General features: G+C 63.6%; 50 protein-coding genes (1 of these 50 running past the window's edge). 26 read left to right on the top strand and 24 right to left on the bottom strand.

The window, feature by feature from the left end; all coding sequences use genetic code 11:
- Positions 1-23: 23 nt before the first annotated feature.
- The gene (locus NQJ30_RS07150; RefSeq protein WP_255769146.1) at positions 24-614 is read right to left on the bottom strand and encodes a J-domain-containing protein; all 591 of its coding nucleotides are present in this window, start codon (positions 612-614) and stop codon (positions 24-26) included.
- A 1,047-nt stretch (positions 615-1,661) separates the two neighbouring features.
- On the opposite strand from NQJ30_RS07150, the gene NQJ30_RS07145 reads away from it, so the two are divergent.
- The 4 genes from NQJ30_RS07145 to NQJ30_RS07130 all read left to right on the top strand — a co-directional run bounded on the left by NQJ30_RS07145 (position 1,662) and on the right by NQJ30_RS07130 (position 5,859).
- Complete coding sequence (locus NQJ30_RS07145) at positions 1,662-2,255, top strand: hypothetical protein (RefSeq protein ID WP_255769145.1); 594 nt, start codon at positions 1,662-1,664, stop codon at positions 2,253-2,255.
- 892 nt (positions 2,256-3,147) lie between these two features.
- A complete protein-coding gene (locus tag NQJ30_RS07140; RefSeq protein WP_255769144.1) occupies positions 3,148-3,657 on the top strand; it encodes a hypothetical protein in 510 nt (169 codons plus the stop codon).
- An 818-nt stretch (positions 3,658-4,475) separates the two neighbouring features.
- Complete coding sequence (locus NQJ30_RS07135) at positions 4,476-5,141, top strand: suppressor of fused domain protein (protein ID WP_255769143.1); 666 nt, start codon at positions 4,476-4,478, stop codon at positions 5,139-5,141.
- An 82-nt stretch (positions 5,142-5,223) separates the two neighbouring features.
- Positions 5,224-5,859 (top strand): hypothetical protein, encoded by a 636-nt coding sequence (locus tag NQJ30_RS07130; RefSeq protein ID WP_255769142.1) that lies wholly within the window; start codon positions 5,224-5,226, stop codon positions 5,857-5,859.
- A 118-nt stretch (positions 5,860-5,977) separates the two neighbouring features.
- On the opposite strand, the gene NQJ30_RS07125 is transcribed toward NQJ30_RS07130, so the two are convergent.
- Together NQJ30_RS07125 and NQJ30_RS07120 are read right to left on the bottom strand one after the other, a co-directional pair.
- Positions 5,978-6,535 (bottom strand): hypothetical protein, encoded by a 558-nt coding sequence (locus NQJ30_RS07125; protein WP_255769141.1) that lies wholly within the window; start codon positions 6,533-6,535, stop codon positions 5,978-5,980.
- A gap of 715 nt (positions 6,536-7,250) precedes the next feature.
- Positions 7,251-7,712 (bottom strand): hypothetical protein, encoded by a 462-nt coding sequence (locus NQJ30_RS07120; protein WP_255769140.1) that lies wholly within the window; start codon positions 7,710-7,712, stop codon positions 7,251-7,253.
- Between the two features lie 281 nt (positions 7,713-7,993).
- Here NQJ30_RS07120 and NQJ30_RS07115 point away from each other — a divergent pair, with 281 nt between their 5' ends.
- Positions 7,994-8,164 carry a hypothetical protein gene (locus NQJ30_RS07115; RefSeq protein ID WP_255769139.1) on the top strand — a complete coding sequence of 57 codons (171 nt, stop codon included), beginning with the start codon at positions 7,994-7,996 and terminating at the stop codon, positions 8,162-8,164.
- Positions 8,165-8,334: 170 nt separating this feature from the next.
- The gene (locus tag NQJ30_RS07110; RefSeq protein WP_255769138.1) at positions 8,335-8,742 is read left to right on the top strand and encodes an SHOCT domain-containing protein; all 408 of its coding nucleotides are present in this window, start codon (positions 8,335-8,337) and stop codon (positions 8,740-8,742) included.
- Positions 8,743-9,250: 508 nt separating this feature from the next.
- Here the strand turns inward: NQJ30_RS07110 and NQJ30_RS07105 are convergent.
- Both NQJ30_RS07105 and NQJ30_RS07100 read right to left on the bottom strand, forming a co-directional pair.
- On the bottom strand, positions 9,251-9,589 hold the full coding sequence (locus NQJ30_RS07105; protein WP_255769137.1) for a hypothetical protein: 339 nt from the start codon (positions 9,587-9,589) through the stop codon (positions 9,251-9,253).
- Between the two features lie 113 nt (positions 9,590-9,702).
- Complete coding sequence (locus NQJ30_RS07100; protein ID WP_255769158.1) at positions 9,703-9,999, bottom strand: PASTA domain-containing protein; 297 nt, start codon at positions 9,997-9,999, stop codon at positions 9,703-9,705.
- Between the two features lie 256 nt (positions 10,000-10,255).
- Here NQJ30_RS07100 and NQJ30_RS07095 point away from each other — a divergent pair, with 256 nt between their 5' ends.
- Positions 10,256-10,876 (top strand): T6SS immunity protein Tdi1 domain-containing protein, encoded by a 621-nt coding sequence (locus NQJ30_RS07095; RefSeq protein WP_255769136.1) that lies wholly within the window; start codon positions 10,256-10,258, stop codon positions 10,874-10,876.
- A gap of 158 nt (positions 10,877-11,034) precedes the next feature.
- On the opposite strand, the gene NQJ30_RS07090 is transcribed toward NQJ30_RS07095, so the two are convergent.
- Positions 11,035-11,391: a DUF2750 domain-containing protein gene (locus NQJ30_RS07090; RefSeq protein ID WP_255769135.1), complete on the bottom strand. Its 357-nt coding sequence runs from the start codon at positions 11,389-11,391 to the stop codon at positions 11,035-11,037.
- Positions 11,392-11,493: 102 nt separating this feature from the next.
- Between NQJ30_RS07090 and NQJ30_RS07085 the strand changes: the two genes are divergently transcribed.
- The gene (locus NQJ30_RS07085; protein WP_193343053.1) at positions 11,494-11,754 is read left to right on the top strand and encodes a ribbon-helix-helix protein, CopG family; all 261 of its coding nucleotides are present in this window, start codon (positions 11,494-11,496) and stop codon (positions 11,752-11,754) included.
- A gap of 387 nt (positions 11,755-12,141) precedes the next feature.
- Here the strand turns inward: NQJ30_RS07085 and NQJ30_RS07075 are convergent, their stop codons facing one another.
- Together NQJ30_RS07075 and NQJ30_RS07070 are read right to left on the bottom strand one after the other, a co-directional pair.
- Positions 12,142-12,507 (bottom strand): DUF2750 domain-containing protein, encoded by a 366-nt coding sequence (locus NQJ30_RS07075; RefSeq protein ID WP_255769133.1) that lies wholly within the window; start codon positions 12,505-12,507, stop codon positions 12,142-12,144.
- Between the two features lie 1,081 nt (positions 12,508-13,588).
- A complete protein-coding gene (locus NQJ30_RS07070) occupies positions 13,589-14,143 on the bottom strand; it encodes a GNAT family N-acetyltransferase (protein ID WP_255769132.1) in 555 nt (184 codons plus the stop codon).
- A gap of 115 nt (positions 14,144-14,258) precedes the next feature.
- Between NQJ30_RS07070 and NQJ30_RS07065 the strand changes: the two genes are divergently transcribed.
- The 5 genes from NQJ30_RS07065 to NQJ30_RS07045 all read left to right on the top strand — a co-directional run bounded on the left by NQJ30_RS07065 (position 14,259) and on the right by NQJ30_RS07045 (position 19,548).
- Complete coding sequence (locus NQJ30_RS07065) at positions 14,259-14,744, top strand: GNAT family N-acetyltransferase (RefSeq protein ID WP_255769131.1); 486 nt, start codon at positions 14,259-14,261, stop codon at positions 14,742-14,744.
- Positions 14,745-15,630: 886 nt separating this feature from the next.
- The gene (locus tag NQJ30_RS07060; RefSeq protein ID WP_255769130.1) at positions 15,631-16,479 is read left to right on the top strand and encodes a LysM peptidoglycan-binding domain-containing protein; all 849 of its coding nucleotides are present in this window, start codon (positions 15,631-15,633) and stop codon (positions 16,477-16,479) included.
- Positions 16,480-17,437: 958 nt separating this feature from the next.
- The gene (locus NQJ30_RS07055) at positions 17,438-17,977 is read left to right on the top strand and encodes a DUF4265 domain-containing protein (RefSeq protein WP_255769129.1); all 540 of its coding nucleotides are present in this window, start codon (positions 17,438-17,440) and stop codon (positions 17,975-17,977) included.
- Positions 17,978-18,074: 97 nt separating this feature from the next.
- On the top strand, positions 18,075-18,794 hold the full coding sequence (locus NQJ30_RS07050; RefSeq protein WP_255769128.1) for a molybdate ABC transporter substrate-binding protein: 720 nt from the start codon (positions 18,075-18,077) through the stop codon (positions 18,792-18,794).
- A gap of 112 nt (positions 18,795-18,906) precedes the next feature.
- The gene (locus NQJ30_RS07045; RefSeq protein WP_255769127.1) at positions 18,907-19,548 is read left to right on the top strand and encodes an NADPH-dependent F420 reductase; all 642 of its coding nucleotides are present in this window, start codon (positions 18,907-18,909) and stop codon (positions 19,546-19,548) included.
- 106 nt (positions 19,549-19,654) lie between these two features.
- On the opposite strand, the gene NQJ30_RS07040 is transcribed toward NQJ30_RS07045, so the two are convergent.
- The 4 genes from NQJ30_RS07040 to NQJ30_RS07025 are packed head-to-tail and all read right to left on the bottom strand — an operon-like array spanning position 19,655 to position 22,788.
- Entirely contained in the window at positions 19,655-21,343 is a 1,689-nt protein-coding gene (locus tag NQJ30_RS07040) for a long-chain-fatty-acid--CoA ligase (protein WP_255769157.1), read from the bottom strand.
- A gap of 4 nt (positions 21,344-21,347) precedes the next feature.
- A complete protein-coding gene (locus NQJ30_RS07035; RefSeq protein WP_255769126.1) occupies positions 21,348-21,875 on the bottom strand; it encodes a hypothetical protein in 528 nt (175 codons plus the stop codon).
- Between the two features lie 60 nt (positions 21,876-21,935).
- Positions 21,936-22,442: an SRPBCC family protein gene (locus tag NQJ30_RS07030; RefSeq protein WP_255769125.1), complete on the bottom strand. Its 507-nt coding sequence runs from the start codon at positions 22,440-22,442 to the stop codon at positions 21,936-21,938.
- Positions 22,443-22,455: 13 nt separating this feature from the next.
- On the bottom strand, positions 22,456-22,788 hold the full coding sequence (locus NQJ30_RS07025; RefSeq protein WP_255769124.1) for an ArsR/SmtB family transcription factor: 333 nt from the start codon (positions 22,786-22,788) through the stop codon (positions 22,456-22,458).
- Between the two features lie 182 nt (positions 22,789-22,970).
- On the opposite strand from NQJ30_RS07025, the gene NQJ30_RS07020 reads away from it, so the two are divergent.
- The 3 genes from NQJ30_RS07020 (at position 22,971) to NQJ30_RS07010 (ending at position 25,319) form a co-directional block, all read left to right on the top strand.
- Entirely contained in the window at positions 22,971-23,741 is a 771-nt protein-coding gene (locus tag NQJ30_RS07020) for a CPBP family glutamic-type intramembrane protease (protein ID WP_255769156.1), read from the top strand.
- A 222-nt stretch (positions 23,742-23,963) separates the two neighbouring features.
- The gene (locus tag NQJ30_RS07015; protein WP_255769123.1) at positions 23,964-24,161 is read left to right on the top strand and encodes a hypothetical protein; all 198 of its coding nucleotides are present in this window, start codon (positions 23,964-23,966) and stop codon (positions 24,159-24,161) included.
- Positions 24,162-24,362: 201 nt separating this feature from the next.
- Positions 24,363-25,319, top strand: a complete 957-nt coding sequence (locus NQJ30_RS07010; RefSeq protein WP_255769122.1) for a zinc-binding dehydrogenase — start codon at positions 24,363-24,365, stop codon at positions 25,317-25,319.
- A gap of 144 nt (positions 25,320-25,463) precedes the next feature.
- Here the strand turns inward: NQJ30_RS07010 and NQJ30_RS07005 are convergent, their stop codons facing one another.
- Positions 25,464-26,444 (bottom strand): aldo/keto reductase, encoded by a 981-nt coding sequence (locus NQJ30_RS07005; RefSeq protein WP_255769121.1) that lies wholly within the window; start codon positions 26,442-26,444, stop codon positions 25,464-25,466.
- Between the two features lie 76 nt (positions 26,445-26,520).
- On the opposite strand from NQJ30_RS07005, the gene NQJ30_RS07000 reads away from it, so the two are divergent.
- From NQJ30_RS07000 to xdhC, 3 genes are read left to right on the top strand one after another with little or no spacing between them, the layout of a single operon-like run.
- Positions 26,521-28,089: a xanthine dehydrogenase small subunit gene (locus NQJ30_RS07000; RefSeq protein ID WP_255769120.1), complete on the top strand. Its 1,569-nt coding sequence runs from the start codon at positions 26,521-26,523 to the stop codon at positions 28,087-28,089.
- On the top strand, positions 28,086-30,569 hold the full coding sequence (gene xdhB, locus NQJ30_RS06995) for a xanthine dehydrogenase molybdopterin binding subunit (protein ID WP_255769119.1): 2,484 nt from the start codon (positions 28,086-28,088) through the stop codon (positions 30,567-30,569). The genes NQJ30_RS07000 and xdhB overlap by 4 nt, the downstream gene beginning before the upstream one ends.
- 1 nt (position 30,570) lies before the next feature.
- A complete protein-coding gene (gene xdhC, locus NQJ30_RS06990) occupies positions 30,571-31,383 on the top strand; it encodes a xanthine dehydrogenase accessory protein XdhC (RefSeq protein ID WP_255769118.1) in 813 nt (270 codons plus the stop codon).
- 65 nt (positions 31,384-31,448) lie between these two features.
- Here the strand turns inward: xdhC and NQJ30_RS06985 are convergent, their stop codons facing one another.
- Together NQJ30_RS06985 and NQJ30_RS06980 are read right to left on the bottom strand one after the other, a co-directional pair.
- Entirely contained in the window at positions 31,449-32,222 is a 774-nt protein-coding gene (locus tag NQJ30_RS06985; RefSeq protein ID WP_255769117.1) for an oxygenase MpaB family protein, read from the bottom strand.
- An 83-nt stretch (positions 32,223-32,305) separates the two neighbouring features.
- A complete protein-coding gene (locus NQJ30_RS06980; protein ID WP_255769116.1) occupies positions 32,306-33,340 on the bottom strand; it encodes an LLM class flavin-dependent oxidoreductase in 1,035 nt (344 codons plus the stop codon).
- 206 nt (positions 33,341-33,546) lie between these two features.
- Between NQJ30_RS06980 and NQJ30_RS06975 the strand changes: the two genes are divergently transcribed.
- Positions 33,547-34,518 carry a peptidase gene (locus tag NQJ30_RS06975; RefSeq protein WP_255769115.1) on the top strand — a complete coding sequence of 324 codons (972 nt, stop codon included), beginning with the start codon at positions 33,547-33,549 and terminating at the stop codon, positions 34,516-34,518.
- 118 nt (positions 34,519-34,636) lie between these two features.
- Here the strand turns inward: NQJ30_RS06975 and NQJ30_RS06970 are convergent, their stop codons facing one another.
- The 5 genes from NQJ30_RS06970 to NQJ30_RS06950 all read right to left on the bottom strand — a co-directional run bounded on the left by NQJ30_RS06970 (position 34,637) and on the right by NQJ30_RS06950 (position 42,225).
- Positions 34,637-36,142, bottom strand: a complete 1,506-nt coding sequence (locus NQJ30_RS06970) for an HNH endonuclease signature motif containing protein (protein ID WP_255769114.1) — start codon at positions 36,140-36,142, stop codon at positions 34,637-34,639.
- A gap of 226 nt (positions 36,143-36,368) precedes the next feature.
- Complete coding sequence (locus NQJ30_RS06965) at positions 36,369-38,876, bottom strand: GcvT family protein (protein ID WP_255769113.1); 2,508 nt, start codon at positions 38,874-38,876, stop codon at positions 36,369-36,371.
- 34 nt (positions 38,877-38,910) lie between these two features.
- The gene (purU, locus tag NQJ30_RS06960; protein WP_374113227.1) at positions 38,911-39,843 is read right to left on the bottom strand and encodes a formyltetrahydrofolate deformylase; all 933 of its coding nucleotides are present in this window, start codon (positions 39,841-39,843) and stop codon (positions 38,911-38,913) included.
- A 97-nt stretch (positions 39,844-39,940) separates the two neighbouring features.
- Positions 39,941-41,839, bottom strand: coding sequence for a BCCT family transporter (locus NQJ30_RS06955; protein WP_255769112.1), 1,899 nt, complete (start codon positions 41,837-41,839; stop codon positions 39,941-39,943).
- Positions 41,840-41,874: 35 nt separating this feature from the next.
- Positions 41,875-42,225 (bottom strand): bifunctional 3-phenylpropionate/cinnamic acid dioxygenase ferredoxin subunit, encoded by a 351-nt coding sequence (locus tag NQJ30_RS06950; protein ID WP_255769111.1) that lies wholly within the window; start codon positions 42,223-42,225, stop codon positions 41,875-41,877.
- 245 nt (positions 42,226-42,470) lie between these two features.
- Here NQJ30_RS06950 and NQJ30_RS06945 point away from each other — a divergent pair, with 245 nt between their 5' ends.
- A complete protein-coding gene (locus NQJ30_RS06945) occupies positions 42,471-43,718 on the top strand; it encodes an NAD(P)/FAD-dependent oxidoreductase (protein ID WP_255769110.1) in 1,248 nt (415 codons plus the stop codon).
- 74 nt (positions 43,719-43,792) lie between these two features.
- Positions 43,793-45,022, top strand: coding sequence for an aromatic ring-hydroxylating oxygenase subunit alpha (locus NQJ30_RS06940; RefSeq protein ID WP_255769109.1), 1,230 nt, complete (start codon positions 43,793-43,795; stop codon positions 45,020-45,022).
- A gap of 78 nt (positions 45,023-45,100) precedes the next feature.
- Here the strand turns inward: NQJ30_RS06940 and NQJ30_RS06935 are convergent, their stop codons facing one another.
- The gene (locus tag NQJ30_RS06935) at positions 45,101-45,910 is read right to left on the bottom strand and encodes an IclR family transcriptional regulator (RefSeq protein WP_255769108.1); all 810 of its coding nucleotides are present in this window, start codon (positions 45,908-45,910) and stop codon (positions 45,101-45,103) included.
- Between the two features lie 176 nt (positions 45,911-46,086).
- Between NQJ30_RS06935 and NQJ30_RS06930 the strand changes: the two genes are divergently transcribed.
- Positions 46,087-46,659 carry an MOSC domain-containing protein gene (locus NQJ30_RS06930; protein ID WP_255769107.1) on the top strand — a complete coding sequence of 191 codons (573 nt, stop codon included), beginning with the start codon at positions 46,087-46,089 and terminating at the stop codon, positions 46,657-46,659.
- A 47-nt stretch (positions 46,660-46,706) separates the two neighbouring features.
- On the opposite strand, the gene NQJ30_RS06925 is transcribed toward NQJ30_RS06930, so the two are convergent.
- The 3 genes from NQJ30_RS06925 to NQJ30_RS06915 all read right to left on the bottom strand — a co-directional run bounded on the left by NQJ30_RS06925 (position 46,707) and on the right by NQJ30_RS06915 (position 48,375).
- Entirely contained in the window at positions 46,707-47,186 is a 480-nt protein-coding gene (locus NQJ30_RS06925) for a MarR family winged helix-turn-helix transcriptional regulator (protein ID WP_255769106.1), read from the bottom strand.
- Between the two features lie 212 nt (positions 47,187-47,398).
- On the bottom strand, positions 47,399-47,698 hold the full coding sequence (locus NQJ30_RS06920) for a hypothetical protein (protein WP_255769105.1): 300 nt from the start codon (positions 47,696-47,698) through the stop codon (positions 47,399-47,401).
- A 164-nt stretch (positions 47,699-47,862) separates the two neighbouring features.
- Positions 47,863-48,375: a CarD family transcriptional regulator gene (locus tag NQJ30_RS06915; RefSeq protein WP_255769104.1), complete on the bottom strand. Its 513-nt coding sequence runs from the start codon at positions 48,373-48,375 to the stop codon at positions 47,863-47,865.
- Between the two features lie 326 nt (positions 48,376-48,701).
- Between NQJ30_RS06915 and NQJ30_RS06910 the strand changes: the two genes are divergently transcribed.
- The 3 genes from NQJ30_RS06910 to NQJ30_RS06900 form a co-directional block, all read left to right on the top strand.
- Positions 48,702-49,307 carry a TetR/AcrR family transcriptional regulator gene (locus NQJ30_RS06910; RefSeq protein WP_255769103.1) on the top strand — a complete coding sequence of 202 codons (606 nt, stop codon included), beginning with the start codon at positions 48,702-48,704 and terminating at the stop codon, positions 49,305-49,307.
- Positions 49,304-50,317: a DMT family transporter gene (locus NQJ30_RS06905; RefSeq protein WP_255769102.1), complete on the top strand. Its 1,014-nt coding sequence runs from the start codon at positions 49,304-49,306 to the stop codon at positions 50,315-50,317. Before NQJ30_RS06910 ends, NQJ30_RS06905 begins: the two co-directional genes overlap by 4 nt.
- 189 nt (positions 50,318-50,506) lie before the next feature.
- Positions 50,507-50,869, top strand: partial view of an MDR family MFS transporter gene (locus NQJ30_RS06900; protein WP_255769154.1) — the 5' end (the start) only. Its footprint extends 1,296 nt past the window's final position; the window shows 363 of its 1,659 coding nt (coding positions 1-363); the start codon lies at positions 50,507-50,509; its stop codon lies off the right edge, out of view.

Raw genomic sequence — 50,869 nt, 5'->3', positions numbered from 1 at the left:
CGTCCGCCCCAGTGGTTCCCGCTCTAGGTGGTTCCCCGCAACAGCCGCTGCCACCAGCTGCGTTTCGGCTCCGGTTCGGGCGGTGCGGCCTGGAGCCGCGCCGCACGGCGCTCGTGCCAGCGCGCAACTTCGGCATCCGCGTCCCGCGTTTTCGTGATGACCGGCGGGCCACCCTGAAGCTGGCGGCGGGCGTCGACCACCCGGGCGTTGAAGTCAGCCAGCATGTCCCGGACCTGTTTTTCGGTGAACTGGGCATCCAGGCGGGCGTCCAGTTCGGCGTCTTCGGTGCGCAGAAGGATGGCTTTGGGCCCCAGCCCGCTGATGTTTTCCCGCTGGATCAGGCCCTTGACCCACCAGTCCGGATCGTACGCTTCACCGAGTCCCGGGATGGGCTTGCCCGCGTATTTGAGGTTATCGAACTTGCCCTGCGCCATGGCATCCCGGATGAGGTACTCGGCCCGCCGGGCGTCGTCCACCTTTTTGCGTTTGTCACGTTCCCGCGCCTCCGCCGCCTCAAGCTCGGCTTCCTCCGCGGCGCTGATGCCCGCCCCGCGGTAGGAGCGGAGCTCAGCGGCCCGCTCCAGCCGGCGCCTGAAAACGCTGTCGCCGCTCATGACCGCCACCTCCTCCCCGACCGTCCCAGCCCTCGTCCTACCAGTATTCAAGGGTCAGTTTCAGGTTTCAACGGCGCGGCCGCGGCGCGGGAGTCAACTGGAGTGCCTGACGTCATCGCAATTGTCTTCATCGATCCTGGGGCACTGTCGCGCGCGGTGGAAGCCTAGGCCGGCAGGGGGCGATCAAGGTCGGTCTCCACGAACGATGCTCGTCGAGCAGCGCGCATAGCCGATTAGGGCGCCTCGGACTGTAGCGTATAGGGCACCGTCACCGGGCATTTATTCGGGCGGGGTATACGGGAATCCGGCAACGTCGGAATCATGCGGAGGTTAAGAAACCCCCGGGACAGGGGCTCGGCGTCCGGTGGACGACCGGCTAACGGGCGCAGGCTAGGCGGACCCAAGCATGAGGAAGTATGGTGCCATGGAGTCAATCTCGTGGCCGAAAGCGTGGCAACCGGAGGCTTGTACCGCCCTGCTTCCGTTAATAATGGCCGATGACCGAGTCGAAATCATTGTGGGGGATCCCCTCACTTCGATTGACGGCAGTGTTATGGAGGGGTACGTCTACCTCGAAGGTGACGATTTGATGATTGTTTACGATCGCTCGGGTCGTGCAGACGTTCATCCGTGGCGGCTCCCGGCGGGGCCTGTACTTCAAATCGTTGGTCTCTCAGGCCGTCGACGCAGATCGATTTACCGACATCCGCAGTGGACAAGACCTCGACGTAATTGATTGCACAAGAGGACGTTTGCGCTGGCAACGGGACGCCACTTGGCGCCGTGGAGACGCCGCTGTTCAGTCCCGCGGCTGTCCCGTAGGGATCGGCTCAGGGGCGCCCGAGGATCAGGCACAACTATTGGGGAATTACCTATGGCTCAAATATTTGGCGTCAGCATGAACAAGTCCAACGCCTGCGACCCGCACAATTGTTAAAAATTGGCAATGAGGAGGTGAGCTCTACCCGCTTCGGCATCCGTGTCAGAAATTTGGTCGAACCGTGTGACAATAAGCGGGATTTGCACATCACACATATTGGGGGAACCATGCCAGAGCGCGCAGAATTCGATGCATCACAGCCCGGAGAGGGTGACGGCGGCGCTCCCGCCGAACCCCAGTTCGGGCTCCGGACACCCGAGGTATGGACTCCCCCGGCCAGCCAGTCCCACGCCGCAGTGCCGGTCCGTGCAGCCGGTGAGGATGTGGTCCGTGGTGCACTCTTCGCAATGGCGGTTGTTCCCGTTGGCGTTGCCGCCTGGCTGGTGCTGTGGAACATGGGCTGGATGGCATCCATTGTTGCCTTTATCGCCGCTACTCTGGCGGCCCGTTTGTACGTCTTGGGGACCGGTGGAATGATCAGCCGCCGCGGCGCGTGGGTGGTCACAGCTGTAACGCTCGGGACCGTCCTGCTTTCCTTCTGGGGAGGCATGCTCTTGGACGCAGCAAAATACCTTGGCGGCGGTTCTCCGCTAACGATGCTGACCGACGCCGGAACTTGGGACCTGCTCCTTTACAACCTTTCCACCAACCGGGACCTGGTGGACGGGTACGCGGGCGACTTTCTGGTTGCCTTGTTGTTCAGCGCCTTGGGTTGCTTCTTCACCCTGCGCCAACTGTTCGCCCACACCAGGGGCAGCTAGCTAAGGGCTTCCCGGGCCCGGGGCTTTGCAGGCTCGCGTTCAGAATCAGTTGTTGTTGAGAACGGACAGGCAATCCCCCCTTGCGGGCGTCGCCGCGAAAACTCCGCTTTTGCTTCAGACATCGTTCATTACTTATATGCCGTCCAAAGCGGCCAATAACAGGGGAAAATATGCGACCAACGGCAACGGGATCCGGCTACTCTTCATGTGGGATGGAACACGACAGGGCGGATGAAGGTACCGCCATCGTCCTTGCTCTGACTGCCCCGTGACGGCTAGCGAGGGCCCGGAAAGGCCACCATCAACGCGCTGTGTGCCTTCAGAGGAAGTTCACGAGAAGAGGCCGGGAGTAGAGGTTGTCCCCGTGGTTAGACCTACCCTGCCGCGCCCTGCCTATGGTGAGATACGAGAAGAACTGGGCGCGGAGCTTGATCAGCAAGCCAGTCGACCTGGGCCGGTGAAGAAGCGATCCGACGTCCGGTTTGTCTTGGCTCTTATCTCGGCTGGCTTAGTCATTGCCCTGCAGGCCTACCAGGCAGGGGACCTGTCTGGTAGGCCTGCAGGGCTTCGCCCGCAAGGCCAACTCCTAGGTGTGCCAGTAGCTGCGGAACCGGTGGTCGAAGCACCATCTGCCGCCGCTCCCGTCAGCGAAGCAGCGGTGCCGACAACGGCCGCTCCAACCACACCCAATAGCCGTTCCAAGACCAGCCCCACACCCGGGAGGGAATCTCAGCCCACGCCACTAGGAAGCCCAGCGCCGATCACGACACAAAGTGACTCCTATGCATTCCTCGGCCTTCCCGACCTGAAACAGGACACTGTCGCTTACGACCCTTGCCGTCCCATCCACTACGTCACGAGGGCTGCGAACGCCCCTCAGGGCGGCCAGGAGATGATCAACGCAGGGTTCAACGAACTCTCACGTGTCACTGGCTTGCAATTCATCAACGACGGCGAGACCCTCGAAGCCCCATCAGAGCAGCGGCCCATGTACCAGCCGGACAGCTACGGCGACCGCTGGGCACCCGTCCTGGTTGCTTGGTCCACTCCAGAAGAATCCCCGAAATTCACAAGGGTGCAAGAAGGGGAAAAGATCGGCGACATCCTCGGCTTCGCAGGCAGTCAAGCCGTCTCACCCAGCACCAAAGACCCCTACGTATATGTCACAGGCCAAGTGGTCCTGAACGCCCCCGCCCTTGCCGAAGGTTCCGCCGTCGAAGGCCCCACACTGACACCAGCAGCCATCGCCCATGAACTCGCCCACCTCGTCGGACTGGACCACGTCGATGACGCAAGCCAGCTGATGTACCCGGAAGCAGGCTTTGGGGTATACGCCTACGCCAGTGGCGACCTCACAGGACTAGCGGCCCTCGGACGCGGCACCTGCTCACCAGGTCTTTAACCTGCTGTTGCTGCTGGACTTGATGAGGTTGCTGCTGCAGTGTCAGGAATGGAGGCCGAGATCGAGTGCTCGGAGTGGAAGTGTAGATGGGCTAAGGTCCGAGGCAAGATCCTCGTACCCGCGAGTGAGGCTGGAGCATGATCCTGGTGAGCCGCACGGCGTGACACAGCCGGTCGGCTTTGCGTATCTCGCCTATCCCTAAGAATTCCGGCATTCATCAGACAACAGGCCGGATCAGACGCCCTAGACGCCCGATTGGGGATCGCTGAATGGACGTGACGCGTCTTAGGGTTGCGTTGGGGACTTCCTCCCGGCCCGGCGCTACCACCAGAGGCCGAATAGCAGCAGACATATGTTCAAGGCCTGCGAAATCCAATACCCGACTGTTGTTCTGTTGCCCTCTGCGAGCACGCCGTATAAGTTGCTGGCGAATAGCGACACGGCGAGGAGGCACATAACCACTGCCTCAGCTTTGGTTGGCTGCTTCTTCCAATTCCTCCTGCCCATGCCCTGAGCCTAGCGGTGCAGTCAACTGGTGCGGTGAACGAATGAGCCTCATTTGTGGCTTGGAGAATCATCGTTCGCCGGGCGCCAGCGGAAGCCGCGTTCGGTAAAGGATCCTTTACCGAACGCTCGGCAAGTCGCGTCTTGGTGTACCGCGAGGAACGCTCAGTGATAAGGTGCTCCTTCCGGGCGAACAGCTTCCTTCTCAGTGGGTCGGAGCTGGCGCGGATGCCCCATAGGATGGCCCGGCTCGCCGCGCTCAAGTCCATGGACCGCAAAGCCATCGAACACTAAACCGTCGGTAGGGTTGGCCCATGGCACACCTTGTCGAGCACCTTGAACAGTATCTGGGCACCATTGCCGTGGGGTGGTCAAAGGATGCAGACGGCCACCCGCAGCATGCGCAGGTCATCAGGCTCGTTGACGGGCCGATAGAGGGTGTGACCTCGTATTCGACTCTGGGTCTCAGCCGGTACCCGCTGGCCGTGCCGGGTAAGGCGCCCGTCCGGATGGAGCTCCTGATAATGGTCCGAAGTGGCCACTTTGAGCGCTTCGTCCCGTCGATTTTGCAGCAGCTCGTGGATGGTGTGATCCACCAGGGGCGGGCGCCTCTGCGCGGTGAGGTCATAGGCCCGTGGGGGCCGCTGGATCCCGACACCGGCCTTGAAGCCTTCTACTTCGGTATCCCCGTCTACCAGCCTGAAGCGTTCGCGACATGTGAGGACCCCGAGGGGCCGATCGTCATCTCTTGGCTCATGCCGCTCTATCCCGCCGAAGCTGCCTTTGTCGCGACGCATGGCTGGCCGGCCTTGGAAGACCTCTTGGCCGAACACGACACGGACCTGACGGACTGGCACCGACCTTCGCTGCCAGTCCACACCCCACAGATGGTCGCCGCGGCCGGTACAGGATCCTTTACCGGGCGCTGCCTCACTGCAGCACAGTTGCCATGTATGGCAAGGCTTCCGGAACGCGTTTAAGCCAGTAAAGTGCGATTCATGACATTGGGGGATGCTGTGCCAGGCCTTGCTCGCCGGCCCTGGGCGTTCGCCGGGGTGCGTGATGATCGCTTCGCTGACGCTGTTGGTGTTTGGACTGTCCCAGGTGCCCGTGATCCAGCTACTGCCCTGGTACGTGGTCGCATATCTCCTTATCGGTGCGTGCATCTTCGTCCCGACCAGGAGGCCTCCGTCGCTGCGACAGGCCACGGCATTCCTGCTGCCTGGTGCCCTGCTCGTGGTCCTGGCGTTGTTGAACTTCGGGCTCTGGGCCGGCGGCTGGCTGCTTGGACTACCGGCTTGGGGGTTGCTGCTGAGCCGATGGACGCCGGCGAACCCACTCCCCGTACTGCAGGTCCTGAAGTTCTTGGGCCTGCTGGTGCTCGGTCTGCTCATCTTCACATTCAACGTGATCTTCGTGGTCTTCAGCCCTGGATTATTCGTACTGCCTATCGTCCCCTTGGTCCGGCTGGCCTACCCCGAGTACCGCGCCCGGCCGTTCCAGGCCGGCGTGGAGGTTCTGCTGGGGCTCGCGGTGGTGGTGCTTGCCTTCCCAATTCCCACCCCGGAAGGATCTTGGTCGTCGTCCTGGATTGAAGCAGGAGGAGCCGCGACAGCCGGGCTCATGATCGAATTCTGGGCCTGCGGGCTCCCACGCCGCTCCAAGCGCCTACAACTCAACAACGGAGCCATCGTCTAGCCACTGCCCATCCCCGTGCGGATCTCATCCGCGCCCGGTGAAGGATCCATTACCGGACATCTGAAGGTGCTCCCTTGCCATTAGGGTCGGTCGGGCCCTCCCAGGCAGCCGCGAGGTGCTACGGGCAGGACGTACCGATCGGAACGTTGATTGTTCGGATCTCGTTGGTGGTTTGAATTGTTAACGGGACACAAGCTGCCGTTTTGAGCCGGAATCCCCCTGGATAGACCAGCCAGTCGGCACCAGGCGGCGTGGAAGAACAACCGGGGACATCCAATGTCGTGGCTAAAACTTCACCGTGGTTGCCCCATCCGACTCTCATTCGGTTCTGCCAGGTTTGCGGAACGGTGATCGTGAATTTCTCCCCGGCCCTGATTGCTATCCCGACCTTGGCGAATCGGAACCCATCGTCGCCCGCGGCGGTTCCTAATTGGATTGGATCCGTCGGGCTCCCCGGAGCGCCGCCAGTGATGGCCATTACCCCGCCGGCGATGGGATCTGGGGCGACTTCGGCAAGGGTCGACGCTGTCCTAATCGCATCCGTGCAATCGAAAGTCTGGTTCAGGGACGGTGAAGTGGTGTCCAAAGCTGTTTCGCCAGGCACCTTGGATGTGCACGAGGTGATCATCAGTACAACGAACGCAGCCGTGAGCATCACACTGATTTTTCGAGTCATACTGGCACCCAGGACATGGCACCAGCCTAAGCGAACCCGGTCAATCTTGATCTTGCAGACGAATTATGGCGCTGGCTTGCTGCGTTTTCTGGCTCTACTCCGTTCAACGTCACGTATATAGAAGTCTCTAAGCTGTCCTTCCTTGATAGGCGGAAATCCCTCATTCTCAGCATTGCGACAATATTCTTAAGAATTTGCCAACCAAGGAGAGTGCCTCACTTGCTCATAGTCGTCTACTCTTCGGCTGAAATAGTCAACAATCCGAACGCAGAGGTAGATAACAAAGGATGTTGCAACAAATATTGTTAAAGCAGAAAGGAGGATTGAGGCCGTATCCATTCAGTATCTTTCTTCGCCAAAGTTTCACAAAATTCAGCGTACGTCATTTGATGCGAAGCGGCCGTCCCAGCTCGCCATTCTCCGCGCCACGCGGGGGGCAACCGGAAGAAGGTGCCGGATCCAGCTCATATAAGGGGTCGAGCGCCAGTACTGCACACCTGCAACGGGCCTTAGTCCGTGGCCGAGGGAGGGTCATCGGAGGCTTCCAGCTCGACCGTAGTAGGACGGCCGGTAAGCGATCCTTCACCGGGCGCCCCACCACTACAGGCCGCTGTTCTGCATGGCTGTGTGTTCGCAGCACCAGCTCAGTGAGATGGTCAGTTGCTAACGTGGCGTGCGAATTGAATCCACGTGCCCGTAGTTAGCGTGAGCTGGCCTAGAGCCGAGTTTCTTTCCCGCCGAAAAGACGTCGGTCCAGGTACCGGTTTGATGGTGAGAGCCACATAAGGATCGTGCCGGCTTGGACCGCGGCATATGCTCCCAGCGCCTGTGTGGTTGGGTTCGTGGAAAGCGCGGCGGTGAACAGCACGGCGATTACTGTGAGGAGAAGCCTGGCCGCGCGCACCCGGTACAACATAAGGATTGGCAGGGCCAGGGCGACAATGGTGCTCAGCGCCACCAGGAGCAGGATGCCGTAGTGGAAATAGCCTGAATCGCGGATCTCTGCCGGGATGAACAGGAACCGGACCAAGGTCGCGAGGCCGTAGCCCATCCCGGGGATAAGCCAGAGGAGAACGCTAAGCGCGAGCGTGCTGGGCACGATACGTCCGCCAACATGCATCAGCTGGGCCGCCGCCGCTATTCGCGTCCAAGACTTGCTGCCACTCAAATTCTCCATGTCTGCCATCCAACCATTTACGCACTCGGCACTTCTGGGTCTAACTACTAGCTTGGTCAGCGGAAGAAGACCCAGCTGGCCTGCTGCTTCCACCACATGGTTACGAGTGAACCGATGTGCCCGTTAGCCGGTGGCCCAACGGAATCTAAAGGCGTCCGTTGAGTGATCGGCTAACGGGCACGGTGTAGGTTACGCTGACGGCACGGCTAACTGAAAGGTGCGTGTGCCAACTTCGGGTGGAGGCGCGAGCCGGACAATAGCTCTAACAACAGGAGTGACTTGTGATCAACGTATTTCTCTACGCACTCGTCGCCGTATGTGGCGTCGTGCTGGCATTCCTCAACCTAAATACAGGATCCCTCCTTGCCGGCCTGGGCATGGCCGCCATTGGGACAATCGCCGCCCTTCAACAATTTCGTCGGGTAAGGCGGGAAAACCTACAAAAGCCGTAATGGCTTGCCCGGGGTACCGAACTCGGCCGGTCAAAGTCTCGAGGACAGCTGACAAACCGGCGCTATTTGCTGGTTCCCAGTCCGGAAGGGGATCGGCTTACGGGCGGCGGTGAGGCTCCCCAGAAAAATCGGGATGTTCAAGAATCCAGGTTGAAGCTAGGCTTCAGCACATGAACGAGCACGCGGTTCCCCGTCCTGCCGACGGGTACTTGTTTGAGTTCAAAGGGAAGCAGTCCCTTCGTGAGACGGCTCGCTGGGTATCTGGCGTCGTTTTGGTTTGCGCGGGAGTAGCCATCGCAATCATAGGGACAGCCTCCCATTCGGACTTATCCATGCCGCTCGGGATTGCCGTAGCGGTTCTTGGCGCCATCGTGCTTGTTTTGTACGCACTGACAAAGAGCCGAACGAAGGCCACAGCTGCTGCTTCTGGCGGGGCTGGCAATCGCCATGTGAACAATGGCAGCACTGGACCGCACTCGGTCGCAGCGGATCTTGCCCTTCTCACAGACCTCTATTCGAAGGGCGCCCTCAGCACAGAGGAATTTTCCGCAGCCAAACGTCGCATACTCGAAAGCTGAACATACTGCTACAGCCGTCCAGTAGAGGATCCCTTGACGGGAAGTTCATGGGACTTGCGTAATACTGCTCTGAGTCGGGTCAGGGGGATAGACAAATCATGGAACAGTCCACGAACTCAACTAAAAGACGGCTCAGACGAACTGGAGCGGCCTTCGTAGTTCTTGGATTCACGGTGTGGGCTACTCTGCGCGTGAGTTCGTTCGCCCGTTACATGAGACTGGAGGACTTGGGTCTGGATGTGAACCCAGCCGTTGGTCCAGAGACCTTCAGGAAAATGGTTGAGATGACGCCCACGGATCGCCCGCTCTGGGTTGCAGCCGTGGCCGTTATGCTGCTCGGTCTCGCTCTCTTCGTTGCGGGACTTATCCGGTGGAAGCGCCAGAACTAAGGTCGCAGGAAACATCGAGGACTGGTCGCTTTTGATTGCCGGTGGAGGATCCCTGACCGGACAGGTAGGTCAGCCTGAATCCGATTGCGCGGATGCAATTCGCATTAGGCGGACTCTATTCAGGGCTGTGGTACCAGAAAGTGCGCGACGACTGTCAGGATCAGGACCACCGGCACGACGAAGACGGCGCTTCGCGCTAAACCATCTGTCCAGCCCTTTGCTCTGGGGAAAATAATGATGCCGACGATGAGAGCTGCGAGCAGTACGAAAAGGATGCCGGCGCTAATCAGTGAAGCTCGAACAGGCAACAAATGCGGAGGACACATCGCCGAAAAGCTGACCGCGCATCCCCAGCTAGGCAGGATTGGCTGCGCCATCCAAAGGATCAACAAGCCGACAACGACCAAGCCAACCGCGGCTAGGGGTGAAGGCGAAGTAGAGCGATTTTCGTAGGCCATGAAGCAAGACTATCGATCAGACAATCCCCGGAGTTGGGTCGACTTCGACCCAACTCAGAAGATTGGGCATTGGTCTCCTCGCGCCCGGTAGAGGATCCCTTACCGGACATCTCTCAGTCGTCCTTCTCAGCCTCCGCATGACTCAGCAATGAAGGGGTCGGCCCGCCCGTCTGCTCCGGCACGCTGCTTCGGGCTTGACCGTCCTGAACGAAAGTAATCCTAATTTGGCTCCCCCATTCAAGGACCGACCCTGCGGAAGGATCTTGGGAGGTCACCCAAAACAGCCCCGGCCACGTACGCGAACGGAGCCCAGGCCCGTCAGGGTCCCCGGCTGCGAGACCAAACCCAATGTCCGCCGCCATCTCTTGCGCAACATGCACAGGCTGCCCAACAAGATCGGGAACAGTCATCATTCGACGTTCAACCATCTCGGCACCTCCTGTGAGCCTGAACAGCAAGAAGGGTGCAACCGAACCTTCTGCCCACCACAATACTGTTGGCTACCGGGTGCGGCGCCCGGTAGAGGAACCCTCAGCGGGACAGTTTGGTGCTGGTGCTCGTTCCAGTGGCTGTTCACGTCACTTGTGATCACACCATGCGGTCGGGGCACTTACTGCCGAGGCCTAGACTTATGCAAATGTCCGACTCGTAGGAATGCTAATCACGATGTTTGAAACTTTTGCCAAGAGCTTTACGCCATCGTCCCGAGAGTCCGCCGCCTCAAGAAATACGCCCGATGATGCGGTTCCAATCCTCCAAAACCTCTTCGAGACATACGGTGGTACAACTTTCGAGGGTGGCCTTTACCGCGTTCACGACGTCGCCTCGTCCAGGGAAGCCTCTGAAGCCGCTGCATTTGCATTTCCCGCCCTCAAGGCACCCCTGCTTTGTTTCGGATTCGACTGGTTGGGGCGCCAATTTGCCCTCGACTTCCGGAGAGGCTCGGCTGAGAAACCTGGGGTAGTGCTCTTGGAACCAGGAACCGGAGAAGCATTGGAGGTACCCGTTGCCTTCTCTGACTTCCACGACTACGCACTCTTCAGATACAGGGATTCCTGCTTGTTTCCCGAAGCTCTTGAGGATTGGTGCGCCGGGGGCGGGCCCGCACCTGAGTTCAATCAGTGCATCGGCTACAAAACGCCCCTGTTTCTCGGAGGCAGCGACGATGAATCAAATTTGGAACTAACTGACATCGACGTCTACTGGTCAATCATGGGACAGCTCATAGTCGCCACCCGCGATCTTCCGGATGGCGCTTCAATTTCAAGCTTGGGGATAGGTAACTGAGGCAGGGCTTCCTGCGGTGAAGGTTAATAGAGGGGATACGTTTTCCTCCGGCCCGTACGAAGTCGTTACTGCCCAGCCGTTCCGAAGGGTTAGGCCCTGCATAACTTCTGTCCCCGAAGGGGAACGTCTTACGGAACAGGCAACCGATGCAAAGCCAATTACAAGGATTCCCGAACTGACAAGGAGTCCAATATGGCGGAGGGTGCGACGTCGAACCCAGTGGCGCGGGATCCAGACCAATTAACCCCTACCAGGATCCGGTCTTGTTCGAGGCCTGGGAGCCACTTTGAGCGCCATTCGTCCAGAGGAATTGAAACGATCTGGAAGTCCTTGTAGGCAGCCACCGAGGACACGATCCTTTCGGCACGGGTCATCAACGACCAGAAAGGCATGCTTCGTTGCCTATCCTTCCCAACAGGTGCCGGATATCCGTTTTGGTCGTGAACGGTCCAAACCATCCTGCCTCCGAGGACTTCGTCGTAAAACGCGCTTGCCTGCGCAGCACTGATGTTCATAACCACATCGTGCCAGAAGGCGTTGTCCCGTACGAGGATCCCCTTGCGGACAACGGTAAGGCCCCGTAGCCAGTGCGTAACATTCGTAATACGATTGCCTGTATGGAGCGCAGAATGCAGGGACGGGAGATCTCGGAAACCGAGATCGATCAATGGGTTAAGGAAGCCGAGGCGGGTTACGACGTCGAGGAGCTGAAATCGCGGATGGGGCGCCCCGCTCGGGGCGCGGAAGCGTCACAGGTTATTCCCGTACGACTGACGGCCGAGGAACTTGCGGGCGTAATGGCACGTGCGGAGCGCGAGCACCTCAATCGCTCCGAAGCGATCCGGGCCGCCTTGGCCGCCTGGTCGCACGCGGCGTGATCGTCCGCCGCTCCGCACATAAGCACGGGATCAGTTCCGCGGACGGGATCGAGGCGGCGACCTGGCCACTGGTATCGGTCCCCTTGGACGATGAGGACCCGCGCAGGTTCCTCCGTCTTGGTTTTGATACCCACGGCCGACTACTGGAACTCGTGGTGCTGGTCTGGGATGACGGTAGCGAAGAACTCATCCACGCGATGAAGTGCCGCCCCCAATACTTCGGAATGCTTGGCTAGCACCCCCCTCTCCCCGGAGCACCGAGACGACCCCCGGGCTGTGCGTTAGAAAGGCGGCTGCCGTTTGCGGAGGAGGCCACCGCGGCCGCGCGGGGCAGAAACGTCGAAAGCACTCGCGTCCGGTCAGAGATCCTTTACCGGGCAGGTCTCATCATTTTGTTAGGGTCCCTTCGCTGGCCTCGAGCCGGGCACGGACTTCAATCGGCTGAATGTCATACCCCGTTGCGCGAACGCCCGACCAGTTGAGACCCACGAGAATGCCATCTCGGTCGAGTCCATCAATCCACTGCGTGCGCCACAGAGCGAGAGGGATTTCCTCTATTTCGAACGCGCTATACGCCGGAATGCTGCTGATCACTTTCTCGGCTCTGCTTCGGAGCGACCAGAACGGCATGCTGCGTTCGCCATCTCCATTGTGGGGTGCAGGGAAACCGCCTGAATCACGGATTCCCCAGACTTGCTGGTGCAAGATGACCTCTTGGTAGAAACGGCTCGTCTGGGCTGCGCTTATACTCACACGCACAGCCTAAATCACTGCCCTCAATCGGCTCTGAAAGAGATTCCCCGAACAAAGGTCCCCTTGAGGGATCGAACTACGGGCATGCCAGGCCCGTACTTAAGAGGGACGGCAGTTTATGCTCAGCCCGTCCAGCAAACTACCCGGAAGGAATTTCGTTCAACAGGGCGAGCACAGACCGAAATGGCTCGGCGTCGAATTCCAGACGCCGAGGCACGGACCAGGCTTCGGCTGCGTCCACGGCATCCCAGATGGCGTGGACGCAGTATGCATACGGATCAGCCGGGGGGGTCGTTCGGTACCGCTATCTGAACCTTTAGGTGGCGGTCGGCCTTGCGGAACGTCCCTGTGCGAACTCCTTGGAACTCAGGACCGGCAATATGCCCAGGGACGTGGAACTCGACATTAATTCTGAAATCCGACTCAATCTGGCACGCTATGCCCGACAGATCCCTTGATAATCGCATGAGCGCCTCCCGCCAGACCTTACTCTGGGCAGTAAAGCCGCCGACAATGACTCCGACGGAGAGTGCTTTAGGCCGGCCGGGCATTGATTCAATCACGGCATTGCACTTTCGAATTCTCCGTCCACGCTAAGGTCCCATGCCTCCACCCCAGCCGCCTAAGAAAATGTCCGGTCTTCCAAGGGCCGTGAAACAAAGCAGCCAGGGCGGGAAGCAATCATCCACAAATCATGCCAGGGCAGCCCCCGGCACTCTAACCTGGTCGATGCATTGGCGCCCCGATTCGTTTCGGCTTCCTCAGGCTCCGGTCTTATTAGCTGCGTTTATGCCGACCGATGCTTACGGAACTTTGACTCCGGGAATGTTGCTGTTGCAAGCGAGAGGAGGAGGTGGCGTCACGTGGAGGTCTACTTCCTGGCCTTCTTGAACCCGTTTCCGGGACAACCCCTCGTGCCCTTACCGCCAGGTTGGCCACGACAACAAACGTTATTCGATATGTCCTCGATAAACCACGGGGTGACTGAGCGTACGACCAATGAACTGAAACGCGCACCGGTTTCTGGACGTCCGGTCAGGGATCCCTTACCGGACGCGGGAAGACGCTCTGAGTCATGATGTCACCAGGGCGTCCCTCGAAGATCGATGTCGCCGTTCGGCCACTCACTTGTATGGCAAGTCGACGAGCAGATGAGCGTTGGCCCTTCCTGAGACACGATGACTGATTTCTGGTCCGCGCGGGACAAGCGCCGTTCCGTGGCGTGCACCTGAACCCACCCGGCCGACTCGTAGAAGGGGACCACCTCCTTCCGGCATCCGAGGAAACCGAAGTGAGCTTCGGCTTCATCGCGCATCGCTTTCTGAGCGTGTCGCATAGCTCGGCCGCCGAGACCGGTACCGCGAAAGCGTGGATCAACCAGCACGCCTCCCGTGCCAGCCACTAGGACGTCGTCGGCTCCTACTGAGATCACACGACGCTGAAAGCCCACATGCGCCACCAACACAGACCCCTGAAACGCCAGCACATGGAAATCCGCCGGAGAATAGCCGTAAGGCGCGTGCGGGTTCCATCGGCCGTAATCGCTTAGATACTCGGTGTCGAAAAGCTTTTGCATTGCGGCAAGTTCCATCATGCCGAGGTCTTCATGCCTATGCAGCCTCAGGGCTTCCGTCATCGTTCGAACCTATCTCGTCACATCGAAAAACATCGACACGATAGTCGTCCGATAGCCGATCCCTCAGCGGGCGAACAGTCAGCGACGTTCATGCGGATTCTGTCATCATCAGGTGATGATCATTCGCAGCACACGTTTAGTCCTTGAGTCGATCTCGCCGAAGCTTGCTCAGCGCATCGCGGAACGAGAGGAGCTCCCCGGCGATGACTGGCACTCAGAGTACCCCTTCGCAGATGAACTCAATCCACTCCGATCGCTTGCTAAATCGAAGGACCCGGATCCAAACTTCACGATGTACTTGATCCGACGGAACTCTGATGGTCAGGCAGTCGGTGGAATCGGCTTCTCCGGCCCACCCGACGCGCGGGGTCGCGTCCAATTGGGCTACGGTCTGGTACCGAGCGCTCGGGGCTTCGGGCTGGCTACGGACGCGGTAGTACTCGTCATCAATCACGCGAGCCAACACGGTGCGATGCTCGCCGCGGCGAACACGAATCTGGATAACGTGGCTTCGCAGCGCGTCCTCACAAAGAACGGATTCATCGAAGTGGCACGCGACGATTCGCTCGTCTACTTCGAACGGGACCTGAGCGCCCGTTAAAGGATCCTGTTCCGGGCGGTCAGGCCAGGGGTAGTGGCGCAACCCGATGAGGCACGTCTTTGCGAATCGCCCAGCGGCATATGGCTGCCGCTGCGCCGACTGTGGCCCACGGGAGGAGCAGCAGGGGTTGCCAGCCGAGACCTAGGACGCTTCCCAGACCCCAGAACGCGAGTGTGGGAACCGCGAAGAAGGCCGCGATGTGAATGCTTTGATTCCGGACTGGCCGCAAGAGATAGGCCAATATCCAGGCAAGTGGCGCCCCGACCACCAGAGAAATTCCGACACTGTAGAGAACCTTCATGCCCAGCAGGCCCCACACATACCCGCTACGGCTACCCTCGTTCGCGGCGGGAACGCCATATGCTGCCACAACCACGATGAGCAGTACGCCTGTCCAGAGCGAAGTAGCGACTAACCAGCCCTTGATGAACGCGTACGAGTCCAAAACCACCCTGTGCGACGGAGCCCTCTGCGGCTCCGTCTCGTCCCCCAACGCCATGTACCAAGCCTACCTATGCACAAACCCCTTTGGGACTGCCCTTATGTTGATCCCTTCACCTAAACCCCCTGGGTGATCGCAGGGCCCGTTCAAGGATCCTTCACCGGGCAGTACTGCGGGCTCACGGTTCATCCACTAGGCTCGCTTTTGGTCCGGTGTGGGCCTTGACCCGGCTACGCCGGACTGATTGGGGGCACATCCATGGTGGGAACTGGCAGTACATCAAAGAGGGCGATTGGCCTGCCAGCGCTGGTTGTTGTGCTGTCACTGGGACTTGCAGGATGCTCTTATGAGGGTGCTCCAGCCCAGGCGGAACCGGTTGCCGTCCAGACCACCCACACTGCAGTTGCGTCTTCCGCCGCGAAACCGGCCCTGAGTGGAGAAACCGTGCGGGACTCGTTTGGCAACGCGGACTTCTACACCACCGTTCCGGGAGACACCCTCTCGTCCGTCGCGGCGGCGTACAAGCTGTCCGAGGCGAAGGTCTCTGGGTTCAACGGACTCCAGCCCGGAGCTCCTATCGCTCCAGGCACAAGGCTGCGGCTGATTCCAGACGGTCCCATGCCGGGCGCCAAGGGCGCTGCCGTGGTTGACGCAAACGGCGTTCCGACGGGTTACACAATAGAGCCCGAAGACAGCCTGGCCGGCATCACCTACCGGTTCAACCTGACCGATGAGCAGTTGGCGGAAGCGAACAAGGTCGCGTTCACGTACGAGAAGGGAAATGTCTTCTTTATCCGGGCGGGCAACCACATCCAGCTCCAGAAAAACCCTGTTGATAGCAGATCCGGCCGAGGAATAAGCGTAAACAATTCGTTCGGCCAGACCATCTTCTACACCACGGTCGACGGCGACTCATTCGACAGCCTCGGGTACAAATTCCGGTGCACTACCGACCAGTTGCTCCGGTGGAATCCGACCCTGACCGCTGGTCAGCCCATCCCCGTAGGCACCCAGGTCAGGCTCATGCCCGGCGACGTTACAATAGATGGCTCGCACGGCACTTTCACCACCGACGCCGACGGCATTCCCCTGACCTACACCACGGCAACCGGGGACACAGAGCGTCAGATCGCCTTCCGCTTCGGGGTGCCGGAGATTGCGGATTTAGAATCGGCGAACCGGCCACTCACCGGCACAGACCGCGTCTGGTACGACTTCACCCACCTAGCCTCCGGAGAGCTGGCGCCAGGCCAGACCATCAGCCTGAACCTGACCAAACCTATCCACCAATGAGGCCTCATTTTCAAAGTACTGTTTGCTACTCGACGCTAAGCTCAGTCAGGTCTGAGTGAACTGAAAACTTTGGGGAGAGTTATGGACGCTGGTCCGCTGAACTTCGTTGTCCTGTCGGTAGTGTTTGCCGCCGTCTTCTTCTATGTCCTCTATCGCGTTGTTAGAGCGGCAGTCCGTGACGGTATCGTCCAAGCTGACGAGCGAAGGGCAGCAGATAACGACCTTGAGCGTGCGTAAGCAGGAACGTCTTCCGCATAGCAAACGCGCATAAGCCCAAGACGGTCCGGCTCCCCCTGATGGGCCGGGGATGCGTTCCCGTACGTGGCCGGGGCTGTTCTGGGTGACCTCCCAAGATCCTTCCGCATGGTCGGTTCTTGAGTGGGGGACCCAAATAAGGATTGCTTTCATTCAGGACGGTCAAGCCCGAAGTGATGTGCCTGAGACGGGCATGCCGACCCCCTCACTGAAGAATCATGCGGAGGCTGAGAGGGACGAGTAAGAGATGTCCGGTGGAGGATCCCCGTAAGGGCGTTGCGCCGGCAGTTCTCAAATTCTGGTGACCCGACGGTTACGCTCACCTTATGAAGCGTCGGGGCATCGGGGAGGGCTGCACTCCTGTGGCGGTGGCCAGAAATGCCGAGGGAAGGTGGCTGGTGCCGCAGTCTGCGCCGTATTTGACTCCACCCGCCAGCGTCACCTCAATTTATGTAAGGGCGGCAACCCCGTCCGGCAGCCGCACGGCCGGAGAGCTACCGATAACAACAAGATCGACGGGTGATAGCCCTTACGGCCCTGGGTGTGGCGGTCCGTTCGACTTCGAGCCAGTCCACGTGAATTTCAGCTGAAGGCGGGCTCCCTTCATGTGTTTCCGTCCGCCAAGGGATCTTCCTGCCGCGCGTTCCACCTGTTAGTCAGCGTGCCGGATGCATCGCGGTCCTGTGCTCGGTAGTCTCAGCGAGTGACGGATTACCGGCAACATCCCAGCGTCGTGGCACATTGGCGGGGCGACACATTGCAGCCTCTTTCGGAAGCCTTGGACGCAGAAGAGACCATATGGTTTGCGCTGCCCCCGGAACCAGATGCCGAGCAAATGTGGGAAGGCCTGAGCGGCCGTGTCGAAGCGGAAGGCACGGCGACAATTCTCGCTGTGCCGGCTTATCTCTACGACATTAACTTCGGCGACCGGGTGACCGTGATGCGCTCAGGAGAAAACGCCCTCGTAGCAACAGGCGTAGACCACGACGCCCGCAACTTCACATTCAGAATCCTGCTAAAGACGGACGACGACGGCGCATGGGAGCCCCTGGCCGTTGAGCTGGCTCAGCTGGGGTGCCTGCTTGATGTCATGTCTCCGCGATTTTTCGCCATTTCATGTGGTGAACCTCTGACGCAGGAAATCGCCGATCGACTGCAGGCACTTGAACGCAACGGCGTTCTGTATTACGAGACTGGCAGAACCCAGCAACCGGGGCGGAAACTAGGTTTTCGCTTCATATAAAACGCTGCGCGCTTCCACAGGGTATGTCTTAGAGGAGCGCCCGCTGCTCCTGAGCACCGTACCTGTATTGGGCACCGTACCTACGTTGAGGACTCCGATGAATACGCAAGCTGCCAGCCACAACACCAGGCCCCTCTCACTGTTCTGCGCCTTTGCACTCAAACAGGCCGTGGAGCACACCATCCTGCCCGCCTATGCCAAGGCAGGAGGGCCGCCGGTGGAGGCCGTCTTCGAGCCCACTTTCCGGCTGCTCACCAGGATTAAGGCAGGCGCCCGTCCGGATGTGATCGTCGGGATCACCGGCGCCCTGGCGGACCTTGCCGCTGCGGATATCGTGCGGGACGCCAGGCCCGTCGCCCGGACCGGGGTGGGTGTGGCGGTTCCACCCGACGCTCCGGTTCCGGACATCAGCACCGTGGAGGCATTCATCAGCGCGGTGACCGGCGCCCGCTCCGTGGCCTACTCCCGCAGCGGACCCAGCGGCATCTACTTCGCCGGGCTGCTGGAAAGGCTAGGCATTGCGGAGCAGGTTGCGCCCCGGGCCACCGTGATTGATTCCGGCCCCACGGCGGCGGCGCTGCTGGATGGCCGCGCCGCCGCCGCCATTCACCAGCTCAGTGAACTGATCCTGGTTCCGGAGGCCAAGATCGTCGGGCCCCTTCCGGAGGCCATTCAGGAGTACACGAACTTCGCGTCGGCGTTGGGCCCGGCATCCCAGGCTGCCGAAGCCGCGGAACTGCGCGATTTCCTGCACGGCCCCGAAGCACGCACGGCCTACGCGGCGAACGGGTTGGAAGTTTCTCAGAAAAAAGCTTGACGCTTCAACTTAATAAGTGTACATTTAGTTGTAGCTTCAAGTAGCGCATCGTCAAGCAGAACAGAATCTGATGAAAAATTTCCTCGCCCGCCTTTTCGGAAAGAAGAACACCATGAGTGACATCACCATCATCGGCAACGGCAACATGGCTCGCGGCATCGCAACCCGTGCCCTCGCAGCAGGAAAGCAGGTTGAGATCCTCGGCCAGGACGCCTCGAAAGCGCAGGCCCTGGCCAACGAGCTCGGCGCAGGCGTCAGCTACGGCACCACGGCCACCGCGCCCCAGGGCAGCATCGTTGTCCTCGCCGTTCCGTTCGATGCCGCCAAATCCGTCGTCACCGCCTACGGCGAACAGCTCGCCGGCAAGACGGTTGTGGACATCACCAACCCGGTGAACTTCGAAACCTTCGATTCCCTCGTGGTGGAACCGGGATCCTCGGCCGCCGAGGAAATCGCAGCACTGGCCCCGGCAAGTGCCAACGTGGTCAAGGCCTTCAACACCACCTTCGCCGGCACGCTGGTGGCGGGAGAGTCCGCCGGCAAGCCGCTGGACGTCTTCATCGCCGGCGACAACCAGGATGCCACCAAGGCAGTCAGCAGCTTCGTCAGCGCCGCCGGAATGCGCCCGCTGGTAGTGGGCCCGCTCAAGCGCTCCCGCGAACTCGAGGGCTTCCAGTTCGTCCTCATGACCATGCAGGCCAACCCCGAGTTCGCCGACTTCAACTGGGACACCGGGCTCGCCGTCACCAAGTAGAACCACAAACAAAAGCCAAGGGCACGACGGCGGGACCTCCTGCCGTCGTGCCCTTTGCCTTTGTGCCCCGGAGACTTCGCGCCCCCGGGCTTGAAGGTTCGGCTCCTCAGAGCTGCGGCAGGACCTGGTCCCGCACCTGCCTTCGAAGGATTTTGCCCAGCATGGAACGTGGCATGGCGTCGACGGCCACGATCCGGCGCGGCACCTTGTAGCCGGCCAGGTGCTCCCGGCAGTGTGCGCGGAGGGCTTCCTCGTCCAGCGTTGTGCCGGGTTCGAGCTCAACGGCCGCGGACACCAGCTCGCCGCCCTGCTCCAGCGGCTTGCCAATCACCGCCGCGTCCTTCACGTCCGGGTGGAGCCGCAGGACTGACTCCACCTCACTGGGCGAGACGTTGAAGCCGCCGGTAATGATCAGTTCTTTCGCCCGGTCCACCACCGTGACAAAACCGTCTGCATCGACCGTGACGATATCGCCGGTCCGCAACCAACCGTCCGCGGTGAGGGTCTTCGCCGTTTCCTCCGGATTGTTCCAGTAACCCCGGAACACCTGGGGACCCTTGATCAGGAGCTCCCCCTGCTGGCCGGGCACCACTTCCACGCCGGGGTCATCAAGCTGCACCACCTTCATCAGCGTGGACGGGAAGGGCACGCCGATGGTCCCCGGCCGCCGGCTCGGGTGGAAAGGATTACCGAGCGCCACCGGCGAGGATTCGGTCATGCCGTAGCCCTCCACCAGCAGGCCGCCGGACACGGATTCCCACAGCTCCACCACATGGTCCGGCAGGTTCATTGCCCCGGAAATGCAGTACTTGCAGGAGCGCAGCGAGATGCCCTTTTCCCTGGCCGCCATCGCGGTGCGCTCGTAGATCGGCGGGACAGCGCAGTAGACGGTGGCCGGTGATTTCTTCATGGCCGCAAGCACCAGATCGGTGTCGAACTTGGGGAAAAGCACCAGCAGGCCCTGCTTGCGGATGCCGAACGTGAGGTAGAGGGTCATGCCGAAGGCGTGGAACATCGGCAGGATGGCGTAGAGGACTTCCTTGCCATACTCGGCGCCCTGCATCCATGCCTCCCCCTGGAGGGCATTGGAGTAGAGGTTGAAGTGGGTGAGCATGGCGCCCTTGGGCCGGCCGGTGGTCCCGGACGTGTACTGGATGACCGCCAGGTCATCCACCGAGGGCCGCGGATGTGCCGGTTCAATCCGGCCGTGATCCAGCAGCTTCTTCCACGGTGTGGTTCCCGGAGCCGGCGCGGTCAGGGAGGCCCTGGTCGCACGCAGTTTCCCCACCGGCAGGCCCAGCGCCAGGCGTTTGACGGCCGGGAATGCTGCCAGCAGGTTGACCGAGACAACGTGGTCAATCTCGATGTCGGCCGGGAACTCCCGGACGGCGGCGGCCGCCTTGTCCCAGGTGATGACCACCCTGGCCTGGTGATCCTCAAACTGGTGGCGGAGTTCCCGGGACGTGTACAGCGGGTTGTGTTCCACCACCACGGCGCCCAGGCGGAGCACCGCGTAAAAGGCCACCACGTGCTGCGGGCAGTTCGGCAGGATCAGTGCCACCCGGTCACCGGCCCGCACCCCCAGCTGCCGGAGGCCTTCGGCGGCACGGTCCACCTGCTCGCCGAGCTCGGCGTAGCTGGTGCGACGGCCGAAGAACTCCAAGGCCGGGGCCGAACCGGCTTCGGCCACGGATCGTTCAAACATCGCCGTCAGGGACTCCGTCGGCAGCTCAATCTCCGCCGGAACACCGGGCTGGTAATTCTTCACCCACGGCTGGACAGCCAGGTCCTCCATGGCGTCAGGGCCGCCCAAAGGTGAGTACACGCCCGGCCTCGGTCCATCCCGAGCCCAGGAAGCGGTCCGCCTCATCCAGGTCGACGATCAGGATCAGGGTGTGCGCGCCGTGGAGGTACGCCTCCTCTGCCAGCGTGGCCAGCAAGGCCGGCTCGTAGGCGTCCCTGTCCTGCGGAGTCTCATACCGGAGGTTGCCGATGACTGCCGCGGCCTCGCCGACACTGATGCGCCCGCCGCCAACCGGATGGTCGAACACGGAGATCTCGGCGACGTCGTAGTCCCCCATGGGAGCCGAGGCAACCTGGGCGTCCTCCGGGAGGGAGTGGGCCGCGGCTATCTCGGCAGTGGCGGCAGTGAGGAGGACGTATTCGCCACTGGCCGAGAGCCCCTGCTGCTGGGCTTCGGCCCGGGCGTCCGAATCATCCGTATCCGCCGGGATAAGAACAGCGGAGCCCTCGGCGTCCGGCTCCACCCCGCGGACTCGGCCCCACAGCTCGGCCCATTCACTGAGATGATCCTGTAGTTCGGACATGTGGCGCTCCTCGACTCGGCGGCGGTTCAAGACGATTCTTGCACCACCGCCCCACAGCCGCTAAACCGTTCCCGCCTGGGCGTGCTCTGCGAGGACGGCATCGATCTGGCCTGCCGCCAGCCTCATGCCCTCGTCCATGCCCATCTTGACCATCTCCTCCATCTGCTCTTCGGATTCGAAGGTGGACATGATGGTCATCCGGGTGCGGCCGCCGAGGTCCTCAAGGTCCACGGCCGCGTGGGTGATGCCCATGGCGTCCACGGGAGCGCCGTCGTCGTCCGCGAAGCCGTCGTCAAACTCGAGTTTCCTTGGCGCGTCGATGGCGGTGAACTTCCACCAGCCGCCGGCCTTCTCGCCTTCGGGCCCGGTCATGAAGTAGCTGGCCTTGCCGCCCGGCTTGAAGTCGAACCCGTTGAACGTGGCGGGCCAGGTGGGCGGTCCCCACCAGCGTTCGAGCTGCCGGGGATCCTCCCAGATCTGCCAGACGCGTTCGACGGCGGCGTCGAACTCCGCGACGAGGGTGAAGCTGAGTGCCTCGAGATTCTTGGTGGAACTGATAACAGGCATTGCCGTACCTTCCTTATCCTTCAGCCAGAATGTCCGCAATCCGGCCGGCACGCTGCCGCCAGATCGCCTCATACTCATCGAGCAGTCGGCGGGCCTTCTGCAATCCGTCGTGGTTGCCCCGCACGATCTGCTCCCGTCCGCGCTTCTCCTTGGTCACCAGTGAAGCACGCTCCAATACCGCCACGTGTTTCTGAACGGCGGCAAAGCTCATGGCGTAGAGGGCAGCAAGCCCGGAGACGGAATACTCCGCCCCGGTCACCCGCCGGACGATGTCCCGGCGGGTGGCGTCCGCGAGCGCCTGGAACAGGCGGTCCACGTCGGCATCACTGAGCTGATCTACAACCATTTGGTTGTACCATACGCCGGGGGCCAGGATGCGTCAAGGGATTTCCCGCCCGCCTTCCGGCTAAGCTGAACGAATCCCGCCCCGCCCGAGATCACCCGGAGGCCGCGTTGAGCCAGCGCTCGAAACCAGGACCCGCGGTCAACCGCGGCCCGGCTGCAGCCACGGCCCGGACGCCACTGAAGCTGATCCCGGCAACCCTTGTCTCGGCGTCGGGCTTTACCCTCTTTGCGCTGGAAAACCGGACGGTCGGATTCATCCTGCTGGCTGCCGCGCTGGTGGTGGCCGGATTCATCAGCCGCCGGCTGCTCATTGACCTCGCATTGATTGCCGTGGGTTTGGCGGCCATGAGCGCCGTGCCCATCACCACGGACATCAGCACCGGGCACATGCTGGTCATGGGGACGGCGATGATTGTGGCCGTTGGGATTCCTTATGCGGTGTCCCGGTTCATCACCAGGGACCATGCCATCAGCTACCCCCTCAGGACCGGGGAGCCATGGACCGGCGCGGAGAAGTGGTACCTGCTGGCCGTGCCGCTGCTGGGATATCTGATCCTGCCGGTCTACATGATCAGCACCGACGTGTACCGGAACTGGCCGGCGGTCAGCGATCCGGAGGGCATCGGTCGGCTGTTCCTGGGCACCAATGCGCTGGGCATCTGGGATGAACTTTTCTTTATCTGCACCGCCTTCACGCTGCTGCGCCGGCATCTCCCGGACTGGCAGGCCAACCTGCTGCAGGCGGTCCTGTTTACGTCATTCCTGTGGGAGCTGGGGTTCCACGCGTGGGCGCCATTCTTCATCTTCCCGTTCGCGCTGCTGCAGGCGAAGCTGTTCACCATCACGCGCTCACTGACCTACATCGTGGCCATCCACGTGCTCTTTGACTTCGTCCTGTTCCTGGTGCTGGTACATGCGCACAACCGCGCCTGGATCGACATTTTCTTCCACTGAGAGTCCGGCCGTCGGCCCAAAAAGACGGACGTAACAGGCCGCGACACGAACGTGGAATCCATCACACTTTCGCCGTTTCGGTTGTCAATTACCGGGTTCACCATGAACTATGAAGTTGGGGCCGCTGTGCCCCGCACACCTAAATCAGCAATCCTCACCGACGAGGATGCGGCCTATTCAAGGATGACCAGGCCGTTAACTGCATGAGCGAAAGTACTGACAATGACGTTTGATTCCAGCCACTCTGTCTCCCTCAAGATCTGGGACCGGTCCACCATTGACCACACCCTCGACGCCGCAGCACAGGATCTATCCGTCAAGGCAAACACCACCAAGTGCCGTATCGCGGTCCACGCCAGTGGCCCCAACACCTTCACGCTGACCGTCCGCAGCGACGACCGTCAGCTCGTCACCGCGTAACGGCTTCAAGCCAAAAACCGGAAGCGGACGGCCGCCGGAGTCTCATGGGATTCCAGCGGCCGTCCCCTTCTTTTTTGCAACCGCGGGGCTCCGTACGATAGGTGGGTCACACTGGGCAGCCGACTCCTTGAAAGAGGGGTATGGTGGAGGCAAGTGCATGTATATGCATGAATTCAATGGATCGACGAAGGAGAATGCCCCATGAAGGCATGGCAGTTCAACGGCACCAACAACCCATTGGAACTCAACGAAGTGGCAGAACCGGCCGCCGGTCCGGGCCAGGTGGTGGTCAGCGTCAAGGCCGCCGGAGTATGCCACTCCGACGTCACCGCCCTGGATGACGCCGGGTGGATGCCGCTGTTCCCCCAGCTCCCCCGCACCATGGGCCACGAAAATGCCGGCGTTATCACCGAGGTGGGCGAAGGCATGGACCACTGGAAGATCGGCGACCGCGTCGGCCTCTCCCCCGTCATGAGCGACGGCGACGCCCTCGGCTACGGCAAGTGGGACGGCGGTTTCGGTCCCAAGCTGGTCGCCACGGACGACAACCTGGTCAAACTCCCGGAGGAGGTCAGCTTTGAACTCGGTGCGATGGCAACGGATGCCGGACTGACCGCCTACCACGCCATCATGGCCGTCGGCGGCGCCAAGGCCGGCATGAGGGTGGGCGTGATCGGCCTCGGCGGCCTCGGGTACATCGGTGCGCGCGTGGCCGTGCTCGCCGGTGCAGAGGTGTACGGCGCCGAAGTGAATCCCGAGACGCAGAAGCTGGCTGACGAGATCGGCCTCGCCGGAGTTGCGGACTCCATCGAAGCGTTCAAGGACAAGAAGCTGGACCTCATTGTTGACTACGCCGGATTCGGCACCACCACGGCTGCTGCCTTGGAAACATTGGCAGAGTTCGGCACCCTGGTGCAGGTTGGCATGGGCCGCCTCGAATCCACCATCAACACGTATCCGCTGATCATCAACCAGCTCTCCATCAAGGGCTCCAAGTCGGGCACCAAGGAGGACCTCGAAAACCTCTACGCCCTGATGAAGTCCGGCGAACTGAACCCGCCGATGAACCTCATCACCCAAGCGGACATCCCCGAGGCGATCGACAAACTGCGCAAGGGCGGCGTGGTGGGCCGCTTCATCGCAATGTACGAGAACTAGCGCCTTCGGTACCGCAGCAAAGCCGGTACCACCGCAAAACAGAAGCGTACGACGACGGGTACCTCCCGCCGTCGTACGCTTCTGTTTTTCGCTTTGTCGGCGCCATCCACGCTTTAGCGGCGCCTCCACCCGCCGGACGTTCGCCTACCAGCGCGGGTGGATGGAGTCCCGGAAGTAGCGGTCATAGATCCTGCGGACACCGGCGTCGAACTCGTCGGTAATTTTCACGGCGGCCGCTGCGGCGTTCACCCTCGCCTGGTCGGCGTTTCGGGCGCCGGGAATTACCGCGGTGACGCCGTCCTGGGCGGCTATCCAGGCAATGGCCGCCTGCGCTGAACTGGCCCCGGAAGGGACCAGCTGTGCAAACTCGGCCGCGGCACTGAGCCCCAGTTCGTAGTCGACTCCGGCAAACGTTTCCCCGACGTCGAACGCCTCGCCGTTGCGGTTGTAGTTCCGGTGATCGTTCTCCGCGAAGGTGGTCTCCTTTGTGTACTTGCCCGAGAGCAGGCCGGATGCCAGCGGCACCCGTGCGATGACGCCCACGCTTGCCGCCTTCGCGGCGGGGAGGACCTGGTCGAGCGGCTTGAGCCGGAACGCATTCAAAACGATCTGGACAGACGCGGTCCCCTGGTGGCGGATCGCCTCCAGCGCCTCCTCGGTGCGCTCCACGCTGACACCGTAATTGCGGATGGCACCCTCGGATACCAGGGTGTCCAACGCGTCGTATACTTCGGCGTTGCTGTAAACCGGCTTGGGCGGGCAATGCAGCTGGACCAGGTCGAGGGTGTCGGTACCCAGGTTCCTGCGGGACCGGTCCACCCATTGACGGAAGTTGGCCAAGGTGTAGTTTTCCGGCCGCTGCTCCACACGGCGGCCCATCTTTGTGGCCACGGTGATGGCCTGCCCTGGATTGTCCGCGAGGAACTTCCCGATAGCCAGCTCGCTCCGCCCGTCCCCATAGACATCAGCCGTGTCAAAGAAGGTGACACCCGATTCCACGGACGCTGCCAGAATGGCCTGGGCCTGGGCAGGGTCCACGTTGCCCCAATCTGCGCCGAGTTGCCACGTGCCGAGCCCCACGATGGAGACACTACGTCCGGTCTTGCCCAAAATCCGCTGTTCCATTCCTCGACTATAGGGCCGGGGACACGCGGGGCGGCGAAGCTCTGGCTTTCCTCTGTCCGCGCGGCAAGGATGAAGCATGGACCGAATTACGGTAGTGGTCAACGGCCGGGCCCGCGAGTGCAACGGCGTCAGCCCGCACACCCGCCTCCTTGACTGGTTGCGAGCGGAAGGTCTCACCGGCGCCAAGGAAGGCTGCGCGGAGGGTGAATGCGGGGCGTGTGCCGTCCTGGTGGCGCGGCCGGACGGGCCCGACCGCAGCCGCTGGACCTCGGTAAACGCGTGCCTGCCTCCTGTCATGGCCTTCGACGGCCAGGAGATCATCACGGCGGAAGGCCTGGGCACGGCCTCCCTGCCCGGCGCCGCCTGGGACCTCCATCCGGTCCAGCGGGAAATGGTGGACCGGGGCGGATCCCAGTGCGGATACTGCACCCCGGGCTTTATCTGCTCGATGGCGGCCGAGTATTACCGCCCGGACCGGAGCCCCGCCCGGGCCGGCGCGCAGCCCGGAACGGGAACCAGCGCCCGGCAGGAAACCGGGCCCGGCGCCGTCGGTGAGGAGCACGCCACCGGCCATGAATCCGGCCCCAACGGGTTCGACCTCCATGCCCTCAGCGGGAACCTGTGCCGCTGCACCGGCTACCGGCCCATCAGGGATGCGGCCTATGCGCTCGGACCGCCGTCTGCGGCGGATCCGCTGCTGGAGCGGCAAAGCCGGCCGGCCCCCGCGGCAAAGCAGACGAACGCGGAGAACACGCCAGCGGAGAGCATCCACTCCGAGGGTACCCAGCTGGACGACGGCGCTCGGTTCTGTCGTCCTGGGACGCTGGCCGAAGTCCTCGAAATCCTGCAGGAGAACCCTGACGCGAAGCTGGTGGCAGGTGCCACGGACCTTGGCGTCGAAGTGAACCTCCGGCATGCCCGGCCGCCGCTGGTGATCGCCATTGACCGCCTGGACCAGCTGCGGACCTTAAAGTTCGACGCCGGCCATGTCGAGATCGGCGCGGCCCTCACCTTGTCGGAGGCCGAACGCGGTCTCGGCGGCCGAGTGCCGCTCCTGGACCAGTTGTTTCCCCAGTTCGCCTCCCGCCTGATCCGCAACGCGGCGACTTTCGGCGGCAACCTGTCCACCGGGTCCCCCATTGGCGACTCCGCGCCGGTGTTCCTGGCCCTGGACGCGCGCGTCGTTCTGTCCTCCACCCACGGCGAACGCGAGGTTCCGCTTGCCGAGTATTACACCGGGTACCGGCAGAGCGTCCGGAAGCCCGGCGAACTGCTCCGCGCCGTCCGGATCCCGCTGCCACTGGCCGACAACGTGGCGTTCTACAAGATCGCCAAGCGGCGCTTCGATGACATCTCCAGTGTCTCGGTGGCCATCGCACTGGGGATACGTGACGGCGTCGTTGAATCTGCCAGGATCGGGCTGGGCGGTGTGGCCGTGACCCCCATCCGCGCCACCGCAACCGAAGAGGCCCTGACGGGCAGGCCCTGGACCGCCGACACGGTGACCGCGGCAGCCGCCGTAATGGCGGGTGAGGGCACGCCCATCGACGACATGCGCGCGAGCGCCCTCTACCGTTCGGCCATGCTGCGGCAGGCGCTGTTCAAGTTCCATGCCCGGAACATTCCTGCGGAGGTGGCCACGTGAAATCCCTTGCCGACCGTCCCGTCAATCCCGTGGTCGGGATCCCGGTTTCCCACGAGAGCGCTGCCGCGCATGTGACGGGGACTGCCCTCTACACCGACGACGTTGTGGTCCGCTCCCAAAATGTCCTGCACGCCTGGCCGGTCCAGGCACCCCACGCCCATGCGCGGGTCCTGGAACTCCAGACCCAGCCCGCACTCAAGGTTCCCGGCGTGGTGAAGGTGCTGACGGCGTCGGACGTTCCCGGGATCAACGACTCCGGCACCAAGGACGACGAACCGCTCTTCCCCAGCGAGGTCATGTTCCACGGCCAGGCCGTGTGCTGGGTGCTCGGCGAATCCCTCGAGGCCGCACGGCTGGGCGCGGCGGCGGTGGCCGTGGAATACGAGCCGCTGCCTTCGCTCCTGACACTCACCGAAGCCATCGCCGCGGAAAGTTTCCAGGGCAATCAGCCCACGGTGGCACGGGGCGAGCCGGACCAGGCCCTGACAGGCGCGTCCCGCCGCTTCAGCGGCGAGTTCGAGTTCGGCGGGCAGGAGCATTTCTACCTGGAGACCCAGGCGTCCTTTGCCGTGATCGACGACGGCGGCCAGGTCTTTGTGCAGGCCAGCACCCAGCATCCGTCCGAGACGCAGGAGATTGTGGCCCATGTGCTGGGACTCTCCAGCCATCAGGTGACGGTGCAGTGCCTGCGGATGGGCGGCGGGTTCGGCGGCAAGGAGATGCAGCCGCACGGATTCGCTGCCGTTGCAGCGCTCGGTGCGAGCCTGACGGGGCGGCCGGTCCGGCTCCGCCTCAACCGGACCCAGGACATCACCATGACCGGCAAGCGCCACCCGTTCCATGCCCGGTGGGAAGCAGGGTTCGACGCCGATGGCCACATCCAGGCGCTGAAGGCCACCATCACCAGCGACGGCGGCTGGAGCCTGGACCTCTCCGAGCCGGTCCTGGCGAGGGCCCTGTGCCACATCGACAACGCGTACTTCATCCCCAACATCGAGGTGCACGGGCGCGTGGCGAAGACCAATAAAACGTCGCAGACGGCGTTCCGGGGTTTTGGCGGTCCGCAGGGGATGCTGGTGATCGAGGACATCCTGGGCCGGTGCGCACCGATGTTGGGTCTCGAGCCGGGCGAGCTCCGCCGTCGAAATTTCTACCAGCCCGGACAGGCCACCCCATACGGGCAGCCCGTACGCCATGCCGAACGGCTCACCGCCATCTGGGAGTTGCTGCTGGAGCGTGCCGACGTGGCGCGCCGGCGCGGGGAGATCGCGGCATTCAATGCAGCGCATCCGGACCTCAAGCGGGCATTGGCAGTCACTCCGGTGAAGTTTGGCATCTCCTTCAACCTCACCGCATTCAACCAGGCCGGGGCGCTGGTCCACGTCTATAAGGACGGGTCCGTACTGATCAACCACGGCGGCACCGAGATGGGCCAGGGCCTCCACACCAAAATGCGGCAGGTGGCCGCCACCGCGCTGGGGGTGCCGCTCGCGTTCATCCGGCTGGCACCCACACGGACGGATAAGGTGCCGAACACGTCCGCCACTGCCGCCAGCTCGGGAGCTGACCTCAATGGCGGCGCCGTCAAGAACGCCTGCGAGCAGATCAGTTCCCGGCTGGCCGAGGTGGCCGCCCGGAAACTGAATATCCATCCGGACGATGTGCGGTTCGACGCCGGAAAGGTGACGGGGATCGGGTTCCATGACCGCGACCTGAGCTTCGCCGACGTGGTCCACGACGCGTACTTCCAGCGGGTCCCGCTCTGGGCGGCCGGATATTACCGGACGGAGGGGCTGCACTGGGACAGCACCCGCATGCAGGGCGAGCCGTTCAAGTACTTCAGCTACGGCGCGGCGGTCACCGAAGTGGAGGTGGACCGGTTCACCGGTGCGTACCGGCAGCTGCGCGCAGACATAGTGCACGACGTCGGCGACAGCCTTTCGCCGTTGATCGACGTTGGGCAGATCGAAGGGGGCTTCGTGCAGGGTGCGGGGTGGCTGACCCTTGAGGACCTGCGGTGGGATGTGTCCGACGGCGACGGGCGCGGACGGCTGGCCACGCAGTCGGCCAGCACCTACAAGCTGCCGAGCTTTTCCGAAATGCCGGAACAGTTCAACGTGCACCTGTTCGAACGGGCCACCGAGAGCGGCGTTGTCTATGGCTCCAAAGCCGTGGGAGAGCCGCCGCTGATGCTGGCCATCAGCGTCCGCGAAGCCCTGCGCGAGGCGGTGGCGGCGTTCGGCCCGGCGGGCTGGTCGGTGGAGCTGGCAAGTCCGGCCACCCCGGAGGCAGTGTTCTGGGCGCTGGAGCGGGCCATCGCAGCGTGGGATGACCACGACTCGTCTGAGAACGACGGCGGCCGCCCGGCCGGGGCCGCGGCCCCGCCTGACCCCGGGTCTGCCTCTCATCTCGCGTCCGTCTCTCATCCCGTGTCCACCTCAGACACCACGCCCTCATCATTGCCGACGGCGGCCTCCTGATATGGACTGGCTGGAAGCCCTGCAACACTTGAGGACCGCCGGCCGGCCCGGGGTCCTGGCCACTGTGTCCGAGGTGCGCGGCCATGCGCCGCGGGAGGCGGGCGCCAAAATGGTGGTGGGCGCCGACGCCACCTGGGGAAGCATCGGCGGCGGCAACCTCGAGGCCACGGTGGTGGACCGGGCCAGGGACATGATGGCGCGGGGCATCACGGCGCCCGAGAACTGCGAGTTCGCGCTCAACGAGCACGCCTCCACGGAGCACGGCCGGCAGTGCTGTGGAGGAAAGGTGCGGGTGTTGCTCGAGCCATTCCTCTCCCTGCCCACCGTGGCGATTTTCGGCGTCGGGCATGTGGGGTACGAGCTTGGCCGCATTCTCTCCCGCATCCCCATGACCCTCTACCTGGTGGACAGCCGCGAGGAACAGCTTGCTCCGGCCCGGCTGGCCGACGTGACCTCAGGTGTAGCGGACGTGCGCTCGGTGCACACACCGGTTCCGGACTCGTTCCTGGGCGATCTTCCGGCGGGCGCCCACGTGTTCATCATGAGCCACGACCACGCCGAGGACTTCCTCCTTTGCCATGCGGCTCTTCGCCGCCCGGACCTGGCCAGCGTGGGACTGATCGGGTCACGTGCCAAGTGGATCCGGTTCCGGCAAAAGCTGGCCGCGGAAGGATTCAGCGAACCGGAGATGGACCGGATCCAGTGCCCGATCGGGCTGCCGGAGGTGCAGGGAAAGGCGCCGGCGGTCATCGCCGTGAGCGCCGCGGCCGGCCTGCTCCATCACATAGCGCAGCGCGTCCCGTTCAGCGCGTAGCGCAGCGCGTCCGGGTTCCTACGCTGTGTGTCCCCTTCGCTGCATAGCGCAGCGCCTCCCCGTTCTCAGGCCACGCGAAGCCGGGCGAGGCAGTAGTTCTTGGCGAAGTGCCGGACCTGGCGCGGCAGCCGTGGATACACCAGCGCGGACCAGCGGGTGGTGAGTTCGAACAGGCGGCTGTGGCGCTCGCTCCAGGGCAGCCCGTAGCCGCTTCGGAGGTGATCGGGCAGGAGGCCGGCGGTGATGAACCGGATCAGGGGCATGCTCATCCGGAGCCAGAGCGGGCCGGTTGGCGGATAGAGCAGATCGCGGCCTACGCGGATAGCTATTCCGTCCAACTCCAGGGACTGAAGGCGTGGGTGCCAGTACGTCCTGAAGGCTGCCCTGTCGGCCGGCCAAAGACCCTCCGGCAACTGCAGGACGGTGCCGAGTTTGGCGTAGTCCTGGTACATCAGCTCGGCGGCATCGTCATCCAGCGGACCGTAGATCTTCTCGTAGATAACAACCGCTGTGTCGTAGAGGGTAGCCACCACCCACAGCTGGGCCTGTGCATCGAAGGCGCTGTAACCGTGGTAGCCCGCTCCGGGCTTGCGACGCACGGGGCCGTGTGCCTTGTTCACACTGCGCCGCACCGCTGCAACCTGGTCCTCGGTGCCGTACCTCACCGCATACACGTAGGTGAGGGTGGCGCGGAACCGGTCAAACGGCCGTGCAACAAAGTCGCTGTGCTCGGCCACGCCATGGCCCACGGCCGGGTTCGCGATCTGCAGCAGGATGGCGCGGCCTGCCCCAGCGAGCAGAACGCCTTCTGCTCCGATATCAGCCAAGGTGGGCGCCATCACCACACGATACCGGCAATCCCTGTGGGCGGAAAAAGATGGACGACGGCGGGACCTCCCGCCGTCGTCCGTTTCCGTTGCGTTTAAGCGGCTCCGACGCCCAGTTCCCGGTTGACGGCGGGCATGATTTCGGTGGCGAGGAGCTCGATGGAGCGGGCGGTTTCCGCGAACGGCAGGCCGCCGAGTCCGATCTGCGCCATGTAGCGGCTGTTGCCCAGAGTCTGGTGGATCTGGAGGATTTTCTCGATGACCTGCTGCGGGCTGCCCACGAGGAGTCCGCCGCCCGGATCGCTCCAGTCATCGAACGTGGACCGCGGGAAATGATCCACGTTGCGTGGCATGTTCTGCTCGAAGTAGGCCCGGTAGTGGGGGTAGAAGGTGTCGCGCGCCTGCTGGGACGTCGCGGCGGCGTAGAAGTGACCGCCGACGCCGACAGGCAGAACCGCGGCATCGTGGCCTGCTTCTTCGGCGCTTTGGCGGTAAAGCTCGGCAAGGCGGCGGAAACGTTCAGGGCCGGAGAGGAGGGCGATGAACAGCGGGAGTCCGAGCCTGCCTGCCCGGGCGAAGCTGGCGGGTGTCCCACCGACACCCACCCACACGGGAAGCTTGTCCTGCAGCGGACGGGGCGCGATGTCCATGCCTGGAATGCTTTGGGTCAGGTTTCCCTTCCAGTCCAGCACTGCGTTGTCGCGAAGTTCGAGGAGCATGCGCAGTTTCTCGTCGAAGAGTCCGTCATAGTCGGCGGTGTCGTGGCCGAACAGCGGGTAGGACTCGATGAAGGCGCCGCGGCCGGCGATGATCTCGGCACGGCCGTCAGAAATAAGGTCCAAGGTGGCAAACTGCTCGAAGAGCCGCACGGGGTCCTGCGTGGACAGTACGGTCACAGCCGTGCTGAGCCGGAGGTTGGTGGTTTCCCGGGCGATGGCCGCCAGCACAATTTCCGGAGCCGAGATGGCGAAGTCGTGGCGGTGGTGCTCGCCCAGGCCCATGAAGCCGAGACCTGCCTGGTCCGCCAGTTTCGCGAGTTCGATCAGCTCCTTCAGCCGCTGATGCGGTGAGAGGGCGCTGCCGTTGTCGCTGCGGGTTAGTTCGCCGAAAGTAAAGATGCCAAAGTCCATGATTGCTTGAACATTCAAGTTCGCGTATTCATTCCCGGGTGAGCGGAAGACGGCCGGAGGCGCGAGCGGAGCACCGGGCGTCGGCTCCGGCAGGAGGCACCGGCGGGAGGCACCGGCGGCAGGCACCGGCGGGAGGCACCGGCGTCGGGCATTATGCTGATCTGACCATCAAGGGAGATGGACGCGGCGGCACAAGGGGGAAAAATTTGGGATCGGATTCTGGCGGCGACGGTTTACCGCGGATCCGCCGTTCGCCCAGCGGGCGCACTCCGCAGTGGGCGATCGACGAGGCGCTCGGTAAGTTGCAGGACCCCGATCCCTGGCGGAGTCCCCCGGTTTCGCAGGTCTCAGCCAGGAAGACCATCGGCCGCAAGAACGTCAGCGGGCGAAAGTGGAGAAGACGGGCTGCCACGGTCCTGGGAATCGCGTTGGTGGTCGGTCTCTACTTCACACCGGCACTTTTCGATCGGTACGTGCTGCCGGCAGCTTTGCCGTACTTGCCGGACGCCAAGGTGCCGCCATCCGGTTTTGAGGCGGCCTCCGCTCCGCTCGGCATCCCGCCGGCCGCCAGCGGCTCGACCGCGTACATCCTGCAACCGTCGCCGGATCCTGGCCAGCGATTTGTTGCCTACGACCCCTGCCGCCCCGTGCACTACGTGGTCCGCCCCGACAATGCTCCCCCGGGGACCGAACGGCTCATCGAACAGGCTGTGTCCATGGTCTCCGCCGCCTCCGGGCTGCAGTTTGTGTATGACGGAGCCACGGACGAGGCGCCGTCAAAAACGCGCTCTACCTACCAGCCCGACCGCTACGGCAAACAATGGGCGCCGGTGCTCATTACCTGGTCCACCCCGGAGGAATCACCGGACCTGGCCGGTAAGGTGGCGGGCACCGGAGGCAGCGCGTACGCTCACATTCCTGGTGAACCATACGTTTTCGTTGCCGGCCAAGTGACACTTGACGCACCGGGACTCAGAGAAATCCTCGCCCGCACCGACGGCTCCCTCCTGGTCCGCGCAATCATCCTGCATGAGCTCGCGCATGTGCTGGGCCTGGATCACGTAGACGACCCCACGCAACTGATGCACGAAGAGAACAGCGGACAGTTCGACTTTGCCGCCGGCGACCGGGCCGGGCTCGCCCTCCTGGGAACCGGGGCGTGCGTCCCGCGGCTGTGACGCGTAGGCGCAGCAAGGAAGCGCACGACGGCGAAGCTCCCCTTCTGTTGGACCGTGTCCAGATGGGCAGCAGTCAGGTACACAGCAGTCAGTTACGCCGCAGTCAGGTCCGCGGTTCTTAGGCGAGGGCGTGGAGGAAGCTGTCCAGGCCGTCTTCTCCCAGTGACAGCCCCAGATGGAGAAAATCGGGGTGGCCGCGGGGTTGGAGGTCTGCGGGCCAGTGTGGTGGTTCCCAGTCCTGGTGTTCGCTTTTGTAGGGCCGGCCTGAGGGTGACATCCAGCCGGGTGGTTCGTCCTGGGTGGCCGGGGTAGGTTCCCAGGCGCTGGAATGTCTCAGCCTGTGGTGTTTAGGGCAGGGCTGTCCCAGATTCGATACCCCGGTGGTGCCGCCCTTGGCCCAGGCGAGGAGGTGGTCCGCCTCGTTGTCCAGCGAGTTGTTGCTACAGCCCGGGAAGGGGCATTTTCCGTCCCGCAGCCGCAACCACTGCCGCATGGCCTTGGTGAGCCGATAGCTGGTCCGGCCGATCTCCAGCGGCGCCCCGTCCCGCGGGTCCACCAGGACCCGGTAGAACGAATCGGCCCCGTTCGCCACGAGGTCCCTGGCCATCGAGGTCGGGATCGGCCCGTACCCGTCCAGCATCGCCGGTTCGTCGGTGGCGCCGAGCAGCGAAAACACCGGCACGGTCACCAGGACCTGGGCCCGCGGGGACGGGACCCGCCCCGCGCCGTATCCCGTCGGGTCCACGCCGGCGGTGCCGTCCGGGCTGTCGTCGGTGCCGAGCCCCTCGCCTCCGTGTCCAGTGTTGCCGCTGCTCAGGAGCGCGGTGGCGACGACGTCGGCCCGGAGCTGGGTGAGGGTGCGGTCCTCGTCCGGGCCCTGCAAGCCGCGGGCGATGGCGGTGGTCCGGTTCCAGATCGCTGCCGCCTGGTCCGCGGGCAGGTACGCCGAGAGCCAGGCCATCCCGTCCTGGTCCGGGGCGTACTCGACCCGGCGGTCCAGGACCCCTTTGGCGTGGCGCTGCTCGATGCTTTCGGTGTGGTGGCGTTCGCGCCACGTACGGGCCTTGTGCCGGAACCGGGAGGCCGGCATCTCCCCGGCCGGGCAGCCACGCGCCGGATCGAGGGCGCCAGGATCCAGGAAGTGGGCCTCCATCGCCGCGGCGCCGGCCGGGTCCAGGGTGGCGGCTTCGTCCGCCATGACCCGGGCGTGCTGCCAGGAAATGGTCCCGGCCTGCAGGGCCGAGAACGTCAGCGGCAACACCGTGGTCAGCATGTGTGCCTGGCTCAGCAGGGCACCGGCAGCGCGGTCGCCGATGGTCAGCGCGCACGCGACCTCCGCCCGCACGGCCATCTCCTGCGCCTGCACCGGCGCATCCGGCGCCTCGACAGCCTGGACCGTGTCCGCGTAGGTCACAGCCGCACGGGCCTTCAGCCCGGCGACATTGGCCTCCACCCTGCGGGACCCGGCCAGGACGTCCAGGCACAGATCCCCCACAGCGCGCAACGGATCCGCCTCCAACGACCCATCCGAACCCGCACCGGCAGCCGCACCAACCTCGGCATCGAGCACGGCAAGAGCAGACTCGATATCCAAAAACGCCCTCGCCACCGCCTCTTTCCCCATAAACCAATCATCAACGGAGGGTCTGACATTTAAGCTTGGGCCCTCACCCCTGCCGCTCGAACAGCCGCCGCTCGAACAGCCGCAGATCAAAGGCACCGCCAACGATCGACGAGGCCTCGGTTTTCGAAAACAAACACCTCGACGAACGAGCGAGCACACGTGAAAACCGGGCCCGCCAACAGACGCGCCCGGTCTTCACGCCAGGTTTCGAAGGGCTCAGCCTCCCTTAGCCGCGCAGCCTCTCCATGCCCGGATCGAACAGCGGCTCAGCCGTGACGGTCGCCGCGATCCGCTTCCCGAAGTATTCGATCTCCACCGAATCACCGACGGAAACCGAAGCCGGCAGCCAGGCGTACGCGATCGGCTTGCGCACGGTGTAGCCGTAGGCGGCGCTCGTAACGTACCCGGCGGACGAACCGTCCACATACACAGGTTCCTTGCCCAGCACAATGGACGTACCGTCGTCGACCGTCAGGCACCGCAGCGCACGGGTGGCGGGCTGCTCCTTGCGTGCGGCGAGGGCCTCACAACCCACAAAGCCGGTCTTATCCTTGGCGATGGAGAAACCCAGGCCGGACTCATACGGCTGGTGCTCGGACGTCATGTCCGTGCCCCACAGCCGGTAGCCCTTCTCGAGCCGCATGCTGTTGAACGCACCGCGTCCGGCAGCAACAATGCCGTGTTCCTGCCCGGCCTCAAACAGGAGGTCCCAGAGCTTCAGGCCGTACTCCGCCGTGGTGTAGAGCTCCCACCCGAGTTCGCCCACGTAGGAGAGCCGCATGGCCGTGACCGGGATGCCGCCCACCGAGATTTCCTTGGTCCGGAAGTACTTCAGGCCATCGTTGCTGAGGTCGTCGGCGCTGACCTTGCCGATCACTTCGCGGGCCAGCGGCCCCCACAGCCCGATGCAGCAGGTGCTGCCGGTGATGTCGGAAACATGCACCCACTGCGCCGGATCCGCGGCCGACTGCTGACGCGCCTCCACCCGCAGGTAGTCAAAGTCCACGTTGCTGTTCACGCCCAGCTGGAACTCTTCCGCCGCCAACCGCGCCACCGTCACGTCACTGCGGATGCCGCCGTCGTGCTCCAGCAGCAGGCAGTACGTCACGGCACCCGGCTTCTTGGTGATGTTGCCGGTGCTGAGGCGCTGCAGCAGCGACTCAGCGCCCGGGCCGGTGATGGACAGCCGCTTCAGCGGCGTCATGTCATAAAGTCCGACGGCGGTGCGCGTCTTCCACGCTTCGGCTGCGGAAATGGGGGAAGAGAACATGGCGGACCATTCGTCCCGCTCCGGCGTCTGCCACTCCACGGGCAGTTCGGAGAGCAGGCCGCGGTTGGCCTCGAACCAGTGCGGCCGCTCCCAGCCGGCCGACTCCAGGAAGAACGCGCCCAGCTCCTTTTGCCGGACGTTGAAGGGGCTGACGCGCAGGTCCCGCGGGGATTGCCTGGGCTGCAGCGGGTGCAGGACGTCGTAGATTTCCACGAAGTTCTGCTGGGACGTTTCGCTGACATAGGCGTCGGAGGTCTGGACTTTCTCGAAACGCGTCAGCTCGCAGCCGTGCAGGTCGGTGCGGGACTGGCCCTCCACCAGCAGCTCGGCCATCGCCTTGGCAACGCCGGCTGAGTGGGTTACCCAGACGGCCTCGGCAACGAAGAAGCCGTCCAGGTCCGGCGCCTCGCCCATGAGCGGGCCGCCGTCGGGCGTGAAGGAGAAGATGCCGTTGAAGCCGTCCTGGATCGCGGCGCTGCGCAGTGCCGGCAGCAGCTCCTGGCTGTCCTGCCAGGCGGGCAGGAAGTCTTCCAGGGTGAACTCCAGGCGGGAGGGCATGCGGTGGTCCGACATCTCCTCTGCGGAGACCTTCGGGAGGGCGGACATGTCCACCGGCATGGGGCGGTGGGCGTAGCTGCCGATGCCGATGCGGTCGCCCCATTCGCGGTAGTACAGGTCCTTGTCCTGGTAACGCAGGATGGGTTTGCTGGCGCCCTTGGGCAGCTCGTTGACGCCCTCGAGTTCGGGGAGCGGCGTGCTGATGGCGTACTGGTGCGCGAGCGGCAGCAGCGGCACCTCCAGTCCCACCATTTTGCCGAGTTCACGGCCCCAGAACCCTGCACATGACACCACGATGTCCGCCGGGATCAGTCCGTTGCCGGTTTCGACGCCGGTCACCTTGCCGCCCTCTTGGGCGATGCCGGTCACCGTGGTGGAGCCGACGAAGGTCACGCCACGCTCGCTGGAGCGCTCGATCAGCAGCTGCACCGCACGGGCGGCCAGGGCCACGCCGTCGGTGGGGATGAGCAGGCCGCCCAGCACTTCGCGGCCGCCGGTGAGCTTGCCGGTGTTCAGGAGGGGGTAGATCTTTTCGCATTCGTCGGGGTCGATGATCCGGCTTTCCACGCCCCAGGAGGCCATGACGCCCATCTTGCGCTTGAGGTCGGCCAGGCGCTCGGGAGTGGTTGCCAGCTCCAGGCCGCCCACCTGGTTGAAGCAGGACTCGCCATCCTTGGTCAGGGCCAGCAGTTTGTTGACCGTGTATGTGGCGAATTCGGTCATGGTCCGTGACGGGTTGTTTTGGAACACCAGGCCCGGCGCGTGCGAGGTGGAACCGCCCGCCAGCTCCAATGGCCCCTGTTCCACCACGGTGATGTTGGTCCAGCCGCGGGTGGCAAGTTCATCCGCAAGGTTGGTGCCAACGATGCCGGCGCCGATGATGACAACGCGTGGTGATGCGCTCATAAGTGTTTCTCCTGTTACTTGGCGGACGTTCGCGTCAGCGGAAGACGACGGTGCGGGTGTTGTTGAGCAGGACGCGGTGCTGGCAATGCCACTTGACCGCCCGGGACAGCGCCTGCGTTTCGGCGTCGCGGCCCACAGTCACCAGGGCATCCGCGTCCAGGCTGTGGTCCACCCGGAACACCTCCTGCTCGATGATGGGCCCCTCATCCAGGTCCGCCGTGACGTAGTGCGCGGTGGCCCCGACGAGCTTCACGCCGCGGTCGTACGCCTGGTGGTACGGCTTGGCGCCCTTGAAGCCCGGCAGGAACGAGTGGTGGATGTTGATGGCCCGGCCTCGGAGGCTGGTACAGAGATCGTTGGACAGCACCTGCATGTAGCGGGCCAGGACCACCAGGTCCGCGTCATACTCGGCCACGAGTTCCAGGAGTCGGGCCTCGGCCTCCGGCTTGGTGGCTGCCGTCACCGGGACGTGGATGAACGGAAGGCCCGCGGCTTCCGCCATGGCGCGCAGGTCCTCGTGGTTGGAAACCACGACGGCGATCTCCGCACCGAGGCTGCCTGCCTGCCACCTGAAGATGAGGTCATTGAGGCAGTGTCCGAACTTCGAGACCATCACCAACAGCCGCTGCGGCCTGCCGTCATGGATGGTGAACTCCATGCCGAATTCGCCGGCCGTCGGAGCGAACGCTGCGGTGAGGCTGTCCACGTCCTGTTGGTTGGGTACGTGGCTTCCGTGGTTGGGTTCGGCGAGACCACCGCCGGTGAACGCCGTGCGCAGGTAAAGGTTTCCGCTGACGTGGTCGTCGAACTGCTGATGTTCCACGATGTCGAAGCCGCGGTCCGCCAGGAAGGCCGTCACCGCCCGGACGATTCCGGGCTGCTCGGGACAGGACAATGTGAGGACGAACTGGGCCGGGCGGGTGGTGGCGGCTGCCGTCGCAGCGGCCGCCACCGCAGCGGCCGCCACCGCAGTGGCGTTGCCCGCCCCGGCGGTAGAACTGCCCGGCACGGCAGTGGTGTGGCCCGGCACGCGGCTTTCGAGAAGGATGGTCACGGTTTTGCTCCTAAAATGTGGGGGTGGGCTTGGCGGACTCGGCGCCGGGAGAATCGCCGGGGCAGCGAGTCCCGTCCGGGCAGGGTTCGCCGCATTCATGTTTTGTCACGAGGTCGAACTTGGCTCCGCCGTGCTGGTCTACGCCCGTCCGGATGGCGCGCTCCACCACTGAATCAGCCAGCCGCCGTCGGAGTGACAGCGGATCCCGGCGCAAATCCTTGACGATGGCGAAGCACAGCAGCAACATGACCAGCACGAACGGCAGGGCTGCCACGATGGTGATGCGCTGCAGTCCGGACAGCGCCTCCGAGGGCTCATCGCCGCCGGCCAGCAGCATCACCGCCGCCACCGCCCCCGTGAGGAGTCCCCAGAAGATGACCAGGCCCCGCTTCGGATCGGCGGACCCGTTGGAGCTGAGTGACGCCATAATGATGGAGGCCGAGTCGGCCCCCGTGATGAAGAAGATGGCCACCAGCACCATGGCCAGGATGATGACCGCCGCGGTCAGCCAGGCGGGCATGGACATGTTCTTGACCAGATCGAACAGTGCTCCGTCGAAGTCGATGGACGGTGCGCCGTTGACCATGGATACCAGTCCGGGGGTGCCGGCCTTGTCCGCTTCCTGCTGGACGTGGAAGGCCGTGCCGCCGAAGATGGCGAACCAGATGACGCTGACCATGCTGGGGACCAGCAGCACGCCGGTCACGAACTGGCGGATGGTCCGGCCCCGGCTGATCCGGGCGATGAACATGCCCACAAAAGGCGTCCAGGACACCCACCAGGCCCAGTAGAAGATGGTCCAGCCGGACATCCACTTGCGCAGCGCTTCGTCGCCCACTGCCTCGGTGCGGGAGGACATCTCGGCCAGGTCCCTGGCGTAGTCGCCCACCGCGGCGGGGATGAGGTTGAGGATGAACAGGGTGGGCCCGGCGATGAAGACGATGACCGCCAGGACCACGGCCAGGACCATGTTGATGTTGGACAGCCACTGGATGCCGCGGCTGATGCCGGAGACTGCAGAGGCAACGAAACAGGCCGTCAGGATGGCGACGATGGCCACCAGGACGGGGGTGCCGACTTCGCCGATCCACCCGTTCGACGTCAGGCCGCTGCCGATCTGCAGGGCACCAAGGCCCAGGGAGGCTGCCGTGCCGAAAAGCGTGGCGAAGATCGCCAGAATGTTGATGAACTTCCCCACCGGCCCTTCCACTGCCCGGAGTCCGAACAGGGACGTAAAGGCAGCGGAGATCAGCTGCCGGCGGCCCAGGCGGTAGGTGCCGTAAGCCATGGCAATGCCCACCACGGCGTACATGGCCCAGGGGTGGAGGGTCCAGTGGAAGATGGAGGTGGCCATGGCTGTCTGGATGGCTGCGGGAGTGCGCCCGTCCACAGTTCCGGGTGGCGGGGAGATGTAGTGGTAAAGCGGCTCCGCGACGCCGTAGAACATCAGGCCGATGCCCATGCCTGCCGCGAACATCATGGAGATCCAGGAGACGGTCCTGAACTCGGGTTTTTCGCCGTCCCTGCCCAGCGGGATGTTGCCCCATTTACCGAGGGCCAACCACAGGACGAAGACAACAAACAAGGAGGCCAAGACCATAAAGAGCCAGCCGGTGTACTCCATGACCCAGTCGAGGGCGAGCGTTGAGGTGGTGGCCAGGCTGTCCCGGCCGAGGAAGCCCCAGGCTACGAAGGCCAGCGCAACTGCACCGGTGATGCCGAAGGTGGCCTTGTCGAGGGTGAGTTTGCTGTTGCGCCTCTCGGCCACAGCCTGTTCGGCCCGGGTCCGACGGAGTTCCTGCATGATCTGTTCGGTGTCCTCTGCCTCCGACCCGGGGGCATAGGTGGGAAGGAGATCTGATTCGTCCAAGACGTCGTTGTCCGGCCGGGTCTCACTGTTCAAAGCCATGAGCAAGTCCTTTTGTTTGGATTCATGGGCTGGTGCTAGATGTGGCCGTCCACTGTCAGTCCGGGGGGAAGGTTGGGGACTTCCGTGGATTCGGTGATCATGATGTCGCCGTCGATCACCGTTACCTCGTGGGAGCGGACCGGCAGCTTGGCCGGCGGCGCGTCAACGCTCCCGGTGCGCAGGTTAAACCGTGACGCGTGGAGCGGACATTCAACCCAGCAGTCCTCCACCCAGCCGTCGGCCAGGGACGCATCCTGGTGGGTGCACGTGTCGTCAATAGCGAAGAGTTCGCCCTCTTCCGTATGGAAAACGGCGATGGGCGGTGACGTGTTCAGCCGGAGCGCTTCCCCGGGCGCCAGTTCGCTGAGCGGGCATGCCTTGTGCATGAGGGACCTCTTCTTTGGTTGGGGATCCTGATACGCAATTGCTGCCAACTGTGTTTCGTAATGAACAACAGCAATCACTATAAGCAACAGAGTGCGGCAGATCACATGGGCTGTCAAGGCTTTCTTCCTCTGTTGCGCAGCGCCGTCCACTTATTGGGGCAACCCTTGACAGCGGCCGTGGCGTAGCTCACTCTGTTGCACATGGCGATTGTTGTTGCGTAAGAAGCAATTGAAGGGACGTCGAAATGCAGACGCTAGCTATTGTGGGGGCCTCCCTGTCAGGCCTTTCAGCCGCCCGTGCCGCCCGGGCCCAAGGTTTTACCGGCCGGCTGGTCATCATTGGCGATGAGCCCCACCGGCCGTACGATCGGCCCCCGCTGTCCAAGGAGTTCCTGCTTGGACGGGTTACGGCAGAGGACCTTTCCCTGGAGTCCGACGACGACGGGCTGGACGCCGAATGGCTTCTGGGCGGCGGGGCAGCCTCCCTCGATGCTGAGTCCCGGACCATCCTCCTTAAGGACGGCAGCACCGTTCAGGCGGATGGAATCGTGATCAGTACCGGTGCACGGGCGCGGCAGCTTCCCACCCTGGCCGGCCTCAGTAACGTCTTTACCCTCCGAACGCTTGCCGACGCCCAGGACCTTGCTCCCGAGCTGGTGCCGGGCAGCAGGATGGCCATCATCGGCGCCGGCTTCATCGGCGCGGAGGTTGCCGCCGCCGCCGCATCGCGGGGCATGGACGTCACCATCATTGACACCAAGCCGGTGCCGTTCGCCGCCCAGCTCGGAACGGAGATGGGCGGCGTGGTGGCCGGGCTCCACACTGCAAACGGGGTGGAACTCATTTCCAGCGCCGTTATTGAGGATTTCTACAGCGGCGAAGGCAACGTCACGGGCCTCCGCCTCGCCGGCGGACGCTACGTGGGCGCGGATGTTGTGGTGGTGGGGATCGGATCCGAGCCCAACACAGGCTGGCTCGAAGGCTCCGGCCTGGAGCTATGCGGCGGCGTGGTGTGCGACGCCATGGGCCGGACCAGCGTGCCGGGGATCGTGGCCGTGGGTGACTGCGCAGCCTGGTTCGACGCCGAGGCTGGAGTGCACCGCCGGATGGAGCACTGGACCTGCGCGTTGGAACGGCCGGCCGTGGCCGTCGAAGCCCTGCTGGACGCTGACGCGGCGCCGAGACCGGCCAAACCGCACTACTTCTGGTCCGACCAGCACGGCGTGAAGCTGCAGTTCGCCGGCCACTCCGCCGGGTACGACCGGCTGGAGATCGAAGCCGGCGACATCAAGACCCACAGCTGCCTTGCCGTCTACTACCGCGCCGACGTTCCCGTGGCGGTCCTCGGCATGAACCAGCCCCGGCTCTTTACCAAGTGGCGCCGCAGCCTGGCGTCGGTTGTCCCGGCGCCGGCCACCCCCCTGGCCGCAACCACCGCAGCACCCGCACGACAGGACGTCCCCGCACTCGTGGGAGCCGCCGTCGTGCATTAACTGCCATCCCACGCCCGAATCAATACCCACCCACCAAGTTTTGTTGTTGATCTTTTGTTCGTAAGGAGGACAAATTGTCTGTTGAGGTTAGTGCCCCGAGTCTGATCCCCACCCTGCCCGGCTACACCTATGTGGATGAGGCCGTGTTCCGCGCCGAGCAGGAACGGATCTTCGAGCAGATGTGGTTCTGCGCCATCCGGTCCGCAGACCTGGACAAGGCCGGTGCGTGGAAAACGGTGCAGATCGGGCGCGAAAGTGTGCTGATCAGCCGCACGCGCAAGGGCGCCATCCGCGCGTTCTACAACGTCTGCCGGCACCGCGGCGTGAAGCTGTGCATGGAGGAACAAGGCGAAGCCGCCCGCTCGTTCCAGTGCCCCTACCACGCCTGGACCTACGACTTCGAGGGCAAGCTCATCGCGGCTCCCAACCTGACCAAGATGCCGGATATCGACCGGGACGAATACGGCCTGGTGAAGGTCCACATCCGCGAATACCTCGGCTATGTGTGGGTCTGCCTGGCGGACGAGCCGCCGTCGTTCGAGGAAGAAGTCATGGGCGCCATTGAAGAGCGGCTGGGCGACCTGAAGGCAATTGAAGGCTACGACGTGGCCAACCTCAGCCTCGGCCGCCGCATCCGTTACGACGTGAAGGCGAACTGGAAGCTCATCATCGAAAACTTCATGGAGTGCTACCACTGCGCCACCATCCACCCGGAGCTGACTGAGGTGCTGCCGGAGTTCGCCGATGGCCTGGCCGCCCAGTACTTCGTGGGCCACGGCGCGGAGTTCGGTGACGATATCAAGGGCTTTACCATCGATGGCTCCGAGGGCCTGGATATCATCCCCGGCGTGGGCGAGGACCAGGACCGGCGTTACTACGCCATCACCATCAAACCCACCGTGTTTGTGAACCTGGTGCCGGACCACGTCATCATCCACCGCATGTTCCCGATGTCCGCGGACCACACCATCGTTGAATGCGACTGGCTGTACCTGCCCTCCGTGGTGGAGAGCGGCAAGGACGTCACGGCCTCGGTGGAGCTCTTCCACCGGGTCAACATGCAGGACTTCGACGCGTGCGAACGCTGCCAGCCCGGCATGGCCTCGAAGACCTACGCCAAGGGCGGCGTGCTGGTCCCGAGCGAGCACCACATTGCCGCTTTCCACGACTGGGTTCAGGAGAAGGTGGGCGACGTCCAACCGTCGGGTGAAGTGCGGATGGGCCTCACCGCCGAGACGCTGCCGCTGGAGGAACGGGCTGAAACCCTGGAACGGTACGAGTCTTCGGCAGGCAGCTCCGCCTGAGGTTCTCAAGCACCCCACAGACAAGCACCCCGGGCTTCTGTCCGGGGTGCTTGTTTGTGGTCCGGAAACCGCGTGTAGCTACCGGCGGGTGTAGCCCATCCTGGCGCTGGCCTGGAGGCCCGCGTCCTTCATCCCCTCAATAAGTCCAGGCTCTTTTTCGGGGTCGAAGCGGAAGACGGGGCCGGAGATGCTGATGGCGCCAACCACCGTTCCCAAGTGGTTGTACACCGGCACGGACAAGGAGTTGATGCCGATCTCGAACTCCTCCAGCGTGACCCCGTAGCCGTTCCGGGCGACGGTCAGCAGTTCATTCTCCAGCTTGGCCCGGTTGGTGATGGTCCGCGGAGTCCGCGCGGCCAGTCCCGTCTCCTTGAGGATCCGGTCCCGCTCATCCGCGGGCAGCGCCGCCAGCAGGACCTTTCCGCTTGAAGTTGCGTGCAGCGGGGTCAGGCTGCCCACCCAGTCATACGTTGCGAGCGTGGACGGCCCCATGGCCTGGTCCACGTTGACCGCGACGTTGGAGCGCAGGACGGCGAGGTTCACCGTCTCCTTGAATTCGTCGGCCAGGCTTTCCAGGATAGGGCGGGCCTCGCGCACCAGGCTCAGCCGGCCCGGGATGGAGCTGGCCAGCCGCAGGATGCCGAAGCCGAGCTGGTACTTTCCGCGTTCACTGTTCTGGTGGACCATCTCCCGGCTCACCAGTGAACCCAGCAGCCGGGAGACCGTGGATTTGTGGATCCCCATCTCCTCGGCGATGTCGCTCACGCCGGCGTGACCGTCACGGGCCAGGATTTCCAGGACCGCGATGGCCCGGTCCACCGACTGAACGCCGCCGTGCTGGCCCGCCTCCGCATCAACGTCGGGTTCGCGGTCATTGTTCGAAGCCATGATTCATACCCTCAAGTAGTTTGCGGCCTGCTTGCCTGCCACAGAGGGCGCCTGGGGCTCCCTCTCGGTTAGTTTGATCCTATGCGAGGTCCGCTGAACTGCGAGGCCCGTTAAACTGCGGGGTCTGCGGGACACGCGAGGCTGCGGGGTCCGCGGCACGGGGTTAGTTTTAGGACATGACAGCAACCCACCGGTACAACGTCGAAATCCTGCATCTGCTGGTGTCTCCTGCGCACGCCTACTTCGGCCGTGCACGCGAGGGGGCGGCGGATGTTCCATCCACTGATGCGGAAAGTGTTGAGCTGGTGGCGGGCAAGGGCATCGTCGGTGACCGATTTTTCGGCAAGGCGGCCCACATGGATGCGGCTGTCACCCTCATGTCCATCGAGGCGCTCGAAGCAATGGCCTCGGAACTGGGCACGGCACCCTTTGACCCGCTGCTCACCCGGCGCAACATCGTTTTGCGCGGAGCCCAGCTGGCACCGCTGATCGGCGGCGAATTCGTGCTGGAATCTGGCGGTCAGTTCGTTCGGTTTAAGGCCGGGCGGCCCGCGAACCCCTGCGCGTGGATGGACCAGATGCTCGCCCCGGGCGCGCACCGGGCGATGCGCGGAAGGGGCGGGGTGCGCTGCCAGCCGCTCTCGGACGGTTTCCTGCACCGCGGACCTGCCGTGCTGGTCAGCCCGGTCCCGTTGGAACCGGACCGCGCAGGCGAGACCACGATGTTGAGGGCGTCCCGACTGCCCTAATGCGTACAGGCTGTCCTAATGCGTCCAGGCTGCCCTGCGCAGCCTCCTCACCCGTTGCTCCAACGCCGGGCCGCGGCTGCTGAGGTTGAGTTGCGTTCGGCGGATTCCGGGTTCTGCAGGCTGTCCACGAACCTGGAGAGCTCCATGCGGAGTTTTCGCCATCCGTTCGAGTCGGCGGGGAAGGCGTTGGCCTGGGCATCGCGGGCGGACTTCAGCAGGGCCCGGCCGGTGTCCGTGAGGGCAATGGTGAATTGCCGCCGGTCATGAGGAAGGCGTGTCCGGCTCACCAGCCCTGCGCTGTGGAGCCGCTCCAGGACCCTGCCGATGGTCTGGCTTTTGACGTGGATGGCAGCGGCCAGCTGTTCCTGGTTGAGGGGGCCATCGGCGAGGCCCCCCATGGCAATTGCGGCAGCCCGCGTCAGTCCCAAGGGTGCCAGGACCTCGTCTTGTCGGCGCTGTAACAACCGCGCCGACAGGATGAGGAGCCGGTATCCATCCCGTATTTCACTTTCTGAAATGCTCTTCATCTGAACCGTCCTTGCCTCTGACGTTCACACGACGCAGTGACGTCGGTGCTGTCTGTGCCTACGACGGCGGAGCATGTCGTGGGCGGATTATGCATGGTTCGCACCACTACAATAAGCATGCTTACCATCCAATTGGCAAAAGACAGCGCCAGAGCACCTCAGATAGACGCCGATCAGGGCCGCTCCTCCGATTGAAGGGCGGCCCTTGGTTATCAGTTCTCCGGGGACGCTTCGCCCTCAACGGCCGCCTGACCAGCGGTCAGGTCCGCACGGTCCCTATCATCGCCCTCGGTGGAAGCGTTCTCGCCGCCGCCCAAGGCAGGAGCCGGACCGGAGTCCTCGTCAGCATGGGGTTCGTCCTTGTGGCGGGCTTCCTGGAGGTGGTGCTCCAGCTTTTCCTCCGCGTCGCGGCGGCGTTGACCCACAGTCCGCATTTGCTGCGTCGTCGGCGCCACATGCGCGTGCTGGTGCGGGCCGTGGTCGTCAATACTGTCAACGTAGTCTTCGCTCATACAGAGATCGTCCCACTGTATGGCAGCGCCGGGAAGGCTGCGTCAGGCGGGAAGGACGACGGCGGGAGGGACCGCCGTCGCACTTCACACCAAAACGCCCGGGCGGCGATCCGCAGATCCCCACCCGGGCGTGCGTGTCCGACAGCCCCGCGGTCCAGGCCCGCTTAGCTGGCCACCAACTCCGCGGGCGGTTCAGCCGTGCCGGGCAGCGCATCAATCAGGGCCTCGGCCTCGTCCGTTCCAAGCCCGAGGGCCAGACTCACCTCGGTCACCAAAGGCTGCTTGGCGTACTTGAGCATCGACTTCTCCACCGGGGATAGGTGGTCCCGCTCCGAGCGGCGGATGAGGTTGCGCACCACCCGGGCCACGGCGAAGATGTCACCGGACCGGAGCTTCTCCTGGGCGTCCTTGATGCGCCTGGACCATTGCGGCTCTTCCGGTCCCGTGGGTTCGCGCATCACTTCGAACAGCCTGTCGATTTCGGCCTGGTTGAAGACGGTCCGGAGTCCAACGGTGTCCGCGTTTTCCACGGGCACGCCGACCACGAGATTCTTGTCCCGGATTTCCAGCATGAGGTAACGGGATTCGGTGGCCCGGACGGTTCGTGTGGTGATATTTCGGATTGTCGCAGGCCCGTGATGGGGATGGACGACGGTCTGGCCTTCGATGAAGTGCATGTGGGATTGCCTCCGCGTGGACGTGAAACCACACTCGACATCAGTGGCCGGATGTACCTGGGGTAATCACGCCGGAGACGGTCGTCCCACAGCGAGCCGACGCACCATAAATGCTGGCCGGATGAGCAATGTGGGAGCGCGGAATTACACACAATCCCAAGGGGGAAAGCACCTAACTCCGCGAGCCTGGCTCCTTCAATTATCCCACAAAGGCACCATACGTCTTTGGAAAGCGGACGACGGCGGGTGGTTCCGGCGTCATGCATTCCCGCACTTAAGTAGGTAGACTAGTCTACCTACTTAAGAAACTCTTGGAGGCATCCGAAATGGCGTCAAAAGAAACCGTCGCCGCGAGGACTTCGCGGCGGCCAGCCCGCGAAGCGCTGCTCGAGGCCGCGGCCAGGCGCTTCTACGCCTATGGCCTGACTGGAACTGGCATCGATGCCATCACCGCCGATGCGGGCGTGGCTAAGAAGAGCCTCTACAACAACTTCGCGTCGAAAGCGGACCTCGTGACGGCGTACCTGCATGCCCGGCATGAGGAGTGGCTCGGGCTCTATCGGGCGCGCCTGCGGAAGGCCTCCAGTCCAAGTGAGCGCGTGCTGGCCGTTTTTGATGCCTACGCCGATCACGCAGACCTCGCCTTCGAGCATGGTTTCCGAGGCTGCGGACTGCTGAATGCGGCAGCCGAACTTCCGGCCGGCGATCCCGGCCGCGAGGCGGTCCGGCAGCACAAGGAGGAAGTCGAAGCACTGCTGGCGGAGCACGTAGCGGGCCTGCTCCCGCCAGGCTCGGAAGGCAAGGCTGCGCCCCTGGCCCGGCACCTCGCGTTCCTGCTGGAAGGTTCCATGGTGCGGGCCGGACTTGAAGGAAGCGACAGGAGTGTCCTGGAAGCCCGGGACATTGCGGCCGCCCTGATCGGTTCCCTGTGACAGGCGCCGGGAAGCCGGCGCGTTTCCCCGGCTCCGCTTGGGGTGCTGTGTTTGTGCTCGCGGCGTCGGTCTTGTGGGGCACCACCGGCACGGCGGCCACGTTTGCGCCCGATGTCAGCCCGCTGGCGATCGGCGCCGCAGCCATGGGCCTCGGCGGCCTCCTCCAGGCGGGCATAGCGGCCGGTCCCATGCGGGCATTCCGGGCCGACCTTCGAAGCCAGTGGCCCATCTTGGCTCTGGGGACGCTGGCCGTTGCACTGTATCCGCTGGCCTTTTACTCGTCCATGCATCTGGCTGGCGTGGCCGTGGGAACGGTGGTCTCCATTGGCTCTGCTCCCCTGGCCTCCGCCATCATCGAGCGCGTGGTGGACAGGCGGCCGCTGACGGGCCGGTGGACTGCCGGGGCCCTCCTCGGCGTCGGTGGCGCCGTGCTGCTATGCCTTGCCGGGGCAGGCAATGCCGATGGCGGCCTCAGACCTGCAGCTTCGACTTCCTCCGCACCCGCGGGCATCGCGCTGGGCCTTCTGGCCGGGCTCACCTATGCCCTCTACTCCTGGGCCGCCCACCGCCTCATCAACGCGGGCGTCCCATCACGAGCGGTCATGGGCAGCGTTTTTGGCGTCGGCGGACTGCTGCTGATGCCCGTTCTGCTTGTCACCGGAACTCCACTCATCGCCTCCTGGCAGAACTTCGCTGTGGGTGCCTACATGGCGCTTGTGCCCATGTTCGCCGGCTACGTCCTGTTCGGCTGGGGCCTCGCCCGGGTGCGTGCCAGCACGGCCACCACCCTGTCACTCGCCGAGACAGTGGTGGCGGCCGTCCTCGCGGTGGTTGTGGTGGGCGAACGCCTGCCGGAGCACGGCTGGGTGGGTGCCGCGATGATCGCCGCCAGCCTGTTCGTCCTCACCGTCCCCATCCCGCGCAAACGCACGACGGCGGTCGCGGCCGCTGATGCTGCCGGCACTGAGGCCCAAGGCACTGAGGCCGAAAGCTCACTTATTCCCCGATGAGTTGGCGCGGGGCATAACCTCGCGCAGATGCCATTCGCATACCGAGGCGCAGTTCACCGCAAGTTAGTTGCCCAAAGCAACCAAAATCGGTTATGGTTGTTGTTAATCAACCATTTCCCTTTCTTTGGAGCCCTCGTGTCTCAGAAATCCGAACCTACAAAGGCCGGCCCGGGATTGTCCGATTCGGGCATGACCCACCGCCAGGTCATCCAGGCCCTGACCGGCCTCCTGATGGGCATGTTCGTCTCGATTCTGGCCGGGACCGTGGTGTCCACGTCGCTTCCGGTTATCCTCTCGGACCTGCACGGCGACCAGACGGCTTACACCTGGGTGGTCACAGCCACCCTGCTGGCCACGACCATTTCCACGCCCATCTGGGGCAAGCTCGCCGACCTTTCCAACCGCAAGGTGCTGCTGCAGCTCTCGCTGCTGATCTTCGTGGTTGCCTCGGCAATCGCCGGATTCTCCCAGGACACCACGATGCTCATCACCATGCGCGTCTTCCAGGGCCTGGGCGCCGGCGGCTTGACGGCGCTGAGCCAGATTGTCATG

It is taken from the genome of Pseudarthrobacter sulfonivorans, from assembly GCF_024391045.1.
GTDB lineage: Bacteria > Actinomycetota > Actinomycetes > Actinomycetales > Micrococcaceae > Arthrobacter > Arthrobacter sulfonivorans_B.
Note: the sequence above shows the minus strand (reverse complement) of the source record. Positions and strands in the feature narration are given on the sequence as shown.

Excerpts from the sequence above, each read along its gene's own strand:
- NQJ30_RS07150 (WP_255769146.1), bottom strand. The coding sequence starts at position 614 with ATGAGCGGCGACAGCGTTTTCAGGCGCCGGCTGGAGCGGGCCGCTGAG.
- NQJ30_RS07145 (WP_255769145.1), top strand. The coding sequence starts at position 1,662 with ATGCCAGAGCGCGCAGAATTCGATGCATCACAGCCCGGAGAGGGTGAC.
- NQJ30_RS07140 (WP_255769144.1), top strand. The coding sequence starts at position 3,148 with ATGATCAACGCAGGGTTCAACGAACTCTCACGTGTCACTGGCTTGCAA.
- NQJ30_RS07135 (WP_255769143.1), top strand. The coding sequence starts at position 4,476 with ATGGCACACCTTGTCGAGCACCTTGAACAGTATCTGGGCACCATTGCC.
- NQJ30_RS07130 (WP_255769142.1), top strand. The coding sequence starts at position 5,224 with ATGATCGCTTCGCTGACGCTGTTGGTGTTTGGACTGTCCCAGGTGCCC.
- NQJ30_RS07125 (WP_255769141.1), bottom strand. The coding sequence starts at position 6,535 with ATGACTCGAAAAATCAGTGTGATGCTCACGGCTGCGTTCGTTGTACTG.
- NQJ30_RS07120 (WP_255769140.1), bottom strand. The coding sequence starts at position 7,712 with ATGGAGAATTTGAGTGGCAGCAAGTCTTGGACGCGAATAGCGGCGGCG.
- NQJ30_RS07110 (WP_255769138.1), top strand. The coding sequence starts at position 8,335 with ATGAACGAGCACGCGGTTCCCCGTCCTGCCGACGGGTACTTGTTTGAG.
- NQJ30_RS07105 (WP_255769137.1), bottom strand. The coding sequence starts at position 9,589 with ATGGCCTACGAAAATCGCTCTACTTCGCCTTCACCCCTAGCCGCGGTT.
- NQJ30_RS07100 (WP_255769158.1), bottom strand. The coding sequence starts at position 9,999 with ATGACTGTTCCCGATCTTGTTGGGCAGCCTGTGCATGTTGCGCAAGAG.
- NQJ30_RS07095 (WP_255769136.1), top strand. The coding sequence starts at position 10,256 with ATGTTTGAAACTTTTGCCAAGAGCTTTACGCCATCGTCCCGAGAGTCC.
- NQJ30_RS07090 (WP_255769135.1), bottom strand. The coding sequence starts at position 11,391 with ATGAACATCAGTGCTGCGCAGGCAAGCGCGTTTTACGACGAAGTCCTC.
- NQJ30_RS07085 (WP_193343053.1), top strand. The coding sequence starts at position 11,494 with ATGGAGCGCAGAATGCAGGGACGGGAGATCTCGGAAACCGAGATCGAT.
- NQJ30_RS07070 (WP_255769132.1), bottom strand. The coding sequence starts at position 14,143 with ATGACGGAAGCCCTGAGGCTGCATAGGCATGAAGACCTCGGCATGATG.
- NQJ30_RS07065 (WP_255769131.1), top strand. The coding sequence starts at position 14,259 with ATGATCATTCGCAGCACACGTTTAGTCCTTGAGTCGATCTCGCCGAAG.
- NQJ30_RS07050 (WP_255769128.1), top strand. The coding sequence starts at position 18,075 with ATGAATACGCAAGCTGCCAGCCACAACACCAGGCCCCTCTCACTGTTC.
- NQJ30_RS07045 (WP_255769127.1), top strand. The coding sequence starts at position 18,907 with ATGAGTGACATCACCATCATCGGCAACGGCAACATGGCTCGCGGCATC.
- NQJ30_RS07040 (WP_255769157.1), bottom strand. The coding sequence starts at position 21,343 with ATGGAGGACCTGGCTGTCCAGCCGTGGGTGAAGAATTACCAGCCCGGT.
- NQJ30_RS07035 (WP_255769126.1), bottom strand. The coding sequence starts at position 21,875 with ATGTCCGAACTACAGGATCATCTCAGTGAATGGGCCGAGCTGTGGGGC.
- NQJ30_RS07030 (WP_255769125.1), bottom strand. The coding sequence starts at position 22,442 with ATGCCTGTTATCAGTTCCACCAAGAATCTCGAGGCACTCAGCTTCACC.
- NQJ30_RS07025 (WP_255769124.1), bottom strand. The coding sequence starts at position 22,788 with ATGGTTGTAGATCAGCTCAGTGATGCCGACGTGGACCGCCTGTTCCAG.
- NQJ30_RS07015 (WP_255769123.1), top strand. The coding sequence starts at position 23,964 with ATGACGTTTGATTCCAGCCACTCTGTCTCCCTCAAGATCTGGGACCGG.
- NQJ30_RS07010 (WP_255769122.1), top strand. The coding sequence starts at position 24,363 with ATGAAGGCATGGCAGTTCAACGGCACCAACAACCCATTGGAACTCAAC.
- NQJ30_RS07005 (WP_255769121.1), bottom strand. The coding sequence starts at position 26,444 with ATGGAACAGCGGATTTTGGGCAAGACCGGACGTAGTGTCTCCATCGTG.
- NQJ30_RS07000 (WP_255769120.1), top strand. The coding sequence starts at position 26,521 with ATGGACCGAATTACGGTAGTGGTCAACGGCCGGGCCCGCGAGTGCAAC.
- xdhC (WP_255769118.1), top strand. The coding sequence starts at position 30,571 with ATGGACTGGCTGGAAGCCCTGCAACACTTGAGGACCGCCGGCCGGCCC.
- NQJ30_RS06985 (WP_255769117.1), bottom strand. The coding sequence starts at position 32,222 with ATGGCGCCCACCTTGGCTGATATCGGAGCAGAAGGCGTTCTGCTCGCT.
- NQJ30_RS06980 (WP_255769116.1), bottom strand. The coding sequence starts at position 33,340 with ATGGACTTTGGCATCTTTACTTTCGGCGAACTAACCCGCAGCGACAAC.
- NQJ30_RS06970 (WP_255769114.1), bottom strand. The coding sequence starts at position 36,142 with ATGGGGAAAGAGGCGGTGGCGAGGGCGTTTTTGGATATCGAGTCTGCT.
- NQJ30_RS06965 (WP_255769113.1), bottom strand. The coding sequence starts at position 38,876 with ATGAGCGCATCACCACGCGTTGTCATCATCGGCGCCGGCATCGTTGGC.
- NQJ30_RS06955 (WP_255769112.1), bottom strand. The coding sequence starts at position 41,839 with ATGGCTTTGAACAGTGAGACCCGGCCGGACAACGACGTCTTGGACGAA.
- NQJ30_RS06950 (WP_255769111.1), bottom strand. The coding sequence starts at position 42,225 with ATGCACAAGGCATGCCCGCTCAGCGAACTGGCGCCCGGGGAAGCGCTC.
- NQJ30_RS06945 (WP_255769110.1), top strand. The coding sequence starts at position 42,471 with ATGCAGACGCTAGCTATTGTGGGGGCCTCCCTGTCAGGCCTTTCAGCC.
- NQJ30_RS06935 (WP_255769108.1), bottom strand. The coding sequence starts at position 45,910 with ATGGCTTCGAACAATGACCGCGAACCCGACGTTGATGCGGAGGCGGGC.
- NQJ30_RS06930 (WP_255769107.1), top strand. The coding sequence starts at position 46,087 with ATGACAGCAACCCACCGGTACAACGTCGAAATCCTGCATCTGCTGGTG.
- NQJ30_RS06925 (WP_255769106.1), bottom strand. The coding sequence starts at position 47,186 with ATGAAGAGCATTTCAGAAAGTGAAATACGGGATGGATACCGGCTCCTC.
- NQJ30_RS06920 (WP_255769105.1), bottom strand. The coding sequence starts at position 47,698 with ATGAGCGAAGACTACGTTGACAGTATTGACGACCACGGCCCGCACCAG.
- NQJ30_RS06915 (WP_255769104.1), bottom strand. The coding sequence starts at position 48,375 with ATGCACTTCATCGAAGGCCAGACCGTCGTCCATCCCCATCACGGGCCT.
- NQJ30_RS06910 (WP_255769103.1), top strand. The coding sequence starts at position 48,702 with ATGGCGTCAAAAGAAACCGTCGCCGCGAGGACTTCGCGGCGGCCAGCC.